Consider the following 57,671-nt stretch of genomic DNA (forward strand, 5'->3'; position numbering starts at 1 on the left):
CAGCCCGTTTCCGCACACGGGAAGACGTCGTCAGGTTCCTCGACCCCGACAAAACCAAGATCAAACCGACGTGTTGATTCCCGGCAAGCCCTTAGAACCGTTAACGAAATGGGCGACGGGGGGCACTAGGCTCGCTTGGCATGAGTCAGAGTGGTTCGCAAGCGGCAGCATTCTTCCGAGAAGCCCGCCAGAGCGGAGTGGTCTGGTTTGTTCGGGATGACGAGGGGAGTCCGGCTCCCCTATCCGCGGACGGCACGCGGAGTCTTCCCCTACTGGTCGACCGCGGCCCGTGCTCAGAGGGCGGCGAAGATCTGGGGGCATGGCCTACATGTTGAATTCATGTCCCTGGATGCGTGGCGCGATCGTGATCTGCCTGACGCCGGTCGAGGGGGATACATGATTGGCATCAACTGGAGCGGACCGCGCCTCGTCGGCTGGAGCTTCACCCCAGGGGAAGTTCTCAACCGACTCGCGGCGGCCGACTGACCCGCAGCGCCGCGCAACACAGAGCGCAGTCGCCGCCAACGGATCCCCCGGCAGGGAGGGAGACCGTGCCGTCCCGGGCGCGGTCATCGCTGAAGGCGCCGCCGTCGTCAGGCCTCCCACTGGTCTTTCAGCGCACCGTCAGGGTGGTGTCGTCCAGGGCGAAGTCGGTTGCCGCGGCTTTGGAGGTGACCGTGTAGGCGAGGGTCACGGTTCTTCCGGCGTATGCCGAGAGGTCGTGGGTGTGCTGCTGGTAGGTCTGGGAGGCGTCTTTGTTGGAGTAGGTGGCCAGGGTGGCCAGGACGGTCCCGGCCTGGTCCAGGACGCGGACCTGCAGGGTGTCTTTGGCGGCGTCGGTCGGCGTGAGCTCGGTGACGGGACGGAGCCAGTAGCTGAGCGTGACGGTTGGGCAGCCGCTGGGGATGGCGATGGTCTGACGCAGGGTGCGGGCCTTCTGGGAGGCGGCCAGGTGGTCGTACAGGCTGAGGTAGTGGCCCGAGCGGGCGGGGATGTCGGTGGTGGCGTCGGTGAGGAACCAGGGTGACTGTGCGGTCCAGGGTGGGTAGTCGGGCAGTTCGAAGCCGGGATTGCCGAGTATCTGGCCCGGGTAGCACCCTTCGGCGGTGGTGATCCGCCAGGTGAAGGAGGCGGCGCCGAACGCTCCGGTGGAGTCCTGCGCCGTGACGGTGACGCCCCAGGTGCCCCAGGTCGTGGGTGTGCCGGAGATCAGGCCCGTCGTGGGGTTGAGTGACACTCCGGGAGGCAGTCCCGAGGCGGTGTAGGTGAGGGTGCGCCCCGAGGCGGAGTCGCTGCCCTGTGCCTGGAGGGACACGGGAGTGCCGGTGCGGGTGTTCTGGTCGGGGGGCACGGTCACGGTGACGGTGGTGCCGTCGGTGGTCACCGCGCCGGAGAGGGCGGACACGCCGGCCGGCGTGCCGAGCCCGGTGGGGCCGTCGTACCCCGTCGCCGCAGTGCAGAAGTACGCGGTGTCATCGTCGCAGAAGCCGTTCTCGCCGGAGGTCACGTCGTTGAGCGCGGCGGGGTGGGCGTAGGGGTAGGAGGCGGGCAGGGAGCCGGGGCGCGGGGGGCCGGCCAGCGCGTAGGCGGCGGCGACCAGCGGCGAGGAGGCGCTTGTGCCTCCGGCCACGAACCAGTTGCCGGAGGAGTCGTCCTGGTAGCTGTCGTAGATGGCGACGCCGTTGTCGGGGTCGGCGACAGCGGAGACGTCGTTCAGCATCCGGCGTGGACAGCCGGGATCGGACTGCCAGGAGGGCTTGGGCTCCTGGCTGGAGCAGCCCGAGCCGGTGCCGCCGGTGTAGTTGAGGAAGTCGCCCCAGACGGTTTCGGACCAGCCTCGGCTGCTGGAGTCCTGCAGAAGTGTGGTGCCGCCGACCGCCGTCACGAGGGGCGAGGCAGCGGGGTATTCGGTGCCGTAGTCGTCGTCGCCGGCGGCGGCGGTCACCACGACGCCGGGGTGGTGGAAGTACGCGGTGTCGTCGGCGAGTTCGCTCTGGTCCTCGTCGCCGCCGTAGCTGTTGGACACGTAGCCCGCGCCCTTGTCGACGGCGGTGTTCACGGCCGTACCGAGGTCCTCGATGCTGTTGCTGTCCGACTCCACCAGCAGGATGCGGCAGTTGGGGCAGGCGGCAGAGACCATGTCCAGGTCGAGGGAGATCTCCATGGCCCACTCGTCCTCGGCCTCCGGGAAGCTGTTCCCGCCTCGTTGGTCGACCTTGGTGAAGCAGCCGGACGCCTCGGTGCACGGCGGCAGCCCGTACTGGGCGCGGTAGGCGGAGAGGTCCTCGGCGGCGTTGGGGTCGTCGTAGGCGTCGACCACCGCCACCGTGCGGCCCGCGCCGGCCGTGGCCGAGGGCAGCTTGTAGGCGTTCTGCAGATCGGCGGGGCCGTAACCGAAGGGCGTGTCCTCGGCGGCCGCCGCCCGCGCTGTCGTGGCCCCGCCCGCCGTTCTCGTCCGGACGAACGCGAGACACGAGACGTGGCCGGGGGCAGGGTTCGGGCACACCCGCATGGACCCGGCGGCCTGTAATCGGGTTGGTGATCCGGTATCCGATTCGGCCTGGTGTGGCGACAACACCGCCGTGACCAGCACCAGTACAAGGAACACGACAGTGCGCACTCCGCGTGCCATGAGCCCCCCTCGGCCTGTCAGCATGGCATGGGCATTGCAACACAATGTCGTCGACGACGAAACCCCGCCCGCCTCCGCCGAGGCAGTCGTATCGACACTGCCGGGCGCCTGATCTGCTGGGCCGCATGGGTGGCTCCCCACAACGTCGCCCTTGACCACGTCGGCGAGGGCAAGCTGTCGGTGCCGCCTGCCTCAGGGGCGTGCTGGACGGTCGGATCGAGGGAGTCCGGTGGAGCGGCGACCGACCTCGGACGCAGGTTTGCGTGCCGGGGTCCGACGGTCCGGTCTGGCCTCACGCGCTCGTCTTCGCCTCGGCGGCACGCGGGGCGCGCGGCCGAAAACCGGCGTCGTCCCTTCCGATTTGCCAGATCTCCATGACCATTTCCAGCCGTTTGCTTGACCGGCGCATGACAGTATCGGGTCTGCGGTGTCAGCCTTCTGCAGGACGTTCACCGTTCCTTGACAGATTCACCACGCGGTGAACCCGCAGTACCACTTCCACCCCCCACCTCCTTCCACCCGCATGCCGTGCAGCTTCCAGACCGGCGTCCTCTGCCGCTCCGTGCCGCCCGCGGTCCACCACGGGCCGTCATATCGAAGGAGAACCCGTTGTCCCTGCAAGATCGGAGCTTTGCCCGGCGCAAACGCGCCGCCCTGGCTCTCACCTCCCTGGGGTCCCTGCTCGCCCTGGCCCTCCCCGGCCTCGCCACCGCTGCCCCGGCCGACCCGGGCCCCGCGAAGATCACCGCCAAGCCCCGCGCCGGTGCCCTGCCGGCATCCCTGACGCCCGCCCGCCGCGCCGCCCTGCTGAAGACCGCCCAGTCCGCGGCAGTCGACACGGCACGGCACATAGGCCTCGGCGCCAAGGAGAAGCTCCGCGTCAAGGACGTCATCAAGGACGCCGACGGCACGACGCACACCCGTTACGAGCGCACCTACGCCGGCCTGCCCGTCCTCGGCGGCGATCTCGTCGTCCACGACAACAGCGGTCGAATCACCGTCACCAAGGCGAGCCGGGCGGCCCTCACCGTGCCCTCGCTCAGCCCGCGGATCCGTTCGGCCGTCGCCGCCGACAAGGCTGAGACTGCCTCCGGGCACGCCCGGGTCAAGGGCTCGAAGATCGAGCGAAAGCCGCGCCTGGTGATCTGGGCAGGCTCCGGAAAGCCCGTCCTGGCCTGGGAGAGCGTCGTCGCAGGCGTTCAACGGGACGGTACTCCCAGCGAGTTGCAGGTCGTCACCGACGCCACCACCGGAAAACAGCTCCTGGCCGACGAGAAGGTGGACACCGGCACCGGCACCGGCGAGTACGTCGGCACGGTCCCGCTGGGCACGACCCAGTCGGGATCGACGTACCAGCTCACCGACCCGGACCGCGCCGGACACAAGACGTACGACCTCAACCAGGGCACGTCGGGCACCGGCACCCTGTTCACGGACGACAACGATGTCTGGGGCAACGGCCTGCCGTCGAACCGCCAGACCGCCGGCGTCGACGTGGCGTTCGGTGCCGCGGCCACCTGGGACTTCTACAAGGACACGTTCGGCCGCAACGGCATCCGGAATGACGGCGTCGCCGCCTACAGCCGCGCCCACTACGGAAACAACTACGTCAACGCTTTCTGGCAGGACTCCTGCTTCTGCATGACCTACGGCGACGGAGAGGGCAACACCCACCCGTTGACCGCGCTGGACGTCGCGGCCCACGAGATGAGCCACGGTGTCACCGCCGCCACCGCGGGCCTGAACTACTCGGGCGAGTCCGGCGGCCTCAACGAGGCGACCTCCGACATCTTCGCCGCCGCCGTGGAGTTCTACGAGAACCTCCCGGCCGACCCCGGCGACTACCTGGTCGGCGAGAAGATCGACATCAACGGCGACGGCACCCCGCTGCGGTACATGGACAAGCCCTCCAAGGACGGTGCCTCCGCCGACAGTTGGAGTCCCTCCCTCGGCGGCCTGGACGTCCACTACTCCTCGGGCCCCGCCAACCACTTCTTCTACCTGCTCTCCGAGGGCAGCGGCGCCAAGACCGTCAACGGCGTCTCCTACGACAGTCCGACCTACGACGGGCAGTCGGTCACGGGCATCGGCATCCAGAACGCCGCCGCCATCTGGTATCGCGCCCTGACGACGTACATGACCTCGACCACCAACTACGCCGGGGCCCGCACCGCCACCCTGTCGGCCGCCGCCGACCTCTACGGCGCCTACAGCCCGACCTACCTCGCCGTCGCCGACGCCTGGGCGGCGATCAACGTCGGCAACCGCATCGCCCTCGGAGTCAACCTCGCTCCGATCGCCGACCAGACCAGCGGTATCGGCCAGGCGGTCAGCCTCCAACTGGACGCCTACACCACCAACTCCGGAGCCGCTCTGACCTATGAGGCCACCGGGCTGCCCGACGGCCTGAGCATCAGCCCGAGCGGTCTGATCACCGGCACGCCGACCACCCTCGGCACCGGCGATGTCACCGTCAAGGTCACCGACAGCACGGGTGCGTCCGTCTCGAAGACCTTCAGCTGGCGGATCGCCTACGTCTACGCCAGCTCCACCCGCGTCGACATCCCGGACAACGGACCCGCGGTGGAGTCACCGGTGACCATCACCGGCCGCGACGGCAACGCCTCCGCGACCACCTCCGTCTACGTCAACATCGTCCACACCTACCGCGGTGACCTGACCGTCGACCTGGTCGGCCCGAACGGCACCGTCTACTCCCTGCTCAACCGCAGCGGCGGCTCCGCGGACAACGTCGACCAGACCTTCACCGTCGACGCCTCCGCACAGTCGCTCAACGGCACGTGGAAGCTGCGCGTGCAGGACCGGGCATCCATCGACGTCGGATACATCGCCCGCTGGCAGCTGACGCCCTGACCCAGGAACCACACACCGCTGCCCGGACCTGCTGGTTGGTCCGGGCAGCGGCACGGAGACATCCGGGGAAGCCGTGAAGTTCCGCGGAGTCGTCAGGCAGGCTGTTCCGACTCGGCTTCGTCCTTCGGGTCGGGCTGGGTGGCTTCTGGGGTGGTGTAGAAGACCGAGCGGCCCTGCTTGGTGCGCTGCGCCTGGTTCTTGGCCACGAGCCCTTCGAGGGTGAGGCGCACGATCTTGGTCTTGATCTCCCGGTCAGGGTGCTGTTGTTCGAGTTCGGTGGAGATCTCGGCGGCGGAGCGGGGCTCGTGCTGGGCGTTCAGGTGTTCGCGGACGAGGTCGACGAGTTTGGGCACGGCCCGCGGCCCGGCCGACGAGGCGGCGGTGCTCCGCTTACGGGCCTGCTTGCCGGCCGGCGCGGCCGACTTGCCGGCTGACTTGTCGCTCCGCCTCTGCCTGCCCGAGCGTGATGCGGGCGCGGGTGCCCTCTTGCGGGGCGCGGGCACTGTGGCTGGCTCAGGCTCCGGTTGCGCGGGAGCGCTGGGAAGTCCGAGGGCCTGCCGGACGTTCACCAGGATGGTGTGGTCGTGCTGGAGTGCGGCCAACTGCTCCTGAAGAGCCTCGATCTCCTCGCGGACACGGTCTTGCTCCTTGAGGTTGCGCTCCAGGTCACCGGCTACCTGTGCTCCGTACTGTGTCGTCAACTCGGTTGTCACAGCGTTGGTTTCGGACATGGTCCTCACTCCTTTTCCCGGTTGCCTCGGCCGCCGATCGGCAGGCTTGCAGCGTGTGCGGTGTCCCATGCGCACGCTGCACGGCCTGGTGACGCGTGATTCGCCGTCGTTGCTGCCGCACAGCTGTCTCGTAGTGATGGTACGGAAGGAATGAGCATTGTTCTCCATCACATGTCTGAAAGCCAGCAGAGCGGAAGCCTGGCCGACCTGGTTGCCACCGGTCGAGTGGGTTACTCGGCGCGTATGACTGACATACGACCCCTCGCCCTGGTCACGGGCGCATCCAGTGGAATCGGCCTCGAGCTGGCACGACAGTTCGCGCTGCACGGCTACGACCTCGTGGTGAACGCCGAAGACGAACGGCTGGAGTCCGCCGCCCGGGCTCTGCGGGAGACGGGCGCGGAAGTCCGGGCGGTGCGCGCCGATCTGAGGGCCGCCGAGGGCCGGTACCTGCTGCTGGACGCGCTGGACGGGCTGACGGTGGACGTCGTCGTCCTCAATGCCGGGGTCGGCCAGGGCGGCGCGTTCGTGGACACCGATCTCACCGACGACCAGGAGGTCATCGATCTCAACGTCACCGCCACCGTGCGGCTGGCCAAGCCACTGCTTCGGGCCATGGTGAAGCGCGGCGCGGGACGGATCGCGTTCACCTCGTCCGTCGCGTCGACGATGCCCGGTGCCTTCCAGCCGGTGTACAACGCGTCCAAGTCGTTCGTGCAGTCCTTCGCCCAGGCGTTGGCGGAGGAGGTGAAGGACACCGGTGTGACGGTCACCTCGTTCATGCCGGGCCCGACGGACACGGACTTCTTCCGCAGGGCGGGCATGGCGGACGACACCCGGATCGGCACCATGAAGAAGGACGATCCCGCCACGGTGGCCGAGCAGGCGGTCGAGGCGATCGTGAAGGGCGAGAAGAAGACCGTGGCCGGCTCGCTGAAGACGAAGGCGCAGGAACTGGCGGGGAAAGTGCTGCCCGACGGGGTCAAGGCCGCGGCGCACCGGCGGATGGCGGAACCGGGAACCGGCAAGGACCCCGAGCAGCCGACGGAATGACGTGAGAGCGGCCGTCGTCGCGTACCGCCGGGCACCGAACGGAGAAGAACGCCGGGTGTCACACGGTCGTCAGCGTATGCGCGCTCGGCACCCGCACGTCCCGTACGACGAAGCCACTGCGCACGCGCGCCGGGATGCGCCGCAGGGAGATCCTCAGGTCCTGGTCCGGGACGGTGAATTCAAGATCGGCCAGGCGGAGCGCGAGCGCTTCGAGCAGGCCGATGGTAAGGCCCTCCCCGGGGCAGCGGTGACCGGTACGCGGCTCGCCACCGCCCTGTGGGATCAGTTCGTCACGCTCGACCGGGTGCTCGAGGAACCGCTCGGGGCGGAAGACGTACGGGTCGCTCCACAACTTCTCGTCGTGGTTCTGGCCGAAGACATCGAGCACCACCATCCCGCCGACCGGTACCGAGACGTCCCGCCAGGACAGGTCACGGACGGCGAGGCCGCCGAGGCAGGGCACGAACGGGTAGAAGCGGCGCACCTCGTGCACGAACGCGGCGGTGTAGGCGGTGTCGCCGCCGCGCAGCCGTTCGCGCTGGTTCGGCTGCAGGTGCAGCGCGTGCGCCGTGTAGGCGACGAACCAGCAGACGGCCACGGTGGGGTGGATGACGTTCAGCAGCTCAACGGCGGCCGTGTGCGGGTGCAGGGGCTCGCCGTCGGCCTCACGGTGCTCGCACACCGCGGCGAGCACCGACCCGTCAGGGGCGGTGACCCTGCCGGAGCGCACGTCGTCGACCAGTCGGGCGAAACGCTGCTCCTGACGGCTCCGTGCCCGCCGCGCCCGCCAGTGCCGGGGCCCTGCGGTGGCGAAACCGTCGACCATGGCAACCAGGTCGCGCGCGAGATGCGCTGTGTCTTCCGTGGTGCCCTCGTCGAGCGGAACGCCTGCCCAGCGGCACACGCCGCGCGTGAGCACCCCGCTCGCGGCGTCGAACAGCACGGTCTGTTCGGCCCCGCTCCATTCACGTACGGCCTCGTCCCACGCGGTGGTCACCTGTTCGACAAGGCCGGCGATCCGGTCGGGGTGGAGCAGCGGCAGGAAGAGTCCCTTGCGGGCCCGGTGGGCATCGCCGTCGAGGGTGTGGACTGCGTCGTGGCCGAACAAGGTGCTCAGCACAGGCTCCGGCAGCGCGCCGCCGCGACGCACGTTGTCCTCGTCGTAGAAGAACCGCACCGCTTCGGGTCCTCGTACGACCAGCGCGGGTTTGCCCATGACCCGGGTGCGGGTCACGCCGTCGGGGCGGTCGCGCAGCAGGCCGGGCAGCCACGTGTAGCCCTTGGCGATAGCAGGCAGCGAACGGTCGATCAAGGGTGAGGTCGGCATATCCATGACCACCGGGTGCCCACGCCCGGGGCAGGGACACGCGCGGCCGGCACACACGCCCTGCCCTGCGGAGCCGACGTTGTTCGCCACATCAGGACTCGGCGCCTGCCTCCCACTCGCTACGGGCGTCCAGGACTGCCTGGTGCGGCACCGAGGGCATCGAGGGGCGGTGCACGGTGAGGGTCTCGACGCGGAAGGACAGTTCGGTGGCTGTGGGTTCGGGGGGCGGATGGTAACGGCCCGCGCAGACAGAGAGGTTGACGATCAGGTAGGCGCGCCAGCGAGCGCCTACGCCCCGTCCGTCGGCGAAGACCTGCGTCCCGTCGAGCGACCACACCACATCGCGGCAGCCGAAGGTGACCTGTAGTTCGATGGTCGCGCCGGGACGTACCGCGGGACTTCGGAGGTACTTCTGCCCTTGCCGGACGTGGTTGGACAGTTCCAAGAGGTCCGGGTTGTCCGGGTGGTACTCGAATACGTCGACCTCGTTGCCTCCGTCCCACCAGGTCCAGATCGCCGGCCACGCACCCAGCCCGGTGGGCAGACAGACCCTGGCCCTGAGCTGGTCGCCGGTTCGGACGGTGAAGCCTTCCTCGCTTCCCTCGGTGGTGAGCAGACCGGTGTTCCACCAGCCGTCCGTTCGGCGGGTGGCGCGGAACGTTCCCGTGCGGGAGTAGGCCGGGTCCGATGTGAGGTAGTCCAGCTTGTTGTCGCCCGGGTTCGTCGGGCCACCGTCGGGATAGGCCCAGGAACGCCCCGCGACCCACTGGCGTTCCGAGGTGAAATCGGCTGTGAAGACAACATCGCTCACGAGCGTGCTCCGTGGTGGTCGAAAGCGGTGCGGGATCGTCCGAGTGCTGCCCGTGCGGGCCCCTGGCCACTCGGTTGTCACCGGACCGGGCTTCCTCTTCGTCCTCCTGAGGGAACGGCGTGTGCGGTGGGGTCGAACTCGTGGATGAGACGCGAATGCGGGAGCCCTTCTTGATGCCTGGTTGTAGGTGTCAGGTCACCTTGAAGCCGTCGAAGGTGGCCATGCCCCGTGTGCCGGTCCAGCCGTTGGCCGCGGTCATGAAGATTCCGATGTCCTGTGCGGCGGCCGCACCCGAAGGCGTGGCGGTGCCCACCGTCGTCCAGGTGACGCCGTCCGTGCTGGCCTCCCCGAGGTACGAGGCGCCGGACCTGGTCAGCCGCAGCCGCACCGGCGCGGTGAAGGAACCGGACAGTTCGATCGAGTCGAACCGGCCGTCGCCATCGGTGTCCCAGCTCAGCGCGCACCCGTTGGACGGAGTGACCGCCAGGTTCACATAGCCCGCGCTTCCCTGAGCAGCCAGGTCGTTACGGGCGACGATGCCCGCCCGCGCCCAGCCCCCGGTCGGATCCTGAGCGGTGACCCTGACCTCGGCGACGGTGTTGTCGAGACAGGCGCCCGCCCGGTACACGGCCCCGAACTCGTTGGTGGCGCCCCACAGGTCCGCCCCGGCGCCCTCGATGGCGATCTCGTCCCCGGACTGACCGAACACAGCGTCGTTGTAGGAGACCGTGCGGTACGGGTCCTCGACTCCGGTCGCGGCCAGCAGGCGTACCGGCGCCACCGCCTTCCCGCCGCCCGCGTACGCCGCCGCCGCGACGACCTTGTCGACCAGTTGCGGGGGCTCGCCCGCCAGAGAGATCTCGAAGCGGGCGGTGAACCTGCCACCGGACGTCACCGAATGCGTGCGCACCGGATCGAGCGGCTTGGCGGTCATGCCCTTGGGGACGGCGACGGAAAGGGTCACATCGCGTACGGCCGTGAACCCGTTTCTGTTGGTGAAGGTGACCGTCACCGTCGCGGGCCTGCCCTCGGCCACCGCCGCCGGGTCGGCCGCCGCGGCGAGGACCGCCTGATGGGGAGTGGCGGCGAGCAGGTCGCGCACGCGGCGGGCCAGGACGTATGGGGAACCTTGAGGTTCGGCCGGATGAGTCTCGTGTGCGTGCGCCCAGCGGTCCTCCAGGGCGAACCAGTCGATCGTCGACGGGTCCTTCCCCGTGGCGAGCGCGTCGAAGAACGTCTTCCAGCGGGTGCGGTAGAGGCCGCCGACCAGCCCGGACCACTCCCGGTTCGCGTAGTCGTGCAGGCCCTCCTCGCTGCTGGCGCGTCCGCCCCACGTGGTGAGGAGGGAGCGGACGTCGTACTCGAGGCGGTCCTTTTCGGCCCGGTCGCCGCCCCAGGAGCGCGCGTCGGCGAGCCACCGCCCCAACAGGTGCGGGCGGGAGGTGGCCAGCAGATCGTCGAGGAGGTCCATCCAGGTCAGCCAGGTCCTGGTCAACCTGTCGAAGAGGGTTCGGTCTGCAGCCTCGTGCGCGGCTTTGATCTGCGGCAGCAGCACCCGGCTGCGGTTGGACAGGACCTGCCGGGCCACGTCCACGACGTCGTACCGGTAGGCCGAGCTGGCCCGCAACTCGGGACGTACGGCGAGGAGTTCGGTGAGCGCGGCGTCGAAGGCCGTGGTGTCGTAGCGGTCCTTCTCCGGACCCCAGGCGGCGGCCTTGTTCGCCGTCAGGCTCGGACGGGCGCCGAAGAGGCCGTCGGGGGCCTCGCTCCAGGAGTCCGCGCGTGACATGTTGTACGCGGTGTCGCGGATCGTCTGCCAGGCGGCGGCCGCGTGCCGGTCTGGGCCGCCGTAGCGGGAGAGGGCGTAGACGGCGAACCAGTCGTCCAGGTCGACGGTTCCCGGTGTCCACGCGAGGTCCGTCAGCAGAGCCAGGGCGGGTGCGTTGTTGTCCGCCGCCTCCGGCATCGCCGCGATACCGGCGAGCGAACTGCCTTCCTTGTCACGCCACTTGGGGTACTGCTCGACCCAGTCCGGGGCGTTGGCGCCGATCGGCGTGTGTCCGCCGAAGTTCCAGATGCTGCCGAAGGCGTACGGCGTGCCGCCCCAGTCGCTCTCCCGGTCGGTGACGGTGGTGTACCGGTCCGACAGACCGTCCACGATCAGCATCCGGCTCCTGTCGACGCCGTGGAGCAGCGCCCTGGAGGGATTGGTCTGCCAGCCGAGGATCGCCCACACGGCCCCCGGGTGGGCCTTCTGCAACGCCGCCTCGACGGCCCTCGCGGCCTCGCCCACCGGCACGTCTCCGGGGTTTCCGCCTTCGTGCAGCAGGTCCATCTTGTACATCGTGCTGTCACCGAACCGCTCCGTCTGGGCGCGGTAGAAGGCGGCGGCCACCTCGCGGAAGGCCGTGGTGCGCGGGTCGAGCCAGTCGGGGCGTTTGAATGCGCCCCAGGTGCCCTGCGCCACCACCGCCGCGTCCCCGCCGTGCTGTGCGGGGAAGTCGTCCGGAACGGTGCCGTAGTAGCCCGGCAGGACCGGCGTCATGCCCAGGTCGCGAATCCGGTCGACGATCCTCTCGGCGAGCGCGGCCCGCCGCTCGATGAGCTGCCGGGAGACCGGTCCGCCGAAGCCGGACATGTTCTGCAGCAGCCACCAGGGCTGGTGGGCGGGGGACGGGATCCAGCCGCGCAGCGCGGCGTCGGAGTAGCCGAAGCGGCGGAAGGTGTCGTAGTACACCGCGTCGCCGCCGATGTACACGAGGACCCGGTTGACTCCGTGCAGGGCGAGCACGTCCAGCTCGTGCTGCCAGGCGTCCCAGGTGCGGTAGGCGCCGGTGTAGCCCTCGTTGGTGTCGTTGAAGGCGAAGCGATGCGGCACGTCGGCCGTACCCGTGATCTCCTCGGCGGGCGCAGGGAGGGTGCGCGGCAGGTTCAGCTGCTCGCCGGTCCAGGAGACGGAGGCGTGCGCGGTCCGCCGCAGGTAGGTGTGCAGGCCGGCGAGCAGCACCCCGGTACTGGTGCCCTCCACCGTGATGTGCCCGGCCCGGCCGGTGATCCGGAAGCGGTCGGTGTCGTCGGCGAGGGCCCGCAGGGTGATCTGCCGGTGGTGGTCGGGCAGCACCCGCTTCAGCGCCGCCGCGGCGGGAGCGATGTCGAACAGGGTGCCGCCGGACGCGTACGCGCCCTGCGGCCGGGCCAGCAGTGCGGCGCCGCCCAGCGCGACCGCGCCCGTGAGAGCCCGTCTGCGGGTGACACCTGTGACGCCGAGGTCGCCTCGGTTGGTGTGCATGAACGTCCTTCCGGCAGGGCTCAGTTGACCGTCATGGCGAAGATGTGCAGGGCGGGGACGCCCGACTGGAGGCCGTCGCTGACCTTGGGCAGGACCAGGGAGCGCAGCTCCTTGAGGGCCACCAGGTCGACACCGAAGGTGAACAGGCTGACGGGGCTGTCGTCCCTGCCGGTCGCGATGTGGCGGTAGGGGACCACGACCGCGGCGGCCGAGCTCGACCCGTACCAGTCCTGGACGGCGACGGAGAAGGGCTGTTCGGTGCCGTCGGCGTAGACGACCTTGCCGTCGCCCTTGCCCTCGCCCCAGGTGCTGGTGCCGAGGAAGGACAGGCGGGAGCCGGAGCCGGACAGCAGCACGGTCTGGCCGGCACTGACGACGTTGTCGAGGTTGCCGGGCGCGGTGTCGGGCCAGGTGAAGGTCACGCCGTCGTACGTGACCGAGGCGCCCGGGGTCAGCCCGACCGACGCCAGCGCCTCGGCGGACAGGCTGGAGTGCGAGCCGTCGATGTCGGCGACGGTGAGGGCGTTGTCGGAGGCGATCCCCGCGTTGTCGAAGGCTCCGTGCAGCGAGCGGTAGGGCAGCAGGACGGAGGACGTGGCGCGTGTGCAGTCGGAGCCGTGGCGGTGCACGTCGAACAGGGCGTGGGCGGTGAAGGAGATCAGGCCCTCGGCGTCGTCGGAGAGCCGGGTCCGCCAGGTGCGGGTCACCGACCGTCCGGGCGCGAGACTGCCCAGGCTGTCCTGTTTCCCGCTGCCGTTCACGGCGAGATAGAGCGTGGTGCCGCGCAGCGCGATCCTGGTGGTGTTGGTGAGTGTGGCGGTCAGGGTCACGGGCTTGCCCGGTTCGGGGGCGGCCGGGGTGACGGTGAGCGAGACGGGGGGTGGGAGGAAGTCCTCCTCGGGGCGGTAGGCGGTCAAGACTCCTCCACGGTGAAGTGGTCGAACACGGCCCGGACCGTCGTGCCGGGATGGTTGAGGTTCACCGCGCTGGCCACCACGCCGGCGTCCAGGGTGCCGGTCGCGGAGGGCACGGTCACGCTTGCGATCTCGTTCCAGGCGAGGCCGTTGGTGGTGGAGTACGCGGTGTAGGTGGTGCCGGAACGGATCAGGCGCAGCCAGGCGGGGTGGGTGGAAGCGCCGCCGCCCGCCCAGGTGTCGAGGTGTCCGTCGCCGTCGCTGTCGGTCATGAACTCCACACCGTAGGACTGTGACATGGTGAGCACTGCGTAGCCGCCCTTCTCCGGAGCGGTCAGGTCGTTGGCGACGGCGAACCCGTACTTGGCGCTGGGGTTGTCGCTCCCGGTGAGACTGACCGTCTTGACCTGCACGACACTTGATGCGGCGGCGGACTTGGGAAAGCGGATGCCGCCCTTCTCGTCACGGCCGCCGGACAGGTCGGCGCCGCCCGCCCAGATCACCAACTGGCTGCCGTACTGGCCGAACCGGGCGTCGTCGGTGGTGGCGAACGTCTGGTACGGGTCGCGCACGCCGTTCGGCTCATAGGGCACGCTGACGGTCTTCGCGGCCCGCGCGCAGTCGCAGCTGCGTCCGGCCACGTCGAAGACCAGGTGCGCGGTGAACGCGACGTCCCCGGCGACGTCGGCCGGCATCGACGTACGCCAGCTGCGGGTGATCCTGGCTCCGCGGCGCAGGTCACCGAGCGGGATGGTGCGTGCGGCTGTCGTCGCGCCCGGGTCCACCAGGTACAGGACGGCGCCGCGCAACGGGAATGGGCAGTCGTTGACGAGGACCGCGGTGGCGGTGACGGCGTCGCCGCCGGTCGGTTCGGTCGGTTGGGTGGTGACGGTGAGGGTGGGACCGAGGATGTCCGTTCGTGTGCTCACGCCGTTCACCGCCGCTCCCAGTCGACGGTGAACGTGTTGGCGATCTCGCTGGGCAGCGTCTCGGGCACGCTGATGTGGACCTTGCCGTCGGAACGGGTCCATTTCAGGGGGCGGTTGTGGCCGAGCAGTCGGATCCGCGAGGTCGCGGAGTGGGGGATGTCGGCGGGCAGTGAGAGGGTGCCGCTGGGGGCGCCGAGGACGATGATGTTGAACTTGCCCGGGCTGACCGTGTACCGGATGCCGAGCGGGCTGCCCTCCTCCTCGGCCCGCAGCCACGGCGTCGAGCCGTACACCGCGGGCCCGTTCACCTTCAGCCACGCCCCGATGTCCCGCAGCCGCCGTTGCATGACGTCGGGAATGGTGCCATCCGGCTTCGGCCCGATGTTCAGCAGCAGGTTGCCGTTCTTGCTGGTGACGTCGGCGAGCAGGTGGATGAGGAACTCGGAGGTCTTGTAGTCCTCCTCGATCTCGAACTTGTTGTAGCCCCAGGAGTAGCCCATCGTGATGCAGCACTCCCACTTCTGGGGGTCCATCGTGGGGTTGGTGCGCTGTTCGTACGTGGCGAAGTCGAAGTGCGTGTCGAAACGGTCGTTGGCCACGACCCCCTTGGGGCGGCTGCGGTTCTTGGCTCTGTTGTAGTAATGGGCGAGGGGCTCCTCGCTGCGCCACGGCGGATTCCCGACCGGCCGGAACCACTGGCCGTCCGCCCAGAGCAGTTCCGGATCGTAGCGGTCGATGATCTCGTACAGCTGCTTCAGTTCGTAGTCGCCGATGTAGTCCGCGACGGGTTTGTAGCCGGTCATCGGGACCTCGGCGCCGGTATAGGCGTTCTTCATCGGCCGGCCCAGCGCGGGGTTGAAGAACTCGCCCAGCGAGTAGTACAGGCCGGGCCGTACCGTGCCGCGTCGGCGGGCGGCCGCCATCAGCTCGCCGACCAGGTCCCGCCTCGGTCCGTACTTGCCCGCATGACGGTCCGTCACCTTGCTCGGCCACAGGGCGAAACCGTCGTGGTGCTTGCTGGTCAGCGTGAAGTACTCGGCACCCGCCTGCTCGAACAGCCGCACCCAGGCGTCCGGCTCGTAGTTCTCGGCCCTGAACTGCGGGATGAAGTCGTCGTAGAGGAAGTCCTGCCCGTAGGTGTCGCGGTGGTACTTCCAGGTGGGATCGGTGTCGAAGCTCTGGTACCAGAGGTACCACTCGCCGGCCATCTGCCGGGCCGAGCCGGCGGGGACCGAATAGACGCCCCAGTGGACGAAGATGCCGAACTTCGCGTCCTTGTACCAGCGCGGTACGGGGTGGGTGTCGAGGGATGCCTTCGTGGGCCCGTAGTCGGGGATGCCGCCGCCGATGGCGTGGGCGGCACCGGGCGGGGCAAGGAGCACCGCTGAGCCGAGGGCGGTGGCGGTGGTGAGGAAGCGTCTGCGGCTGACGTTCACAGGGGACCTCTCAGTCGGTGGTCGAGAAGGAGTCGAAGACGGCTGTGGTGGTCTGGCCGGGGTGGTCGAGGTTGACGGCGCTCGCGACCATCCCCGCGTCGAGACCGCCGGCTGCGGACGGCACGGTCGCGGTTCCGATCCGCTGCCAGGTGTGGCCGTCGGCGCTGGCGTACGCGGTGTAGGCGGTGCCGTCGCGCGTGAGCCTGAGCCAGGCGGGGTGGTACGAAGAGCCGCCGCCCGCCCAGGTGTCGAGCTTTCCGTCGCCGTCGCTGTCGGTCATGAACTCCACGCCGTAGCTCCTGGACATGGTCAGCACCGCGTAGCCGCCATGCTCCGGGGCGGTCAGGTCGTCGGCGACGGCGATCCCGGCCTTGGCGGAGGGTCCGCTGCCGGTCTGCTCGATGAGCCGGGCGGTGACGCTGCCGGAGGCGGGCACGGCGTCCGGCACATGGATGGCGGCCTTCTCGTCCTTCCAGCCGGCGAGGTCCTGACCGCCCGCCCAGATCGCGAACTGGTTGCCGTTCCGGGCGTATTGGGCGTCCTCGGCGGTGGCGAACGTCCGGTACGGGGGTTTGACCGCGGACGGCACAGGGATGGCGTCGGCGGTCACCGTGTCGGTGTCGTGGCGAGTCCTTCCGCCCTGCCGGAAGGAGGTGCTTACGCCGATGTCGTGCGGCCCCCAAGCCGTGCCGGCGGACGGGGTGACCCGCCAGGTGACGGTGTAACGCCCGCCGGGAATAAGGGAGTTGGTGCCTGTTGGCCCTTCCGCATCGGCGGTCCAGCCGTGCGGCAGACGCAGCCCGGTGGTGACCCGGGTGACCGCCCCGGGGCCGGTGTTGGTGACGGTCGCGGTGATCTCCGTGGCGCGGCCGGTCGGCAGACTCGGACGGTGCGGGCTGAACCGGACGCGGGCCGACGGGCAGTCGCGGGCCACGCCGAGGCCGGCGAGGTCGACCGTGTCGGCGAACGCCTTCATCCCGTCGTCGTTGGGGTGCAGGTGGTCACCCGAGTCGAAGGCGGCGGCGTAGCGGGTGGCGTCGTCCGGATCCCGTACCGCCTTGTCGAAGTCGGCGTAGCCGTCGAAGACGCCGGCGTCGCGGACGAACGCGTTGACCTTCTGCCGGTCGGCCTCCTTGGCCTCGGTCCAGTAGTCGCCCCAGCCCCGGTACGGAACGACTGTCGCGCCGATCACCCGCAGCCCGCGGACGTGGGCTCTACGGGCGATCTCCGTCATGCCGGCGATCACCTGGTCGCCGGTCGCGCCGCCCCAGCTGAGGTCGTTGACGCCTTCGAAGAGGATCACCGTTCGCGCGCCCGGCTGGGACAGCACATCGCGCTGCAGCCGGTCCAGTGCCGAGGGGTTGCCGTCGGTGCCGGCCGTGATGCGGTTGCCGCTGATGCCCTCGTTCAGCACCCCGGCGGTCGAGGTGCAGGCCGAGAGCCGAGCCGCGAGGTAGTCGGGCCAGCGCCGGTTCGCGTCCGAGGTGGAGGCGGCCCCGTCGGTGATGGAGTCGCCCAGCGCGACGACGGAGCCCTGCGCCCGACCGCCCCGCACGTCGACTCCGGTGAGGAAGGGAAAGGTGGAATCGGTCCTGGTGAACGCACCCCCACCGGCGTCCCCGGCGTGGTCGCCGCCGCCGTCAGGTGTCCAGTAGACGGTCTGCAGCCCCATCCAGTGCTGGCTGATGTGGGTGAGCCTGCCGGGGAAGTACAGACTCACCACCAGATCGCCACGGGCCGCGACGGGAATCCGTAGCCCGTCGCTTGCCGCCTGCCCGTGGGCCGGGATCGTCACGGCCGCCTTCCCACCGAACGTCAGATCGCGCGGACCCGACACGGACGAGCCACCCGCCCGCCGGCCCACGGTCGCGTGGCCGATCGTCACCGGCTGGTCGGTGAACTCGTTGGTCAACCGGATCCGCACGGTGGTCCCGCCCGTGCTGACGTGCACCGGGATCCGCACGGTCACCTCGGAGGTGCCGGGGTCGTACGAGGCGTGCTGCGCGGTCGCCCACGTCCCCGTCCACGCCTGCGGCCGGGTCCCGGCCTCGGCCGAGGCCGCCGGCAGCAGGGCCGCAAGTACGGCGCCCACGGTGGCGACCGAGGCCACGAAAAGTCGGTGCCCTCGCCGGTGTCCCATCAGTCCGACCATGGGTCCTTTCCGTCGTCCGGCGTTCCTGGGATGCAGTCCCGCCGCTCGTCCGCGTTCGCGTATCACGCGACACCCCCGCAACTCAGCCTGGCGTCGGCCCAGTCAGCGTGGTCGAGGGCGTTGCCGTCCCCGGCGTCCGCGACGACGAGTTCGAGCCGTCGGGCCCCGGTGACGTCCACGTCGATCGGCTTGGTCGCCGTGTCACGGTCGACGGTTCCGCTCTCGTAGACGGTCACTCCGTCGGCGAGGACGCTGTAGGCGACCGTGGCCGGGCCGTCCGGCCGTCCGTACGTCTCCTGGTCCAGTCCCAGCGCCGCCCTGAACCTGGTGCAGGTGCCGCCGATCCATACCCGCACCGAGGCGGCCGCGTGCATGCCGAGCCCCTTGGCGTAGGCGACGTCGTGCAGCCGCAACGGCAGTCCGTCGCCCTGCGCGCTCTCACCGTTGGACTGGTCGCGTTCGACAGGTCCCCAGCCGTTGCTGGACGACTGGAAGGGCAGATCGCTGACGTAGTGTTCGCCGGTCGTGAGCGGTGGTGGCTGGGCCGCAAAGATCTCCTCGCCGGCGACCGAGCCCGTGACCGGGCCTGTTGACGTGCCGCGGGTGAAGCGTGCCGTGGCGCGCAGGACGGTGACGGTGCCTGTCTTCTGGTCGTCGGGCACGGTGACCGTCCAGGTCGCGTCGGCGGACCGCCCGGGCTGCACGGTGCCCAGCCCGACCGGGGAGTCCGGGCTCGCGCTCCAGCCGTCCGGGAGGCCCAGGGACAGGGACGTGCCCCGCAGCGGGTGGCCGTCTCGCGGTACCGAGACCGTGGCCGTGACCGGGTAGTGGCCGCCGGGCTCGACGGTGTCCGGGGCGTCGACCCTCACCCTGGCCGGGACCGTCGGATCGGCGTACCGGCCGGGGCCGTACGCGGGCGACGCCACGTCGGCGACCCGCAGGGAGGAAGTGACGTTGCCCAGGGTCGTCAGGCTCACCTTGCCCAGGCCGCCGCTCTTCGCGTCCTCGCTCCAGGAGGCGACGGCGATGGTGTTCCTGCCGTCGGTGCGCAGGATGCCGTTGGGGATGGGGAAGGTGTGCTGCGGTCCGGTGTCGTTGACGTACTGGCCCATCAGCCAGCCGTTGACGTAGATCAGCGCGCGGTAGTTCCGCTGCGGGTCGTCCGTGACGGTGACGCCGACGGAGACGTCCTGCCCCCTGGGCAGGCGGGGGTCGAAGGTGGTGCGGTACCAGGCGACGCCGGGGGCGCTGCCGGCGGCCGGCAGGGTGGCACGGTCCCAGGAGCGGTCCGGGTAGCCGGGCAGGGTCCAACCCGAACGCTCCCCGTACAGGCCGCCGTTGTCCATCTGCCCGCGTACCGCGTCGATGGGCTGCTCACCGCCCCTGGCGCCCTGGATGCGCCAGGTGATCTGCGCGTCGGAGCCGGAGAGGTACGCCTCGGTCAGACCGCGCGGCTGCTTGTGGTCGTCGCTGTTCCAGGTGAAGTCCTCGTTGTGGCCCATGGTGCCGACGAGGACGGAGACCACGTTGTCCGCTCCCTTCCTCAGCAGGCCGTCGGGGAGGGCGAAGGTGTGGCGGCCGGTCTGGCTGGTTCCGGCGAACCGGCCGTTGATCCACACCGAGTACACGCCGACCGCCTTCGAGGCGGTGTCCGGGTTGGTGGCGAGAGCGGTCAGGGAGAGGGACTTCTCGGTGCCGGTGGCCTTGAAGTGGCCGCGGTACCAGACGTAGCCGTAGTGGTAGCCGTACGCGTCCTGGTAGAGGACGGGCAGGGTGCCCGGCCGGGTCGGGTTGTCCGTGGTGAGTCTGTCGGCGTAGGTCCAGGCGGAGTCGTCGAAGTCCGGGGCGGACTCGGGGTTTTCGGTCGATGTCCTCCACCCCGTCAGTTCGGGCAGGGTGACCTTCCGGGGGCCGGGGATCCTGCCGAGCAGACTGCCGGCGGAGGTACGTACGGTGGTCACCGCGGTGCCGTTCCAGGTGACCGTGCGGACGCCGGGTGCCGCGAACACCTCCAGCGGGCCGGGCTTCGCCGCGTCGCCGGTCAGGGCGAGGGTGGAGCCGTGGACGGCGGATGTGCGGACCAGTTCGGTGCCGCGGACCAGGATCGTGCCGTCCGGCCGCCAGAAACCGGCGGCCTCTGCGTCGGTGCCGATGAGCAGCAGCAGGTCGGGGCGGCCACCGCCGTGGACGAGGATGCGGGTCAGGCCCTTGTGGTCGTAGTCGAGCCGGAGATCGCCGCGCAGGGCGTCCCAGGTGCTTGTGGCGGCGCCGTCGAGCACGGTGACGTCCGGCTTCGAGGCATATCGCAGCACCGTCTGCCCGGGGTCGCCTTCGGCGCCATACAGGACGGCCACGTCCCTGCCCCCGGCCCTCGTGCTGGTCATCAGCTCGCTCGTGGAGAACACGAGCCGTTGACCGCCGAGGTCGTAGCCGGCGACGAGGATCTTGCCGGTCTGCCCGTTCAGCCGCACGCCCACCGGATAGGTGCCGTCCGGGGTCTTCCAGTCGAAGGTGGCGGCCGCGTCGGAGCCGGCCATGGGGTCGGTGTGGCGGACGTACAGGAACTGAGTCTTCGTGGTGGGGTTGGCGCGCGCCTCGACGTGGACGGCGTCGTCGGACGGTGTGGGCGCGTCCGCCGGTTCGGTGGCCGTGAGCGGGGCGGTGGTGGTGTAGAAGAGACCCTGCCGCTTCAGCTCGTCGTAGTCGGCACCGGTCTGCCGGGCCTCTGTGATCGGGGCGCCGTAGTCGTACGACGTGTAGACCTGCCGCGGGTCGGCGAGCCAGCCCCAGTTGGTGCCGCCGTAGGTCATGTACAGGTTCTGGACCGTGGTGCCCTGCATGATCTCGTGCTTGTCGACGATCTTCTCGTAGGCGGGGCCCATCTTCTCGCGGCACTCGTCGTAGCCGGTGTCGCCCCATGTCTGGAACCAGCCGGTGCCCGCCTCGAAGACGGCGAGGGGTTTGGTCTCGTCCTGGCGCTTGAGAGTGGGCAGCCACCACTGGCCCTTGCAGAAGGAGTTGTACTGGTCGAGTTCGCCGACGAAGTCGAGCCCGTCGCCGCCCGCGTACTGCGCGTTCGGCTCGTTGCCGACGAGCGGGACGGTGATCCCGTCGGAGCGCACCTGCTTGCTCAGATCGACGATGTACGGCCGGCCGTCGGGGTCGTACAGCTCGTTCTCCACCTGGTAGAGCAGGACCGGTCCGGTGCCGTTGCTCACCTGGTGGCGGGCGAGGATCCGGTCGATGTGGCGCAGCCATTGGTGTGCCGCGTCCAGGTAGTCGGGGGCCGTGGAGCGGGCACGGCCCTGCTGGGTCATCAGCCAGCCGGGGAAACCGCCGCCGTCCGTCTCGGCGTTGATGTACGGGCCGGGACGCGCGATGACGTACAGCCCCGCGTCCCGGGCCATGTCGAGCAGCTTGTCGACGTCACGGACACCCGAGAAGTCGTACTTTCCGGGCGCGGGGGAGTGGTAGGCCCAGTCGAAGTAGATCGAGACGGCGTTCATCCCGCCGGCCTTGATCTTCTGCAGCACGTCGCGCCACAAGCCGGGGCTGGGCAGCCGCCAGTAGTGGAACTCGCCGGACCAGAGCAGGACGCGTTTGCCGTCGACAGTGACGGAGTAGCGGTCGTAGGTGATGTCGTGGGCCGAGGCGGGGATTGTCGCGGCCGTCGCCCGGTCCGGAAGTTCGGCTGCCGCGCGGGCCGGGGCCGTGGACACAAGCGCGGTCAGCAGCAGGGTGGACGCGAGGCCGGCCAGAACGTCACGCCATCGCTTGGCGCGGCTCATCCTTTGCCTCCCGTGCAGGTGAGATGGGCGACGGCCCAGTCGGCGTGGTCCGTGGAGACGTCCCCTCCGCTGTCCACCGTCAGGTCCAGCCAGCGAGCGCCGGTGACGTCCACGTCGACCGGCGTGCCCGGGTCGGAGCCTCGGAGGGTCGGGGTCGTCAAGAGGTCGCGCCCGTCCGCGGTGACCTTGAACGAGACGCTCCCGCTGTCCCCGACCTCGTCGTCCACACCGACGGTGGCCGTGAACCGGGTGCAGAGGCCACCGAGGTAGACGCGGACCTGGCTGTCGGCGTGCACGCCCAGGCCCTTGGCGTACGTCGTGCCGGCGATGGTCAGGGTGTGTCCGTCACCGGGCACGTTCTCGCCGTTGGAGGTGTCCTTCTCGACCGGGCCCCAGCCGTTGACGGCCCGCACGAGCGGCAGATCGCTCACGTACACGTCCCCGGCGGGTGCGGGCGGCGGTACCTGCACGGCCCGTTCGCCGGTGGTCGTCGCGGTGCGTCCGCTCTGACCGTAGGAGGCTGTCGCGGACAGCAGGGCGTACGGCACCGTGTCGGCGGGCGGAGTGACGGTGTACCGGGCGGTGACGGTGGCACCGGGGGCGACCCGGGCGAAGTGGGTCGGGTCGTCCGCCTTGGCCGTCCAGCCGTCGGGGGCCTTCAGCGTCAGGTCCACATCGCGTGCCGCCTTCTCGCGGACGTGGAAGGAGACGGTAGCCCGGCCCGCCTCACCCGCGCTCAGGAAGGGCTCGGCGGTCACCGTCACTTCGGCACCCGTCGGCGGGTCCGCGTACGTCTTCGGGTCGTACGACGGCGCCCGCACCGTCCCGATGGGGATGCCGCCCGCGCTCGCGCCGAGGCCGACGAGGCGAACGGAGCCGGGTCCGGAGCCGTCGTGCGTGGACCAGACCGCGGTGGCGATGGTGTTGGTGCCGTGCTCGTCGAGCAGACCGCTCGGGATGACGAAACGGGACTGCGGACCGGTGCCGGCGAGATAGCGGCCGATGAGCCAGCCGTTCACGAAGATCTGGGCCCGGTAGTCCTTGCCGCCCTTCCCGTCGGCGAGTTCGAGGGCGAGGGGGGTGTCCTGGCCGCGGGGCAGGTCGAGCCGGGCCGTGGTGCGGTACCAGCGCAGGCCCGGGCCGGACCTCGCGGACTGTGCGGGGAGGGTCGTACGGGTCCAGGATCCGTCCGGGTAGCCGGGCAGGGACCAGCCGGAACGCTCGCCGTACAGGCCGCCGTTGTTGTAGCCGCCGCGGGCCGTGTCGACGGGGTGTTCGCCACCTCGGGTGCCCTGGATCTTCCAGGTGATGGTGGAGTCGGCGCCGATGAGGTCGGCGGAGAGCAGTCCGCGCGGTTCCTTGGAGTAGTCGTGACCCCATTCTTCGTTGTGGCCGGCGTTCTCGACGAGGACGGCGAGCGTGTTGTCGCCGCCGTCCGTGAGAGTCCCGTCCGGGATGTCGAAGGTATGTCTGCCGTCGCCGGAATGGCCGAGGTAGCGACCGTTCAGCCAGGCCGCGTAGATGCCGTGCGGCCCGGTGTTCGCGTTCAGGGTCACCGCGCTCGTGCGGCCCGTGGTGCGGAAGCGGCCCCGGTACCAGACGTCGCCCTGGTGGAAGCCGTACTCGTCCATGGCGAGGACGGGGGCGTAGCCGGCGAGGTCGGGGTTGTTGGCGCTGAGGTGGTCGGCGACGGTCCACGCCGAGTCGTCGAAGTCGGGTGCGGACTCGGGGTCCTCGCCCCGCGTCCGCCACTCGTCGAGGGTGGGGAGTTTCACCGGGCGGGGTGCGGAGGTGACCGCGGTGCGGTGCCCGTTCCAGGTCACGTGTGCGGCGTCGGCGATGACCTCGATCTTCGCGGCCTTCGTGGAGTCGCCGGTCAACTTCAGTGTTCCGTGGTCGACTTGCGCGGTTCGCAGGAGGGACGGGCCGCGCACGAGCACCGGCCCGGAGCCGGTGTCCTGCCGCCACCACTGCGCGGTCTCCTGATCGTCCACGATGAGCAGGACGAGGTCGCCGATGCGTACCCGGATGAGGCCCTGGTGGGTGTAGTTCAGCCGCACATCACCGCGTTCGGCGTCCCAGGTGACGTCCGCCTTGCCGGCGAGGACGGTGACCTTGGGCCTGGACCTGTACCGCAGCACGGTCTCTCCCGCCTCGCCTCTCCTTCCGTACAGCAGCGCCACGTCGTCGGCGCCGATGCGGGCGTGGGTCATGATCTCGGAGGTGGAGTAGACGAGCCGCTGCCGTTCGAGGTCATAGCCGGCGACCAGGATCTTGGCGTCCCGGCCGGCGAGTGTGATGGTGCCCTGCTGCGGGACGCGCGGGTAGTCGCCGTCCCGGCCGGACAGGGAGAACGTGGTGGTGTCGGTGGCCTTCACCCGGGTGTCTGCGTGCCGGAGGGTGAGGAACTGGGTGCCGTCGTCGGGGTTCACCCTCCGGTCGATCCGCAGGGCGTCGTCGCTCGGCGCGGGCGGCGGGGCCGTGTCCGTTCGGGCCAGCGGCTTCACCGCGTTGACGAAGTAGCCGAGCCGCTTGAACTCCTCGTATTTGTCGGTGAGTTGCCGTGACTCGGTGATCGGTGCGCCGTAGTCGTACGAGGAGTAGACGGCGTTGGGATCGGCGAGCCAGCCCCAGTTGGTGCCGCCGTACGTCATGTAGAAGGACTGGCCGGTGACGCCCGCGGCGATGTTCATCTTGCTGAACACACGGGTGAAGGCCGTGCCGGTGAGCTCGCGGCAGGCGTTGTAGCCGGATCCGCCCCACGGGTCGAAGGCACCGCCCTGTGCCTCGGGGATGATCAGGGGTGACTCGGCCTTGAAGTCGTTGACATAGGAATAGTCGGGCAGGTCCTTCCACGTATCGGGGGCGGAGCAGTCGAAGCCCTGCGGGTAGGCGTCGAAGCCGTAGATGTCCGGGGCGCCCTTGCCGCTGACCCAGTTCCTGTTGGGGCCGCCGTCGTTGACGAAGGTCGGGACCTCGATGCCGTCCTCGCGCGCCCAGTCGATGAGGGTCTGCATGTAGTCGGCGGACAGGCCACCGCCCTGGTACTCGTTCTCGACCTGGTACAGGATCACCGAGCCCGTGCCGCGGCTGAGTTGGTGACGGGCGATGATCGGGTTGATCCGGCTCATCCACTCCCGGGCGTCCTTCATGTACCCCTCGTCGGAGGTGCGGTTCACGCCCGTGTGCGTCTTGCGCCAGGCCGGTAAGCCGCCGCCGGAGACCTCGGCGTTGATGTACGGGCCCGGGCGGGCGATCACATACAGGCCCGCGCGTTCGGCCTCGTCGAGGAGTCGCTCGACATCGCGGACGCCGGTGAAGTCGTAGGAGCCGGGGGAGGTGGAGTGGTAGCCCCAGTCGAAGTACAGGGAAACGGAGTTGAATCCGGCGACCTTGATCTTCTGCAGCACGTCGCGCCAGGCGTCGGGGCTCGGCAGTCGGAAGTAGTGCAGCTCGGCGCCCCACAGGTACACCGGTTTCCCGTCGATGCGCACTGAGTACTGGTCGTAGGTGACGGTGTGCGCCTGTGGCGCGGCGGTGGGCGCCGATCGGGGGGTGGCCTGCACGGCGGGTGCGGTCAGGCAACAGGCGGCGAGCAGGGCGGCCGCGAGCACGGCGAGCCGGGCTCGTCTCATGATCATGAGGTCAGCGCCTTCACGACAGCTGCTCGCGCGGTCTCGACATCGGTGACGTCCTTCGTGCGGCCGTCGAGGTCGCGCGTCGCCGTGGTGAGGGCCTGGGTCAGGGCCTCGCCGTCGGTGGTGCCACCGCCCTTCCCGCGCAACTCGTCGATCAGTTCGAAGTCCTCGATGCCGTCCTTGAGTTGCTCCCAACGGACACTGGACATCGGGCCGTTCTTGCCGGGATAGACCAGGTACTCGTCGCCCTGCGTGAAGATGTACACCGGCTGGCTGAAGGGATCGGACGTCCAGCTGTTGTAGGACCAGCGAAGGAAGCCGTCCAGGTGGCGCTGTGCGGCGATCCACGGCAGCATCCGGGCCTCCACGGCGGGCGAGTAGGACAGCGTGTTGGGGTGGGCCGGGGCGCCGTAGACGTAGAAGGTGGTGACCTTGCCCTCGGCCCGGCGCTCCTCGGCCTTCGCGGCCGTCATCTGGTCGATGGTGTCCCAGCTGACGGACAGGTCGGACGCGAGGTCCGCGGTGCCGGCCGAGCCGGCCACGGAGATTCGCTGGTCGAACTCGGGCGCGACCTCGTGGACGAAGTCCCTCACGACCGTCATGGAAGCCACCGGCCGCTCGTCGAACGACAGATACGTCCGGTCCAGCCAGCCCTTGGCCCGCAGGTGCTTGACGAAGGCGGGCAGGAAGGTGCCCCACGCCTCGCGCCAGCGGTCTCCACCCAGGTCGACGTTCTGGTAGACGCTCTTCCCGGTCCGGGTGTCGGTGTAGGTGAGGTGCTCGCCGTCCTGGAACGCGAGCATGGAGAACGCCCCGATGTCCGGGCCGACTCCTGCCTTCAGTGCCGTGCGGACGTACCTGTCCCAACGGGAGAAGCCGAAGGAGAACCGGGTGCCGTCCCACTTCCAGGCGACCATGCTGGAGTAGGGCGTGGACGTCTGCGACTGGCGGGTGCCCAGTGACCACTGGTGGTGCCACGGGTTGTCGACGATGGTGGTGTTGACGACCTTCTGGCCGTGGCCCGCCAAGTCCTTGTCGTACGCCTCGATCAGCTTCCAGTGCCGGTCCGACCAGGGGTCGACACCGGCGTTGAGCGCCATGGTCTCTGGCTGTGCCCACACGTCGAGGAAGAAGCGGTAGTCCTTCGGGTCCGGTACGGCGGCGTTCGCCACCTGGACGGACAGCGGGTAGTTGACTTTGGTGCCGTCGTCGGCGCTCACCCTCACCGCGCCGGTGTAGGTGCCCGGGGCCGCGGTCTTCGGAATGTGGAAGGTGAACCACAGCGGCTGTGCCGCGTAGGCGGGCACGTCGACCGAGGGGCCCTCCTGCAGCGCGTCGCCGACGACGTCCGGGTCCCGGTCGCCGGAGACCTCGGTCGGGGAGCTGACCTGGTCGATGGTGGCCGACCAGTCCATCTCGGTCTTGGAGCGCTGCACGGGCACGTACTTCACGAACCGGACCTGCGTCCCCGCGCCGGAGATCCTCGCCCCGCCGGGCCCGGTGAGGTAGCCGACGCTCGCCCTCACGCCGTGCAGGTCGTGGCCGGAGGCGATGGCCAGCTGGGCGGAGACCTGCTCGTTGCGGACGGCGGACAGGGACAGGTCCCGGGTGTCCTTGCCCTGGATGGCAGTGGTCGGATAGCGGGGGACGCGCACCTCGGCGGAGGAGGCGAAGGATCCGGTGGGTACCCAGGTGATCGTGTCCCTGGTGCCCATGGCGTCGGCGACCTTGACGGTCAGCCAGGTGGTCGTCGCTCTGCCGTTGACGTCCGGGGTGGATCTGCCGGTGCCGGCGATCGCCGTGGTTGTCGCGGCTATGACAACCCCGGCGACGAAGGCGGCGACGGCCGTCGGAACGCGTGACATGGTCCGGGCCCCTCTCAGGCTCGTACTGGACTGGGTCGAAGGCCGGGCGGTGGTTCAGGAAGTGACGGAGAAGTCCTTGAAGACGGCCTCGGTGGTGGCCCCGGGGTAGTTGGCGTTGACGGCGCTGGCGACCAGCCCCGCGTCCTCGTTCCCGGCGGCCGACGGCACCTGCGCGGTGCCGACCGTCGTCCAGGTCTCGCCGTCCTTGCTGGTGTACGCGGTGTACGTCGTGCCGTCGCGGACCAGCTGCAGGTGGGCCGGATAGTACGTCGAGCCGCCACCGGCCCAGGTGTCGAGGACGCCGTCGCCGTTGCTGTCGGTCATGAACTCGAGCCCGTAGCTCCTGGTCATCACCAGGACCGCGTAGCCGCCCTTCGCCGGGTCGGTGAGGTCGTTCGCGATCGCCACCCCGGACTTGGCCGCCGGGCCGACGCCGCTCTGCGAGACCAGCTGAGTCTGGACGGTGGAGTGCTCGCCTGCCGCGCCGGCCAGATATACGGCGCCCTTCTCGTCCTTCCAGCCGGACAGGTCCTGGCCGCCCGCCCAGATGGCGAACTGGTCGCCGGCCTGCGCGTATTGGGCGTCGGTGGTCTGTGCCGTGCGGTAGGGATCGCGGACGGCGCCGGGGGCGGCCTCCACAGTGGCCCGCACGGTGTCGTCGACGGTGACGGTCCTCCCGGCGGCGGTCCTGTAGGTCACCGTGCCGGTGAGGTCGTGGCCGCCCCATTCCGCGTCGGCGGCTGGGGTGACCGTCCAGGTGGTGGTGTACGCGACGCCGGGTGCCAGGGTGCGCGCGGTCGCGGCGCCGGTGGGCTGTGCGGTCCAGCCGTCGGGCACCGTCAGGGAGGTGCGGACGGCGTTGATGGCCGTGGTGCCCCAGTTGGTGGCCGTGGTGGTGACCTCGAAGGGCCTGCCGGACCCGGTGCTGGGTGCGTCCGGACCGAACAGGACGGAAGCGGCCGGGACGTCGTCGCGTTTCAGGGCTCGGATCGCCTTCAGGGCACCCTTGGCGCCGAGCTTCACGAATGTGGGTGTGACCCCGAGCGGCGCGGCGTAGCCCTTGAGGGGCGCGGGGCCGTGGATGACCGTGCCGTGGTTGACGTCGAACCAGGCGCCGGACGGCAGGTACACCGTGCGGGTGGCGCCGGAGCCGAGCTTGGGCGCGGCCAGCACGGCCGGGCCCAGCATCCACTCGTCCGCGACCGTGTAACTCGGTTGGTCCTTCGGGAAGTCGAAGAACAGCGGACGCATGATCGGGTCGCCGGTCCTCAGCGCGGCCTGCACCTGGTCCCAGATGTAGGGGGCCAGCCGTTCGTGCGCCTTGATGGCCGCTCTGTACAGGTCGATGGTCTGCTGGCCGTACGTCACCTTCTGGCCGGTGGTGACGTCGTTGGTCTCCACCGGTGAGGTGGAGGCGTACATCAGCGGCATGAGTGACGCCGACTGCGCCCACCGGATCAGGACGTCCTTGGCGGGAGCGGCCTGCCCGCCGGAGCCTCCGATCATGTCGGACTCGACGAACGGGTAGCCGATCGTGGAGATCGCCAGGTTCTGGCTGACCGATGCCTTCAGGGAGTCCCAGCCGGTGCCCTTGTCGACCTGGCGGGTGACGAAGCCCGCCCGGTGGGCGGTGGAGTTCCAGTGGACCCGGATGCCGGCGCCCTGCAGGTCGTAGGTGTCGGCCAGTTGGGAGCCGAGTTTCTGGTAGTCCGTGGCCTGGTGGCCCTGGCGTGGCGCGCACTTCTCGTCGAAGAAGCGGGTGTCGAACTTCAGTCCGTCGATGCGGTACTTGTCCATCAGGGTCTTGAGGTTGCCCTCGTACCAGGCCTTGGCGTCGGGGTTGGCCAGGTCGATGATCCCGGCCTGGCCGTTCCACCAGGTCACCTCGCACGGCTTGCCGGTGTCCTTGGCGTCCATGAGGAGGTAGCCGTGGTCGGCCGCGTACTGGTAGTTGGCCGAGTCGAGGTTGATCCACAGCGTGACCCAGAGGCCGAAGTCGAACCCCATGGCGTGGATCTTGTCGGACAGGCTCCTGGGATCGGGGAAGGTTGTGGGATCCCAGGTGAGATTGCCGTAGTTCGACTCCCACTTGTCGTCGAGCTGGATGGTGTGCCCGCCCAGGCCGTTGTCGTGCAGCTCGGTGGCGTAGGCGAGCAGTTTCCGCTGGTCGACCTTGGTGTAGAACTGCGCCCAGGAGTTCCACAGCGGCTTGGCGTACTGCTCGTACGTGGCGTCGCTCTTGGCCGGTTTGCCGACGATGCCGATGTAGTCGCGGTAGACGGCGAGCGGGGTCGACTCGACGAAGACGGTCGCCTTGTAAGTGCCGGCCGCGTCGACGGTGAAGCGGCCCAGGCCGTCCTTGCCGCCGTTGACGGACACGTTCATGGTGTCGCCGGTGTCGACGCGCAGTCCGGTCGAGGCCGAGGTGTACCAGAACGGATCGATCATGTTGTACGAGGCGGGGCCGAAGCCGGTGTGCTCCACCTGGCCGCTGTCCAGCGGCCAGGGCTGGTCGACCCCCGGTCCGCCCTGCGGCGTCTGCGCCTCGCCGTGGCCGTACCAGTGACCGGCCGAGGACAGGTCGTAGACGAGGCCGAGTTGCTCGGGTCCGCCCCCGTGGACGTCCCAGTCGAGCTCGTAGCGGTCGGCGCGAGGCGTGATCCGGGCCTCCACCGTGGCGCCGTCGAGCGTGCTGTCGGCGGTGACGGTCAGGATCCCGTTCTTCCACGCCCAGCCCCTGACACCGGTCGCGTGCTGCCAGGTGCCGTCGGCCGCGGTGAAACGCAGGGCGCCGGTGTCGCCGGGGGCGGTGGCGAGGACCGTCTTCCCGGCCCGGCGCGTGGTCAGGGCGAGTTCATCGGTGGCCACGTCGATGCTGTAGCCGGGGGCGTCGGCCGAGGCCGGCACGGAGACCGTGACGGCGTGCGCGGAGCGGGTGACCTCAGGCCCACCGGTGGCGGCTGCGGCGGGGCGGGCGGAGGCCGCTGCCGCGGCGGTGGATCCGGTGACGGGCGCCACCAGCACCGCACAGCTCAGGATGGCAGCGATCAACAGGCCGCCGGTGCTGCTCAGTCGGGGGTGCACTCGTGTCCTCCTGTCGGACAGGACGGGGGCTTGGAAGCGGCGGTGCGAGGTGCCGAGCAGGGCGTGCAAAGTGCTTGATGCTGCGTGTGCATGCAAGATTTCAAGCGATTTCGCACATGCTCTTGCTGTAGATGCCACCTGTCAACATGCCAGGTCCGCAGCCCTCCGAGCCTCCCGGGGACTGTCGTCGACCCGCTGTCGTCCCTGGTGACGGTCGGTTCCGGGCCTTGCTTAGAGGCCTTTGCCGGGCCCAGAAACCGCTTGTAACGGAGGGGTAAATTCTGCGCCCCACCGAGATCCGCCCCCGGGGTGCCGCCGGGTCAGGCCAGGATCACGGAGCGGGTCAGGTGGCGCGGATTGTCCGGGTCCAGTCCACGCGCCGCGGCGAGGGCCACGGCCAGCCGGTGCACCACGACGAGGTCGGCCAGCGGGTCCCGGCCCAGCGCCACCAACTGCCCGCCGGTGCGGGCGATGTCGTCGGCGAGACCGGACGGCAGGGCCTCCGGGTCCCCGAACCACCACGTCACACGGCCGGGACCGGTGACACTGATCGGACCGTGCCGGTACTCCATCACCGGGTAGGCCTCCGTCCAGGCGCCCGCCGCCTCGCGCATCTTCAGCGCCGCCTCCTGGGCGATCCCGTAGGCCCAGCCCCGCCCCAGGAACGTGAACTGCTCGGCCTCCAAGGCCGCGTTGGGCACCGGTTCGGTCAGTGCCGAGTGTCCCTGCTGCGGCAGATGCCCGAGGTCCTCGCCCAACAGCGCCCGCAGCAGCACCAGTTCGGTGCTGGCGAACCGGGTCTGGACGACCGAGGTCTCGTCGGCGAAGTCCAGCAGGACGACCGCGTCGACCACTTCCGTCACCGGTGACTGTGGTACCGCGGTCACCGCGGTCGTGGGGATGTGCCCGCCAAGCCGGCGCAGCAGTTCCAGCACCTCGGTCGTGGTGCCGGACCGGGTCAGCGCGACCACGCGGTCGTAGGTGCGCCCGGTCGGCATCTCGGAGGCGGGAAAGGCGTCGGTCTCGCCGTGGCCGCCCGACTCCCGCAGGGCCGCGTACGCCTGGGCGATGAACCAGGACGTCCCGCAGCCGACGACGGCCACCCGCTCGCCGGGCCGAGGCAGCGAGGCGGAGAGGGTGTCCTCCGGGTGCTGGGCCAGTGCCACGGCCCGCCGCCAGCAGTCGGGCTGGGTGGCGATCTCGATCTCGGTCTGACTCATGGGGAGAACTCCCCTCTCGGGCGCGCGGCGTGACGGATGCGTGACGTGACGGCCCTTGACACCGTGCGCAGTTGATTGAGCATCATGTCGTTCGATGATTGATAGCACCGCGAAGCGAGCATAAACAAGCATGAACGCGAGCTTGCAATCAGGCGGGCGCGCGTCAGTCGAAGCGCGCGATGCGTGCGGAGAGGCAGTCCGTGAAACGGCACCTCGCAGGTCTCGCCGGGGGACTCGCCCTGGCACTGGCCATCACCGGATGCGGCAAGGGCAGCTCCTCGGACAGCGGCGGATCCGACGGCAGGACGATCCGGTTCGTCGCGGCGAAGTACGACGACGACACCCAGGCCTACTGGACGGCACTGATCAAGGACTTCGAAGCCGCGAACCCCGGTTACCGGGTGAATCTCGAAGTCGTCGACTGGGAGCAGATGGACTCCAAGGTCAAGACGTACGTCCAGACGAAGCAGGAACCCGACGTCCTCAACTACAACAAGTTCTCCGACTTCGCCCGCGACGGCCTGGTCCACAAGGCGCAGGACGTCGTAGACCGCAGCGTGCTGACCGACTTCCTCCCGCTATTCCGCGACAAGGCGCAGTACGAGGGAGTCCAGTACGGCCTGCCCCTGCTGTCCAGCGCACGCCTGTTCTTTTACAACAAGGACATCTTCGCCAAGGCGGGCATCGCCCGGCCGCCGTCCACCTGGGCCGAGGTCGAGGCCGACGCCAAGAAGATCAAGAGGGCTGGTTACATCGGCCTCGGGCTGCCGCTGGGGGCCGAGGAGGCCCAGGCCGAGTTCCAGATCTGGGCGATGAACAACGGCGGCGGCTGGACCGACGGCTCGGGCAGGTGGGCGATCGACCAGCAGGCCAACGTGGACACGCTCACCTATCTGCGCAAACTGACCAAGGAGAAGGTCACCCAGCCCAACCCGGAGGCCACCAACCGCAAGGACGTCTTCAACGAGTTCGCCCAGGGCAAGATCGGCATGCTCAACGGCGCGGTCTTCATGCGCAAGGGTTTCATCGACCCCGTCAACCCGCAACTGAACTACGGCGTCGCGGCCCTGCCGAGCAAGGACGGCAGCACACACAAGACGCTCGGCGTGCAGGACTACCTCGTCGCGTTCAAGAAGAGCGGCGGGTCGAACAAGGCCACGGTGAAGAAGTTCCTCGACTTCCTTTACCGGAAGGAGAACGCCGCCAAGTTCCTCTCCACCGAGGGATTCCTGTCGGTCACCAAGTCGGCCGGTGACGCGCTCAGCTCCGACAGCGAGAACGCCGCCTACTACAAACCGTTCGTCGACGCCCTGGCCGACGCGGAGTTCGCCCCCGCCGACGACCCCGCCTGGGCCGCGGTCGACGGCGCCGTGAAACAGCGCATCGGCACGGCGGTGGCCGGCGGCGACCCGGCGAAGGTCCTGGGCGAGATCCAGAAGACCGCGCGGAAGGGCGAGTGACGTCGGTGGCCGTACACGATGTCACCGTAAGCGCCGCCGGGGCCGGACAACCGGCCCCGGCGGCGCCACCCCCGACGCCGCACCGCGGGCGCAGGTCATGGCGCGCGCTGGAGCCGCTGCTGTGGGTCGGTCCCGCGATCCTCCTGATCATGACCATGGTCGTCTGGCCGGTCTTCGAGATGGCCCGTACGTCCCTGACGCGGGTGAGTTCCACCGGACTGTCACAAGGGTTCGCCGGGCTGCGCAACTACACCGACCTGTTCGCCGAGGACGACCTGCCCGGAGTGCTGCTGCGCACCCTCGTCTGGGTCATCGGCGTCGTCACCGTCACGGTCCTGCTCTCTCTCGGCCTGGCTCAACTCCTCAACTCCCGTTTCCCCGGACGCCGGCTGGTGCGGTGGGCGCTGATCGTGCCCTGGGCCTCGTCCGTGCTGATGACGGCGCTCATCTGGCGGTGGATGCTCAACGACTTCTACGGCGTGGTCAACCGGCTGCTCATGGACCTCGGTGTGCTGGACGCCCCCGTCAACTGGCTGGCCCATCCCGGGCAGGCCCTGGTCGCGATGATGGGCGTGGCAGTGTTCGTCTCGCTGCCGTTCACCTCGTTCGTCCTGCTGGCCGGAGTGCAGAGCATCCCCGCGGAGGTGTACGAGGCGGCGCGGGTGGACGGCGCCGGGCCGGTCCGCGGCTACCTGGGCATCACCCTGCCGTTGCTGCGTCCCTCACTGGTAGTCGCCGCGATCATCAACGTCATCAACGTGTTCAACTCGTTCCCCATCATCTGGGCCATGACGCGCGGCGGTCCCGGTTTCGCTACCGACACGACCACCACCTACCTGTACAAGCTCGCCTTCGACAACCAGTCGGTGGGGGAGTCGGCCGCCATGGCCGTCGTCAATTTCGGGCTGGTCCTCGCCGTGGTGCTGGTCTATCTCCGCGTCGTCCGCCGACAGGAGGACACCGCGTGAGCAGGATCGCCGTCACGCCTCGTCAGGCCGCGCCGCACAGGGGACGGCGGCCGATGAAACTGCGCACCGTCCTGCTCGCCGCCGCGGGATGGCTGGTGGCGCTGGCGTTTCTCGCGCCCTACGCGGAGATGTTGCTGACGGCGCTCAAACCGACCCCCGAACTGATGAAGTCCCCGCCGTCCTATCTACCCTCCCACTGGCAGTGGACGAACTTCACGCACATCTGGTCGCTCACCGACCCACAGGTGGGTGACGCGCTGCTGTTCTCGTTGTACGTCGCCGGGGCGGCGACGCTGCTCACCCTGGCCGTCGGGCTGCCCGCCGCGTACTACACCGCCCGGCACCGCTTCCGCGGGCGCGGCGCCTTCCTGCTCCTCGTACTCGTCACGCAGATGTTCGCGCCGACCGCGCTGCTGGTCGGCATCTACCGGGAGATGGTCAGCCTCGACCTGACCGACACCGCCGAGGGCCTCATCCTCGTGAACGCGGCGTTCAACCTGCCTTTTTGTGTGTGGATCCTCAACGCTTACTTCACGAGCATCCCCCGGGAACTGGAGGAGGCCGCCTGGCTCGACGGCACCGGACGGCTCGGCGCGCTCACCCGTGTCGTCCTGCCGCTCGCGATGCCCGGTGTGGTGACCGCGCTCGTCTACACCTTCATCGGCGCCTGGAACGAGTACGTGGTGGCGCTCACCGTCACCTCCTCCAGCAATCGGATGACCCTGACCAGGGCGATTCCCGGCTTCGTCACCTCATACCACGAGCAGTGGCAGTACCTGTTCGCCACCTCGCTCGTCGCGATCGTGCCCGTGGTGGCGCTGTTCGTCTTCGTGGAGCGTCACTTGGTCGCCGGGCTGACCGCGGGCGGTGTCCGCGGATGAGGCCGGAACACACACCGCGGTCGGGGCAGCGGCATGTGGTGTCAGGCGCGGATGACCTCGACGCCGGCCGCCGTGAACGACTCGGTCAGCTGGTCCGAGGCGGCCTTGTCGGTCACCAGGATGTCGATGTCCTCCACCGGACAGATACGGGCGAAGGCCCGCCGGTCCAGCTTGGAGGCGTCGGCGACCGCGACGACCTGCTGCGCCCGGCGGGCCAGCGCCCGGTTGATGCTGGCCTCGCCCTCGTGGTGGGCGGTCGCCCCGTGGGCCACGTCGATGGCATCCACCCCGATGAAGACCTGATCCAGCGCGATCTCCGCGAGCAGTTCGGTGGCCAGCGGCCCGATCAGCTCATAGGACGCCGGTCGGGCCACCCCGCCGGTCACCACGAGCTTCACGTGGCGGCGTACGACCAACTCGTTCGCGATGTTCAGCGCGTTGGTCACCACGGTGACCGCCGTCTCCGCACCGCCGGAACTCAGGTCGGCGCGAGTGGCCAGTGCCCGCGCCACCTCGGTGGTCGTGGTGCCGCCGTTCAACCCCACCACGGCGCCGGCCTTCACCAGCCCGGCGGCCGCGTGCGCGATCCGCTCCTTCTCCGGAGCGTTGCGCGCGGCCTTGTAGCGCAGCGGCAAGTCGTATGCGATCGCGTTGATCACGGCTCCGCCGTGCGTGCGGGTGACCATCTGCTGGCGGGCCAGCTCGTCGAGGTCGCGCCTGATCGTCGCGGCGGAGACCTGCAACTCCTCGGCCGCTGCCTCGACTTCGATCCGCCCGTCGCGGGTGAGCATCTCGAGCAGTGCGCTCCACCGGGCCTGCGGTGCCGCCATGTCTCACAACTCTCTGTCGCTGTTGTGCGCAACGATGTGCGCATCTCCATGAAACCATGGTGTGTGATTGGGTATTTTATGGCTTCCAAACGAGCAAAATACTGCGCATTTGCCAAACTTTTCTCGCGACCGCGCGCCGTGATCCCGGGGCGGGAACCGCGGACCGCCCGGTCATCTGTCAGATCAGCGAGAACGCCGCACGGTTCCACGGCGGTCGGCTCGCCCCGATAGCCTGCGCCACGCCGCGCTCGCCGAGGCGACAGTCGTCCCCGTTGCGCTGCACCTCGACCACGTCACCGACGAAGCGCTGCTGCGCCGCGCCGCGGACTGTGGGTTCGGATCCGTCATGTTCGACGCGTCCGCGCTGCCGCACGCGGAGAACGTCGCCGCCACACGCGACGCGACGCGGTGGGCGCACTCCCGGGGCCTGCGGGTGCAGGCGGAACTCGGCGAGATCGGCAAGGACGGAGCGCACGCACCCGGGGTACGCACCGATCCCGAACAGGCACGCGCCTTCGTCTCCGCCACCGGGGTCGACACACTGGCCGTCGCGGTCGGCAGCTCCCACGCGATGACCACGCGCACCGCCCGGCTGGATCAGCACCTCATCACCCGCCCCGCGGAGGCCGTCCCCGTGCCGCTGGTCCAGCACGGCTCGACGGGAGTGCCCGACGCGGAGCTTCGACGGGCGGTGGCGGGCGGCATGGTCAAGATCAACATCGGCACGGTGCTGAACGTCGCTTTCACGGGCGCGGTACGCGAGGCACTCGCCGCCGCGCCCACCGCTGTCGACCCCGGCCGGCCCTCACCGCGGCGTGCCGGGCCATGGCCGACGCGTTCGCGTCGGGGGCGGACCCTGTCGAACGGCGGTTAGGACCGGCGGACCGTCAGTCCTGCTTCTCCGGCGTCCCGTTCTCCTGTGTGGAACCGGCCGCACGCAGGTGTTCTCGCAGCCAGTGCTCGGTGTTGCTGACGTGGAGCAGGGCCGCTGCCTGGCTCACCGCGGCGTCGCGGGTGAGGAGGGCCTTGTAGATCGCCTCGTGTTCGGCGAGGGTCCGTCCGGAGGACTGGTCGTCCAGCTGGCCCCGCCAGATGCGGGCGCGCAGGGTGCGACCCGAGATGCCTTCGAGCAAGGTCAGCAGGCTTTCGTTGCCGGTGGCGGCCACGACGGCGCGGTGGAAGGCCGCGTCGTGGGCGTTGAGCCGCTCGACGTCGTCGCTCGCCTCCCGCATCGCGTCCAAGTGGCCCTTGACCTCCGCCAGTTGCTCATCGGTGATCCTGGCGGCGGCCAGTCCGGTGGCGAGTGGTTCGAGCAGCCGGCGGACTTCCATGAGGTCCAGCAGGGCACCCGTGTCGCTCTGCAGCAGCTCCACCGCACCGCCGAGTCCTTCGAGCAGCAGGCTGGGCTGGAGGCTCGTCACGTACGTGCCGTCGCCTCGCCGTACCTCGAGGACCCGGGCCACGGCCAGTGCCTTGACCGCCTCGCGGGCGAGGTTGCGGGAGAGGCCGAGCTGCGCGGCGAGCTCCGGCTCCGGGGGAAGCTTCGCGCCCGGCGGGAGTGCGCCGGAGCGGATGAGCTCACGGATCTGCCCGATGGCCCTGTCCGTCAGGGACAACGTGAGCTCCTTCCGTGAGTGCGTCCAGCGGTCCGGTACGCCGGTTGCCGCGGCGGCGCGTCAGGTGTGGCGCTGATGATACCGGGGAGGTCGTGGCGCGGCCCCAGAGCCCGAAGACATTGTATGTTTGACGATGAGCATACCAGGTCGAAGGAGACTTTTCGGGAGAAAATCGCAGGTGAGAAGCTATTTTCATCCCTGCACGCCCGTTGACATGGCGAGGACACATGGCGGACCTTCTTCCGTAACAACCGGCGCAGCGGGTGGTGGGCGTGGTGCCGGTCGCACGTCTTCTGTCTGCTTCCGTCCGTCACAGGGATGCCCCATGCCCAGTTCGATCAACAGACGTCAGTTCCTCGCCGGTGCCACCTGTGTGGCGGCGGCAGCCGTCGCAGGGGGAGTGTTCGGCGCCGGCAGTGCGCAGGCCGCCCCCAGCACCTACACGGCCACGTGGAGTTCGGTCAACCAGCACCCGCCCGCTCCGGAGTGGTTCCAGGACGCCAAGTTCGGGATCTACTTCCACTGGGGCGTCTTCAGCGTCCCGGCCTACGACAGCGAGTGGTACCCGCGCAACATGTACATCGGCGGGAGCAACGCCAACACCCACCACATCGCGACCTACGGCGACCCCTCGGTGTGGCCGTACCACAACTTCATCAACGGAGCGAACGACAAGTCGGGCCAGTTCACCCAGTTCGCACCCAAGCTCAAGTCCGCCGGAGGGAACTTCGACCCCGACGAATGGGCCCAGCTCTTCGTCGACGCCGGGGCGAAGTTCGCGGGACCCGTCGCGGAGCACCACGACGGATTCTCCATGTGGGACTCGCAGGTCAACGAGTGGAACTCGGTCGCCAAGGGCCCCAAGCTCGACCTGCTGAAGCTGTTCACCACGGCGATCCGGGCCAAGAACCTGAAGCTGCTGGTGGCGATGCATCACGCGTACAACTTCAACGGGTACTACGACCACGTGCCCGCCCAGACCGACCCCAGCCTGAAGAAGCTCTACGGACAGCTGGGCTCCACCGCCGAGAACCAGCTCTGGTACGACAAGCTCAAGGAAGTCATCGACCGCGCCCAACCGGACATCCTCTGGGAGGACTTCGATCTGAACAAGGTCGACGAGACCCAGCGCCTGAACTTCCTGTCGTACTACTACAACCAGGCCAACTCCTGGGGCAAAGAGGTCGTCGCCACCTACAAGGACGGCTTCAACGGCCACGGCGAGGTCTTCGACTACGAGCGGGGCGGCCCGGCCGACCTGACCGCGCCCTACTGGCTCACCGACGACAGCATCTCCAGCTCCAGCTGGTGCTACACGCAGGGCATCGGCTACTACAGCACCCAGCAGATGCTGCATTCCCTGATCGACCGGGTCAGCAAGAACGGCAACATGCTGCTGAACATCGCGCCGATGGCCGACGGCACGATCCCCCAGGGGCAGAAGGACGTGCTGCTGGGTATCGGCGACTATCTGAAGCGCTTCGGGGAGTCGATGTACGCGACCCGGGCCTGGACGCAGTACGGCGAGGGCCCGACCCGGATGGGAGGGGGCGCGTTCACCGCCCCGCTCGTCGGCACCGCGCAGGACATCCGCTTCACCCGCAGCAAGGGCAACACGGTGCTGTACGCCACCGTCCTCGGCTGGCCCGGCAGTTCACTGAAGATCAAGACCCTGAGCTCGGACCGCATCAGCCTCTCCTCGCTCACCTCGGTGAAGCTGCTCGACTCGACGGCCGGCACCTACATCAACCTGGCCGCCCCGACGCAGGACTCCTCCGGGCTGACCGTGTCGCTGCCGTCCTCGGCGCCGTACTCCGCGGGCGCCTACGTCCTCAAGCTCAGCTTCTCCGGCCCGATCCCCCCGCTGAAGCCGGCGGTCGGTGCCCTGGTCTACCAGGACGTCAACTACTCCGCGAACTACGCGGTGCTCGACCCCGGCACCTACACGGCCGACCAGCTGCAGCTGGCCGGGCTGGATGCACAGAGCATCTCCTCCCTGAAGCTGGCGGCCGGGAACCAGATCATCGCCTACAGCGGCGACAACTTCACCGGCACGTCCTGGACCTTCACCGCCGACAACCCCGACCTCCGGGTCACCGGTCAGAACGACCAGATCACCTCCCTGAAGGTGCAGTTCAATCCGGCCACGTACTTCCGCATCACCAATGTCACCGACGGTCTGGCCCTGGACAGCGGCGGGAACGTCGCGTCGGGGTCAAACCTGAAGCAGTACACGTGGGACGGCAGCCCCAACCTCCAGTGGCAGCTCGTCGAGGTCGGCGGCGGCTACTACAAGCTGGTCAACCGGACCAACGGCATGGTCGCCGACGGCTGGGGCGCCACGTCCAACGGCTCCGCGGCACGGCAGGCGGCGTGGAGCGGCAGCAACAACCAGCAGTGGGCGGTCACCCACCGCGGTGAGGGCATGTGCACCATCGCCAACCGGGCCACCGGCCTCGTCCTGGACGGCGGCGGGAGCGTGGCCTCCGGTTCGGTCACCAAGCAGTGGGGCTACGGCAGCAGCACCAACCTGCTGTGGACCTTCACCGCCCAGTGACACGGGCGTGAAGGCGGCGAACCGAGGGGATGCCCGGACGGAGAACCGTCCGGGCATCCCCTCGCTCTCCGTCGCGGCGGCGCGGACGCCTTCGTCTCACTCATCTGATCCCGTCATCGACAAGGCCTCCGTGGACTCCAGGTGCTGCCGCAGCCACTGCTCGGTGTTGTTGACGTGCACCAGGGCCGCGGCATGGCACAGCACGGCGTCACGTGCGGCCAGGGCAGCGTAGATCGCCTCGTGCTCCGCGAGCGTACGGGCCGCCGCGCGGGAGTCCACCAGACCACGCCAGATCCGGGCGCGCAGGGTGCGGCCCGAGATGCCCTCCAGCAGGGTGATCAGCGTTTCGTTGCCGGTGACGTCCACGATGGCACGGTGGAACGCCACATCGTGCGCGTTGAGCCGCTCGACGTCGTCGCGCGCCTCGCGCATGGCGTCCAGATGCCGCTTCACCTCCGCCAGTCCGTCGTCCGTCAGCCGGGCGACGGCCAGGGCGGTGGCGGCGGGCTCGAGCAGCCGTCGCACCTCCATGAGGTCCAGTACCGCACCGGGATCGCCCTGGAGCAGTTCCACCGCTCCGCCGAGGCCCTCGAGCAGCAGGCTCGGCTGCAGGCTGGTGACGTACGTGCCGTCGCCCCGTCTGATCTCCAGCACGCGCGCCACGGACAGCGCCTTCACCGCCTCGCGTGCGAGATTGCGGGAGAGCCCGAGCTGGGCGGCCAGCTCGGGCTCCGGAGGCAGTTTCGCGCCCGGAGGCAGAACCCCGGAGGCGATGAGTTGGCGGATCTGGGTGATCGCCTTGTCGGTCAGGGACACGGTCAACTCCTCCCGCCGGGTGCGAAGGGGGTCTCGAGGCGGAGGAGCCCTCGGTCACGCAGGTCGTGCCAGAGTTCCTGGGGGATCCGCTGTTGGTGCAGCCGCGCGTTGCGCCGGACCTGTGCGGGGTCGCGCATGCCGAGCGTGACGTTGATGACGCTGGGATGCGTGAGGGGGAAGGCGATGGCGGCGGCGGGCAGGGTGGTGCCGTGGGCCTCGCAGACGTCGGCGATGGCGCGGGCGCGGTCGACGAGTTCGGGTGGGGCGGCCTGGTAGTCGTACTTCATGCCTTCGGTGGGGCGGTCGCGGGCGAGCAGGCCGGAGTTGAAGACGCCGACGGCGACGACGCTCTTGCCGTGTTCCTGGGCGGCGGGCAGGACGTCGTCGAGGGCGGACTGGTCGAGGAGGGTGTAGCGGCCGGCGAGCATCACCACGTCGGCGGCGGTCTCGCGCAGGAAGCGGGCGAGCAGGGCGGACTGGTTCATGCCGGCGCCGATGGCTCCGATGACGCCTTGATCGCGCAGTTCGGCCAGGGCGGGCATGGCTTCGTCGGCGGCCTGGGGCCAGTGGTCGTCGGGGTCGTGGAGGTAGACGATGTCGAGGCGGTCCAGGCCGGTGCGCTTCAGTGTGTCCTCGAGGGAGCGCAGGACACCGTCGCGGCTGAAGTCCCAGTGGCGGCGCAGGTCGTCGCGGACGACGAAGCCCTCGGTGTCGACGCCTGTGGGGTGGTCGTTGGGGACGAGGAGGCGGCCGGCCTTGGAGGAGATGACGTACTGCTGGCGGGGCCGGTCGCGCAGGGCGGCGCCGAGGCGGTGTTCGGAGAGGCCGAGGCCGTAGTGGGGGGCGGTGTCGTAGTAGCGGATGCCGGCGTCCCAGGCGGTGTCGAGGGCGGCGGCGGCGTCCTCGGCGGTGGTGGTGCGGTAGAGGTTGCCGATGACGGAGGCGCCGAAGCCGAGTTCGGTGACCTCGACGGTGGTGCTGGGGATCTTACGGTGGCGCAAGGGGTGCTCCTGACGGGGTCGTTCAGCGTCGGACGTGAGCCGTGACGCCGGCGAGAAGGGCCTCGACCTCGGCGAGGGTGGCCATCGAGACGTCACCGGGCGTGGTCATGGCCAGGGCGCCGTGGGCGGTGCCGTAGGCGAGGGCGCGTTCCAGGCCGGCACCGGTGAGCAGCCCGTAGATGAGGCCCGCGGCGAAGGCGTCACCGGAGCCGATCCGGTCCAGGACGTGCAGACCGGGCATGTTAGGGCCGCTGACCAGACCGGTCTCGGGTGACCAGGCGAGCGCGGACCAGTCGTTGACCCCGGCCGAGGGCACTTCGCGCAGAGTCGTCGCCAGCACTCTCGCCTGCGGCATCCGGGTCGCGACCGCGGCGAGCGCGTCGGGTACCTCGTCGCGGGTCAACCGCACGGCGCCCGGATGCGGGCCCGCTAGTCCGAGGGCACCCACGACGACGTCGGCGTGCCGGGCCAGGCGCAGGTCGGTCTCGCGGGCCCGTTCGGCGCCACCCCGGCCGTCCCACAGGCTGGGCCGGAAGTTGGGGTCGTAGGAGACGGTGACGCCGTGCCGACGGGCGGCCGCCATGGCCTCGTCGGCGACGTCGACGGTGGTGTCGGACAGTCCTGCGAAGATCCCGCCCGTGTGGAACCAGCGCACCCCGCCCGAGAACACCGCGTCCCAGTCGATGTCCCCCTTGCGCAGGTGGGAGACGGCGGTGTTCGCGCGGTCGCTGACGCCCAGCGCCCCACGGACGCCGAAGCCGCGCTCGACGAAGTTCAGGCCGTTGCGGGCTGTGCGCCCCATGCCGTCCGCCGTGACCCAGCGAAGGTGCGAGGTGTCGACTCCGCCCTGGAGGATCAGGTCCTCCACGAGCCGGCCGACCGCGTTGTCGACGAGGGCGGTGACCACGGCGGTGCGCAGTCCGAAACAGCGGCGCAGTCCGCGTACCACGTTGTACTCGCCGCCGCCCTCCCAGACCTGGAAGCTGCGGGCGGTACGGATCCGGCCCTCACCGGGGTCGAACCGCAGCATCACCTCACCCAGGGCGATCACATCGGTCACGGTGCCGTCCTCTCCACTGCCTCGGCGGTCAACCGGCGGATCTCGTCGTACGCGGCGCGATCGAGATGGCCGGGCGCGGCGATCCAGCTGCCGCCCACGGCGAGGACCGAGGGGTGGCCGAGGTAGGCGGACAGCTGGTCGGGCCCGATGCCGCCGGTCGGGACGAAGCGCGCCTGAGGAAAGGGGGCGGCCAAGGCGCGGAGCATCGCGGTGCCGCCGAGCGGTTCGGCGGGGAACAGCTTGACCGTGTCGAGGCCCGCCCGCAACGCGCGCATCAACTCGGTCGCCGTCGCCACGCCCGGCACGACCGGTACCTCCAACTCCCATGCCTTGGCGATGACTTCCTCGTCGAGACCGGGCGAGACGAGAAACTGGGCCCCGGCCGTCACGGCCCGTTCCGCCTGCTGCGCGCTGAGCACGGTCCCGGCGCCGACGGTCAGAGCGCCGTGGGCCGCCATCGCCTTGACGACCTGTTCGGCGTCGGGTGTGCGGAAGGTGACCTCCGCACAGCGGGCGCCGCCCGCCGCGAGCGCGTCGGCCAGGGGGCCGGCACTCGCGACGGACGGCACGGTGAGCACGGGCAGGAGACGCGACCCCGCCAGTACGGCGGCCAGGTCGGTGGTCATTGGGGCCCTCCTTCGTGGATACCCCCGGCTTCAGCCGGGGGAGGAAGCGAAGTCCCTGCGGAGTAGGGCAGGAAGAGCCGGTTCGCTGTCAGGGCGGACCGGCGTTCGCCGGCAGCCGGCCGACCACCATGGCTCACACAGGAGCTGATACGGTGTGAAGTATGGTGGAGCAGGTCAAGCGGGCGTTCAAGTACCGCTTCTACCCCACGGACGGGCAGGCGGCGGAGCTGTCGCGCACGTTCGGCTGCGTCCGCCTGGTGTACAACAAGGCGCTGGAGGAGCGCACCCGGGCCTGGTACGGCGAGCAGCGCCGCATCTCCTACGTGCAGTCCTCCGCCGCGCTGACCGAGTGGAAGAAGACCGAGGAACTCGCCTTCCTGGCCGAGGTGTCCTCCGTCCCGCTGCAGCAGGCGCTGCGTCATCTGCAGACGGCGTTCGCCCACTTCTTCGCCAAGCGCGCGCAGTACCCCCGGTACAAGAGCCGGAAGAAGTCCCGGTCGTCGGCCGAGTACACCCGCAGCGCCTTCACCTGGCGCGAGGGGAAGCTCACGCTGGCGAAGATGGCGGAGCCCCTGGACATCCGCTGGTCGCGTCCGCTGCCTGAGGGTGCGGTGCCGACCATGGTGACCGTGTCCCGGGATGCGGCGGGCCGCTGGTTCGTGTCCCTGCTCGTCGAGGACACCATCGCCCCGGCCCCGGCCACCACCGCGGCGGTCGGCCTGGACGCCGGGATCACCTCCCTGGTGACCCTGTCCACCGGGGAGAAGATCACCAACCCCCGGCACGAACGCCGTGACCGCGCCCGTCTCGCCCGCGCGCAGCGGGAGCTGGCGCGCAAGGCGAAGGGCTCGGCGAACCGGGCCAAGGCCCGGCGCAAGGTCGCCAAGGTGTACGCGCGGATCGCTGACCGGCGCCGCGACTTCCTGCACAAGCTGTCGACTCGACTCGTCCGCGAGAACCAAGTGGTCGTGATCGAGGACCTCACCGTCCGCAACCTGCTGAAGAACGGGCGCCTGGCGCGCGCCATTTCCGATGCCGCCTGGACGGACCTGCGCTCCATGCTGGAGTACAAGTGCGCCTGGTACGGGCGCGAACTCGTCGTGATCGACCGCTTCTTCCCCTCCAGCAAGCTGTGCGGGGGCTGCGGCACGGTCGCGGCGAAGCTGCCGCTGAACGTCCGCGCGTGGACGTGCGAGCAGTGCGGCGCGGTGCATGACCGTGACGTGAACGCGGCACGCAACATCCTGGCCGCCGGGCTGGCGGCTTCTGCCTGTGGAGACGGTGTAAGACCTCAACGGGAGTCCTCCCGGACGGGGCGGTCGTCGGTGAAGCAGGAAACCCAGCGGGCGACCGCTGGAATCCCCCACCTTTAGGGCGGGGGAGGAAGTCAACGTCCGAGCCATCCGCCGTCGACGGGCAGGATCGTGCCGTGGATGTAGTCGGCGGCGGGGGAGGCGAGGAAGACGGTGGCGCCGGCGAGGTCGTCGGCGCTGCCCCAGCGTCCGGCCGGGATGCGCTCCAGGATGGCCTTGCTGCGCGCCGGGTCGTCCTGCAGCGCCTGGGTGTTGTCGGTGGCGATGTAGCCGGGGGCGATGGCGTTGACGTTGACGCCGTGGGACGCCCACTCGTTGGCCAGTGCCTTGGTGAGACCGGCGATGCCGTGCTTGGCGGCGGTGTAGCCGGGGACGGTGATCCCGCCCTGGTAGCTGAGCAGGGAGGCGGTGAAGACGACCTTCCCGTGTCCACGCTCCACCATCGTGGCGCCCACGGCCCGGGTGAGCGCGAACTGCGCGCTGAGGTTGACCTGCAGGACCAACTCCCAGTCCTCATCGCTGTGTTGGGCGGCGGGGGTGCGGCGGATGGTGCCGGCGTTGTTGATGAGGATGTCCACCGGGCGTTCGCGTCCGGCGAGGTTCTCACCCAGGGCGCGTACGGCGGCTGGGTCGGCGAAGTCGGTGCGGATCGCCTCGAACGAGCGCCCGGCGGCGACGACGTCCTTCTCCACCTGGCTCCCGGACTGTTCCAGGTTGGCGCTGACGCCGATCACATCCGCGCCGGCCTCGGCGAGCGCGCGGGCCATCGCCCGGCCGATGCCGCGTCGGGCGCCGGTGACGACGGCGAGCTTCCCGGTGAGGTCGAAGATGCTCATACGGCGGCTCCCTGGGCCTCGTCGGTGCAGTCCACGAGGATCTTCATCACGTCTCCGCCGCTCTCCAACGCCTCGAAGGCGGCCGGTGCCTCGGTCATCGGCACGATCTTGGTGATGAGCCGCTGAGCGGGGATGGTGCCGTCGGCGACCAGCGCGACGGCCCGCTCGAAGTCGCCGCGGTCGTACAATCGCGCGCCCACGAGGGTGAGTTCGCGCCAGAAGAAGCGGTGCAGGTTGATCTCGCGGGGCCTTGGGTGGATGGCGACCAGGCACAACCGGCCCCGCACGCCGAGGGCGTCGACCGCGGTGTCCACACCGCCCGCCGCACCGGAGACCTCGAAGGCGACGTCCGCTCCCGCCTCGCCCGTCCACTGCTGGACGAGTTCGGTGATGTCGGTGGCGGCCGGGTCCCAGGTGCTCAGGCCCAACTCCTCGGCCAGCAGCCTGCGGTGGGCGTTGAGTTCGACCACGCGTACCTCGGCGCCGGCGGCACGGGCGACCAGGGCGATGAGGATGCCGACGGGTCCGCCGCCGACCACGACGACCTTCTCGCCGTTCTTCACCGCCGCCCGGCCCACGTCGTGCACCGCGACCGCGGTCGGTTCGACGAGCGCGGCGTGGTCCAGCGGGAGGGTGGCGGGCAGCCGTATGAGGGTGGAGGCGGGCACCGTCCAGCGCTGCTGCATGGCGCCGGGGGAGTCGATGCCGATGAAGTCCAGGTGCTGGCAGATGTGTTGGTGGCCGGCGCGGCAGGCCGGGCAGGTACCGTCCCAGCGCAGCGGCATCACGGTCACCGCGTCCCCGGGCCGCCAGCCCTCGACGCCGGGTCCGACGCGGACGATCCTGCCCGCCATCTCGTGTCCCAGTACGGCGGGCGTGGCCACCCGGGCGTCCATGTCTCCGTGGAAGATGTGCAGGTCGGTGCCGCAGATGCCGACGTAGGCGGGGGCGAGTTCCACCTCGCCCGGGCCGGGCTCGGAGCCGGCGGCGGGCGCGGTGTCCAGGGTGCGGGCGGAGGTGTAGCGGACGGCGAGAGTCATCGTGGGGTCAGGGTCCCTTCCGCGCGGACGCCGATGGTCAGCAGCAGGTTGGCGTAGGTACGGGTGTCGCCGGTGACGACGGCGAGGGCCAGGTCGGGGGAGCGGGCGCCGTCGTAGAACGCGAAGCGGTCGAGGGTGTCGACGGGGAGCGGTGCCAGTCGGGAGCGGTACTCGGCGATGGCCGGCGGCTCCGGCTCGCCGTCGGGCGGCACCATCACCTGCGCCGACTCCACGGGCAGGGCGCGCAACAGCACGTCCAGGACGGTGGTGACGTCGAGGGTGCCGGGTGCCAGGTTGAGGTGGACGGTTCTTGCTCGTTCGCCGACGGCGGTGCTGGCGGGGTAGTGGCCGTCGGCGAGCAGGACACGGGCGCCGTGCCCGGCTCCGGCCAGTGCTTCGAGGATGCCGGGGTGCAGCAGTTCGGTCAGCAGCACGGTGTCCTCTCCTTATGTGTCGTTCTCGTGGTCGGACAGGCGGTAGAAGGCGGTGGCCGTCTCGCAGAGCACCGCGTGTCTCTCGTGCGGCGAGCAGTCGTCCAGCAGGTGCTCGACGGTGGCCGCCCAGCGGGACCACCCTCCGGCGAGGACACAGACGGGCCAGTCGGAGCCGAACATCAGCCGCTCGGGGCCGAAGGCGGCCAGGAGGGTGTCCCGGACGGGGCGGATGTCATCGATCGTCCACGTGTGGTGGTTGGCCTCGGTGATCAGCCCCGAGACCTTGCACCGCACCTGCGGGTAGCGCGCCAGCGCGTGCACATCGCGCGCCCAGTCGGACAACGAGGGCTGTCCGATGGGTGGTTTGCCGGCGTGGTCCAGGACGAGCGGCAGGTCGGGGAAGCGCTGGGCGAGGCGGATGGCCTGGGGGAACTGGTGACTGCGGATGAGCACGTCGTAGCCGAGGTCCCGGTCCTGTACGGCGCGCAGGCCCTGTTCGACGGACGGCTGCTGCAGCCACTCCGGGTCCAACTCGCCCTGCACCAGGTGGCGCAGGGCCCGCAGGTACCCGCCCCCTGGCTGGGCGCGCAGTTCGTCGAGTACGTCGCCGATCGTGGGGGACGTCAAATCCGCCCAGCCGACCACGGCGCCGATCAGTGGGTCCCGGCCGGCGAGGTCGAGCAGGTCCGCCGTCTCCTCCACGGCCGTCACGCACTGCACGACCACCGTGCTGGTCAGCCGGTGCCCCGCGAGGGGCCGGTCGGCGGCCCGTCGCAGGTCCTCGATGCCGTGGCTGCGGCGGATCGGCTCGAGACCGGGCTCGTCCAGCCATGGCTGGGGTCGGCGGTCCAGGTCCCACACGTGGTGGTGGGCGTCGACCAGGGGGAGGGGTTCAGACACGGGTGGACCAGACGGGGCCGTCGGGGTAGCTGTACTCCTTGAGGGAGGCGGGGTGCATCTGGGCGCTCAGTCCGGGCAGCGTCGGCGCGAGGTAGTGGCCGTCGACGATGCGGACCGGGTCCACGAAGTGCTCGTGCAGGTGGTCGACGTACTCGATGACCCGGTCCTCGGTGGTGCCGGAGACGGCGATGTAGTCGAACATCGACAGGTGTTGCACCATCTCGCACAGGCCGACGCCGCCGGCGTGCGGGCAGACCGGCACGCCGAACTTCGCTGCCAGCAGCAGGATGGCGATGTTCTCGTTGACGCCGCCGACGCGGGCGGAGTCGATCTGCACGATGTCGACCGCGCCGGCCTGCAGCAGCTGCTTGAAGACCACCCGGTTGGCGATGTGCTCGCCGGTGGCGACCTTGATGGGGGTGAGCGCCTTGCGGACGGCGGCGTGGCCGAGGATGTCGTCGGGGGAGGTGGGCTCCTCGATCCAGTACGGGTCGTAGGGGGCCAGGGCGCGCATCCAGTCGATGGCGGGCTGGACGTCCCACCTCTGGTTGGCGTCCACCGCGATGCGGATGTCCGGGCCGACGGCCTCGCGGGCGACGCGCAGGCGCCGGATGTCGTCCTCCAGGGATGCGCCGACCTTCAGCTTGATCTGCGTGAAGCCGTCCGCGACGGCCTCGTGGGCGAGGCGGGCCAGCTTCTCGTCGGAGTAGCCGAGCCAGCCGGGGGTGGTCGTGTAGGCGGGGTAGCCCTGGTCGAGGAGGCGGGCGATGCGCTGCTCGCGGCCCGGTTCGGCCCGGCGCAGGATGTCGAGCGCTTCGTCGGGAGTGAGGGCATCGGACAGCCAGCGGAAGTCCACCTGGGCGACCAGCTCCTCCGGCGACATCTCGCCCAGGAAGCGCCACACGGGCTTGCCCGCGCGCTTGGCGGCCAGGTCCCAGGCGGCGTTGACGACCGCGCCGGTCGCCATGTGGATGGCGCCCTTCTCCGGTCCCAGCCAGCGCAGTTGCGGGTCGTGGACGAGGGAGCGGGAGAACGCGCCGAGGTCGGAGCAGACCTGCTCCACCGACAGGCCCACCACGTGTGGGGCGAGGGTGGCGATGGCGGCGGCCTGGGCGTCGTTGCCGCGTCCGGTGGTGAAGGCCAGGGCGTGGCCCTCCAGTCCGTCGCCCGCGTCGGTGCGCAGGATCACGTAGGCGGCGGAGTAGTCGGGCTCGGGGTTCATCGCGTCGGAGCCGTCGAGGTGCTCGGAGGTGGGGAACCGCACGTCCAGGACGTCCAGGGCGGTGATGCGGGCGGATGCGGGAACGGGGGAGGACATGGCGGCAACTCCTGTGAGGGGCAAGGGAGACGGGTCCCCTTGCGACGAGACGTGAACGTGGCGGAGGTCGGGCGGCCGACGGGCCGCCCGGGTCACTCCTGGACCTTGCCGCCGGTGATGCGGGAGATGGCGAGGGCGACCAGGATGATCAGGCCGTTGAGGGCGCCGATCCACTGGGCCGGGACACCGGCCAGCGTCAGCACGTTCTGGATCATGAAGAGCAGCAGGATGCCGCAGAACGCGCCGAACATGGTGCCCTTGCCGCCGTTGAGGCTGATGCCTCCGATGACGGCGGCGGCGAAGACGGTGAAGATGTAGCCGTTGCCCTGTGCGGAGGCGACCGAGGCGAGGCGTCCGGAGAGCATCAGCCCGGCGAGGGCGGCGAGCACGCTGCCGGTGACGATGACGATCCACAGCACCCGGTCGGTGCGGATGCCGGCCGCCTTCGCCGCGTCGACGTTGCCGCCGATGGCGTACAGCGAGCGGCCGAAGCTGGTCCAGCCGAGCACCACGATCGCGACGGCGAACAGGGCCAGGCAGATCCAGATGGAGGCGGGCATGCCGAACCATTCGGCGGTGCCGGCGTAGAGCATCGACTGCGGCAACTGGAAGAAGGTCTGGCCGCCGGAGATGCCGGTGAGGATGCCGCGCAGCACGATCAGCATGCCGAGCGTGACGATGAAGCCGTTGAGGCCGAAACGGATGATCAGCAGCGAGTTGATCACGCCGACGAGCGCGCCCACGGCGAGGGTGATGGGGACGGCCCAGGCGCCGGGGAGCAGACCGAGTCCGTGTCCGGCGCCGGCCGGGACGACCAGCCAGGCCGCGACGCCGGGGGCCAGGCCCATCGTGGACTCCAGGGAGAGGTCCATCTTCTTGACGATCAGGATCATCGTCTGGGCGAGGACCAGCAGGGCCATCTCGGACATGGTCTGCAGGACGTTGATGAGGTTGTCGGCCTGCAGGAAGACCGGGTTGACGATCTGGCCCACGATCGCGATGACGACGATCGCCGGGACGAGCGCCAGATCGCGCAGCCGGGCCAGCGGGATCCGGCCGCCGAGCAGCGCGGTGCGCTTGTGCCCGGGGTCGACGGACTGGGCGGCGGCGTCCGCGAGGACGGTTTCAGGCATTGAGGTCCACTCCTTCCATCGCGGCCACGAGGTCGTGGTCGTGCCAGCCGCGGGGTATCTCGGTCGTGACCCGGCCCTGGAACATCACCAGGATCCGGTCGCACATGCGCAGGTCGTCGAGTTCGTCGGAGGCGATGAGCACTCCGGTGCCGGACTCGGCGGTCTCCTCGACCTTGCCGAGGAGGAACTCCTTGGAGCGCACGTCCACGCCGGCGGTCGGGTTGATCAGGACCAGCAGTCGGGGGTCGTCGGCCAGGGCGCGCGCCATGACGACCTTCTGCTGGTTGCCGCCCGAGAGGGCGGAGACGGGCAGTTCCGGTCCGGGGGTCTTGATCGCCAGGTTCTCGATCATGCCCTCGGCGAGCCGGTCCCGGCGGCCGCGGCTGAGGAAGCCGTTCTTCCCGAGCCGCTTGGGCACGGACAAGGTCGCGTTGTCGGCGATCGACATGTCCGGCACGAATCCCTGGTGATGTCGGTCCTGCGGGACGAACCCGGCGCCTGCGGCGAGCGCGGCGGGCACGCTGCCCGGCCGGGGCCGGCGCCCGGCGATCTCCAGCTCCCCGGTCGCCGCGGCCCGCAGTCCTACGACGGTCTCGGCGACCTCCGTCCGTCCGCTGGCGGCGGCACCCGCGAGACCGACGATCTCACCGGCGCCCACCTGGAAGGTGACGTCGGTGTAGGTGTCGTCGCTGCCCAGGGCGTGTACGGACAGCGCGGGTGCGGCGTTCTCGTCCCGGCTGCCGGCGCGCTCCTGCCGCCGGTCGGCCGCGGCCTCACCGGTCATGGCGGCGACCAGCTCGGCCCGGGGCAGTTCGGCGACCGGCGCGGTCACGATGTGCCGGGCATCGCGGAACACCGTCACCATGTCGCAGATCTCGTAGACCTCCTGGAGGTGGTGACTGATGAACAGGAAGGTGACGCCCTGGCGTTGCAGGTCGCGGATGCGGTCGAAGAGCCGGTTGATGGCCGCCGCGTCGAGCTGTGCGGTGGGCTCGTCGAGGATGATGAACCGGGCCCCGAAGGACAGCGCCCGGGCGATCTCGACGAACTGCCGCTGTTCCACGCTGAGTTCGCCGGCCGGAGACTGCGGGTCGACGTCCACCGACCACGCCGACAGCAGCTCCTGCGCCCGGCCGCGGACGCCGGCCCAGCTGATCAGCCGGTTGCGGCCGTGGTGGTGGCGGTTCAGGAAGAGGTTCTCGGCGACGGTCAGCGTGGGGATGATCGTCGACTTCTGGTAGACACAGGCCACGCGCCGGCGCCAGGCGTCGCGGTCGCTGAGCCGTGGTGCGGGGTCGCCGCCGAAGGTGACCGTGCCCTCGTCGGGGGCCTGCAGGCCCGTCAGGACGGACACGAGGGTCGACTTGCCGGCCCCGTTGCGGCCGACGAGCGCGTGCGTCTCGCCGGGCCTGATGGTGATCCGGGCTCCGTCGAGGGCGACCGTCGGACCGAATCGTTTGACTATGCCCGCCGCCTCGACGACGGGCGGGGCCGCGGAGGCCCGCCCGTCGTCCGCCGGGGCGGGCGCGGGGGTGACAGTACGCTCCCCGTCGCTCATCTCAACCGCCTTGTACTGGATAGCCGTTGGGTCCCTGGAAGGCAGGTCAGCCGAGGTTGTTGCCCCACAGCGACGTGTCGTCGCTCTTGACGCTGGCCACGCCGCCGTAGGTGCCTCCGTCGGCGGTGACCAGGGGAGCGGAGAGCTGGTCCTCCAGCAGGCCGTCACGGACCTTGATGATCGTGCTGTCGTGATCGGTCTTGCCCGGCTTGAACGTCTTCCCGTCGATCGCCGCCTTCAGGTAGTACAGGGCGTACTTGGCGTACAGGTCGGCGGGCTGGGAGACGGTGGCGTCGATCTTGCCCGCGGCGATGTCCTTGAGCTCCTCGGGGATCCCGTCGTTGGACACGATGAAGACGTGCTTCTTGTCCTTCGGACCCACCAGCAGGTTCTTCTGCTTGAGCACCTGCAGCGTGCCGGACAGACCGAAGCTGGACTCCATGTAGACGCCCTTGATGTCCGGGTTGGCGGTGAGGTCCGTCTGCAGCTTCTGCGCGGCGACCGCGCCGTCCCAGTTGGTGGCCTCGCCGAACACCTTGATGCCGGGGTAGTTCTTCTTCATGCAGTCGTTGAACGCCTCGGTGCGGTCACGGCCGTTGATCGAGTCGAGGCCGCCCTCCAGCATGACGACCTTGCCCTTGCCGCCGAGCTTCGTGCCGAGGAACTGGCAGGCCTTCTCGCCGTAGGCGCGGTTGTCGGCCCGCACCACCATGAACACCTTGCCGCTGTCGGGACGGGTGTCGACGGTGACGACGGGGATCTTCTTGGCCTCCAGCTGGGCCAGGGTCGGCGCGATCGCCGCGGTGTCCTGCGGCGCCATCGCGATGCCCTTGACGCCCTGGCTGATGAACGTCTGCGCGTTGGCGGTGAGCTTGGCTACGTCGTTCTGGGAGTTCGTGGTCTTGAGGGACAGGCCGAGCTGCTTGCCGAAGTCGGGCGTGTACTTGATGTACGAGTTCCAGAAGTCGGTGTCGGACCGCGGGTAGTCGACGCCCACGAGCGGCTTGTCGCTCGACGAGGCGGAGGTGCCGGAGCCGCCGCTGCACGCGCTGAGCAGCGTCAGCGCGCAGACGACGGACGCGGTGGAGCTGAGTGCGGTTCTGAGTCTCATGGGTACTTCCTCGCGCTTGTCCCGGAGGCGGGGTTGTTACGCCGGTGCGACGATTGGGTGTCGCTGGTGGAGAGATGGGATGTTTATAGAGTGGGGCCCACGGGGTTGTCTAGGGGTGGGACGGAAACGGGAGGGGATTTGCGGGAGGGGTGAGGTGAGGAGGGCGCGACATGGGATGTCGTAGCCATATCCATCCCATCAATGTTCTCCATCTGTGATGGGATGTCTCTTGCGTCGAGATCGCGACCGATGAGTTTCGCTGCGAACCCGGGTCATCACCAGGAGACGACGCCGGCTCGCCGGCGACCACGGCTGACCATGACTGACAGGGGCCACACCATGCTGACCAGCGAACCGGATGTCTTCCTGGGACCCTTCTCGTCCCCAAGTGCGCGAGCGACACCGTGGGCGTCGGCGTTGGCGGTCATCACTGAGGCGGAGTTGTTCTGGCTGTCCACGGTGCGGCCCGAGGGGCGACCGCATGTGACGCCGCTGTTGGCTGCCTGGAGTCTGGGCGGACTGTGCTTCACGACCGGCGGCCAGGAGCGCAAGGCGCGAAATCTCGAACGCAATCCCCGCTGTGTGCTGACGACCGGCACGAATGCCCTGACCGGTGTGGACGTCGTCATCGAGGGCGCCGCATACACAGTGGACGGGCGCTCCGAGCGTGAGCAGGCCGCTGCGGATTTCGAGCGCAAGTACGGCGCGCATCTGACCAGCCCTGAGGGCACCTGGTACGGGTTGGGCGAGGCCGTCGTCGCCGGCGAGGTCAGGCTGTATCGCGTCGAGCCCGCTGTGGGATTCGCTTTCGGCAAGCTACCGACGTTCAGCGAGACCCGCTACACATGGCCGCGGCGGTGACGATCACGCCCTCGCTGATACGCGAAACGGGCGAGGCATCGTCACCGCGCGTGGAGCCGCTGCCATGAACGCATCGTCAGGCCAGGCCGAACCGCTCCGCGTGCACCTGCCGTCGGGAGACCCCCAGCGTGCGCAGGGCACTGAGGACGGCCGACGTCATCGCCGGCGGCCCGCAGACGTACACGTCGCGTTCGGCCACGTCCGGGACCAGGGCCCGCAGACCGTCCGGCTCGAAGGGCGACGCCCCCTCGCCCCGCCGGCCGGTGAGCAGGTGCAGCCGGCCGCCGCTGCGGGCCACCAGCGAACGCACCTCGTCGACCAGGACCGCGTCACTCTCACTGCGCACGCGGTACAGCACGACGACATCACCGGCCGATTCCTCCTCCAGCAGCGCGCGGATGGGCGTGATACCGACGCCTCCTGCGATCAGCAACGCACCGGACCGCGTTCGGTGCAGTGACGTGAACGCCCCGTACGGGCCCTCGACGACTGCGCGGCTGCCGACCTCGAGGTGCCGCAGTCCGGCGCTGGTGCTGCCGAGCGCCTTGGCGGTCAGGCGCAGCGTCCTGCCGTCGGGCGCTGCCGACAGGGAGAACGGATTGGCCAGCCACCAGGGGTTGTGCCCGGGAAACCGCCAGATGCAGAACTGCCCGGCCCGGACCGGCAGTCTGTCGAGACGGCGGCCGGTGACATGCACCGAAACCACGTTGTCGGATTCCACCACCACCGCGGCGACCTCGAAGCGGTGATAGACGTTGCGCCACAGAGGCATGACGACCCGCCCCGCGATCAGGGCACCGAAGGCGAACAGCCACAGGGCCCACCAGTAGATCTCCGCGAACGCGGAGGACCTGAACGTCGTGGTCTCCCGCAACTGGTGCACGAACGCCAGCCCCAATGCCACGTACAGCAGCAGGTGCAGGCCGTGCCAGACCTCGTAGGGCAGCCGCCGTCTCACATAGCGGGCGGATACCACGGCGATCACCACGACGATCGCCGCCGCACACATCCCCAGCAAGGAGGCCGGCACATCGGCCAGCGAGGAGAACGTCTTCGGTACCGACGAGCTACTCAGTTTCGCGTAGCCCAGCACCACCAGGACGGCATGGGCGAGGATGGTCCACAGCAGGGTGAAGCCGACCCATCGGTGCCACAGCGTCAACCGGTCCATGCCGATGCGGCGGTCGAGCCACGGCAGCCGTGCCACCAGCAGCAGCTGGAACAGCATCAGTACGGCGGCGTGCAGGCCGAAGAACTTGGCGGCCGTGAGCACTGCGTTCTGACCGGTCCCTGCCGTGAGGAAGAGCACCTCGACGATCACCAAGTTGGCGACGACGAAGGTCCACAGCGCCCGACGCGCCGCAACGACCGGAGATGTGGTGCTTCGCCGCACCTGTGTATGTGTCGCTTCCACCGAGTCCTCTTCATGTCCTGGTGACGTGTCAACGCTTCAGCCCCGTCCACCGGCAGCAGGGGCCGTCGCCGGGCACGCTGACTGATTAAGCTCTTAACCACAAGGCGTCACAGGGCAGTTGGGAACGTGGGGTCCGTATGACGAGTTCGCGTGTCTGGCGACGTCCCACGCTGGACGCCGTGGCCGCCAGGGCCGGCGTCTCCACGGCCACGGTGTCCAACGCGCTCAACGGCACCGGTCGGCTCTCCGAGGCGACCAGGCAACGCGTCATGGCCGCAGCGGGCGAACTCGGCTACGCCCCCGCCAGCACCGCCCGCGCCCGGGCCCGCGGCGCCACCGGGGTGCTCGGCCTGACCATGACCACGTACGGCGACCTGCCCGTCCCCTACACCGAGATCCCGTTCTACGCACACCTGGTGCTGGCTGCCATGGCGGCGGCACACCAGCGCGGTTACCTGCTGCAGGTGATGCCGAACTCGATGTCGCCGTGGATGTGGCTGAACACTCCGATGGACGGCGTCATCCACGTCGGCCCACGCGCGGACGACCACGTACGTTCCCTGCTGAACGAGCGCGGCATCCCCCTGGTCTGCGAAGGCCGGCCGCCCGAAGCGCACTGGTGCGACGCGTGGGTCGACGCCGACCACGACACTGGTCTGCGGCTCCTGCTCGACCACCTCGTGGACTCCGGTGCCCGGAGGATCGGGCTCACCCTGCCCGTGCACGACGACGCGTACCCGCGCCTGATCGCCGACGCCTACCGGCTCTGGTGCGCCGAAAAGGACATGCCCGTCCTGGTGGAGGAGTACGCGTCGATGCCCGACTACTTCACGGCGGAACAGGAGGCGGTCGCCCGGCTGCTCGACCACGATCCGAGACCGGACGCCGTCATCGGCGTCTACTCCGACTCCGGTCACAACATCCTGGCCGCCGCGCGCCACCACGGTCTTCGGGTACCGCGGGATCTCCTGGTGGCCTGCGTCAGCGAGGACCCCGACTACGCCACGACCACCCCACCCGTCACCACGCTCAGCCTCCGTCCGGACCGCACCGGCGACGCGGCGGTCGACCTGCTGATCGCCGTCATCAACGGCCGCCCCGGTGTGGACCGGCGCCGGCTCGTACAGCCGGTACTGATCCCTCGCCGGTCCACACGGCGCCCGGCGAGGGATGCACGACGGCCGTAGCGGTGGCCTGTGTGCTCAGTGCCGGGCGAACTGCACCTGGGTGTGCTGCACGACGTTCGGCTTCACGGCGAGGCCGCCGATGGTCAGTTGCTGGCCGTAGATGTCCGTGATCCTGATGGAGCTGCCGCACCCGGCGCCGTCGGCGGAAAGGAAGTAGTTGTAGCTGGTCCGCGGCAGCCGCCGCCAGCCGCTCCCGGTCCGTACCTCCAGTCCCGTCACGGGGTTTCGGTGGTCGATGACCTGGATGCCGCACCAGTAGACGCTGGACCCCGTCTTGTACCGGATGGAGATGGTGCCGATCGAGCTGGGGCTCACCAGGCTCCAGGTGATCGCGAGCCGGCCGACGCTGAGATCGGCGAGTTTGGCGAAGGCCTGCTGGCTGAGGTCGAGTTGTCCGGGAGCGCAGGGCAGCGGGCATTCATTGGTGATCCGTACCGTGATGGACCTGCCGTTGGCCGCGCGCACGAGCACGTACGCGCCGCACGCCCTGGACGTCTCGTAGTCGGTGGTGTTCATCGCCGCGATCATGAGGTCGGGGCTCGGGCCGAACAGACAGGCACCGTCTCCGTCCTTGGCCTCGTAGGCGGTGGCGACTCCCTTGTAGGAGGTCCCGGGCTGGATCCGCCCTGCCGACGACGTGGTGGCGGCCGTCCTGCGCGGTGCCGGCGAGGTGACCTTGGCCGACTTCCGCGCGGCGGGCGTGGCCGCGGAAGCTGTCGGCTTGGGCGTGCCGGTCGGGGAAGCGGCACTGGCCGACGCGTCCGGAGTGCCGGTCTCGGCCGTGGGGGTGGATCTGACCGCAGTGGTCGCGACCGGCGTGGCCGCGGCGGTGACCGCATCGGCCCTTCTGTCCGGGACCAGCCCCATGACGAAGTAGGCGAGAACGCCGGTGACGCCCAACCCCACCGTGGCGCCCAGCACGAGCCTTCGTCTCTGCCTGCGCCGCCGCGCGGCCTGCCTCGCTGTCTGCATTGTCTGTCTGTCCGTTCGGGAGAGCGAGCTGATGGT

39 protein-coding genes and 1 pseudogene are annotated in these 57,671 nt (G+C 69.7%); 10 read left to right on the forward strand and 30 right to left on the reverse strand.

Translation table 11 applies throughout. The features are described 5' to 3' along the window. Positions 1-613: 613 nt before the first annotated feature. Positions 614-2,512 (reverse strand): putative Ig domain-containing protein, encoded by a 1,899-nt coding sequence (locus ACWCQ1_RS39040; protein ID WP_451028502.1) that lies wholly within the window; start codon positions 2,510-2,512, stop codon positions 614-616. 729 nt (positions 2,513-3,241) lie between these two features. Here ACWCQ1_RS39040 and ACWCQ1_RS39045 point away from each other — a divergent pair. Then, the gene (locus tag ACWCQ1_RS39045) at positions 3,242-5,506 is read left to right on the forward strand and encodes a M4 family metallopeptidase (RefSeq protein ID WP_133047711.1); all 2,265 of its coding nucleotides are present in this window, start codon (positions 3,242-3,244) and stop codon (positions 5,504-5,506) included. 92 nt (positions 5,507-5,598) lie between these two features. On the opposite strand, the gene ACWCQ1_RS39050 is transcribed toward ACWCQ1_RS39045, so the two are convergent. Continuing rightward, the gene (locus tag ACWCQ1_RS39050; protein WP_133047712.1) at positions 5,599-6,237 is read right to left on the reverse strand and encodes a hypothetical protein; all 639 of its coding nucleotides are present in this window, start codon (positions 6,235-6,237) and stop codon (positions 5,599-5,601) included. Positions 6,238-6,480: 243 nt separating this feature from the next. Between ACWCQ1_RS39050 and ACWCQ1_RS39055 the strand changes: the two genes are divergently transcribed. Continuing rightward, entirely contained in the window at positions 6,481-7,290 is an 810-nt protein-coding gene (locus tag ACWCQ1_RS39055; RefSeq protein WP_358605317.1) for an SDR family NAD(P)-dependent oxidoreductase, read from the forward strand. 58 nt (positions 7,291-7,348) lie between these two features. On the opposite strand, the gene ACWCQ1_RS39060 is transcribed toward ACWCQ1_RS39055, so the two are convergent. The 12 genes from ACWCQ1_RS39060 to ACWCQ1_RS39115 form a co-directional block, all read right to left on the reverse strand. Further along, complete coding sequence (locus ACWCQ1_RS39060; RefSeq protein ID WP_451028503.1) at positions 7,349-8,623, reverse strand: cytochrome P450; 1,275 nt, start codon at positions 8,621-8,623, stop codon at positions 7,349-7,351. 85 nt (positions 8,624-8,708) lie between these two features. Then, positions 8,709-9,428: a beta-glucanase gene (locus ACWCQ1_RS39065; protein ID WP_358605323.1), complete on the reverse strand. Its 720-nt coding sequence runs from the start codon at positions 9,426-9,428 to the stop codon at positions 8,709-8,711. Positions 9,429-9,618: 190 nt separating this feature from the next. Next, positions 9,619-12,717, reverse strand: coding sequence for an alpha-N-acetylglucosaminidase (locus ACWCQ1_RS39070; protein WP_451028504.1), 3,099 nt, complete (start codon positions 12,715-12,717; stop codon positions 9,619-9,621). 20 nt (positions 12,718-12,737) lie between these two features. Next, positions 12,738-13,634, reverse strand: a complete 897-nt coding sequence (locus ACWCQ1_RS39075) for a beta-glucosidase (RefSeq protein ID WP_133047716.1) — start codon at positions 13,632-13,634, stop codon at positions 12,738-12,740. After that, positions 13,631-14,560 (reverse strand): hypothetical protein, encoded by a 930-nt coding sequence (locus ACWCQ1_RS39080; RefSeq protein ID WP_451028505.1) that lies wholly within the window; start codon positions 14,558-14,560, stop codon positions 13,631-13,633. Before ACWCQ1_RS39080 ends, ACWCQ1_RS39075 begins: the two co-directional genes overlap by 4 nt. A 5-nt stretch (positions 14,561-14,565) precedes the next feature. Then, positions 14,566-15,996 (reverse strand): alpha-L-fucosidase, encoded by a 1,431-nt coding sequence (locus tag ACWCQ1_RS39085; protein WP_451028506.1) that lies wholly within the window; start codon positions 15,994-15,996, stop codon positions 14,566-14,568. A 10-nt stretch (positions 15,997-16,006) separates the two neighbouring features. Beyond that, positions 16,007-18,136 carry a GDSL-type esterase/lipase family protein gene (locus ACWCQ1_RS39090; RefSeq protein WP_451028507.1) on the reverse strand — a complete coding sequence of 710 codons (2,130 nt, stop codon included), beginning with the start codon at positions 18,134-18,136 and terminating at the stop codon, positions 16,007-16,009. 74 nt (positions 18,137-18,210) lie between these two features. Further along, positions 18,211-21,936 carry a beta-galactosidase gene (locus tag ACWCQ1_RS39095; RefSeq protein ID WP_451028508.1) on the reverse strand — a complete coding sequence of 1,242 codons (3,726 nt, stop codon included), beginning with the start codon at positions 21,934-21,936 and terminating at the stop codon, positions 18,211-18,213. Continuing rightward, positions 21,933-25,577 (reverse strand): beta-galactosidase, encoded by a 3,645-nt coding sequence (locus ACWCQ1_RS39100; protein ID WP_451028509.1) that lies wholly within the window; start codon positions 25,575-25,577, stop codon positions 21,933-21,935. The genes ACWCQ1_RS39095 and ACWCQ1_RS39100 overlap by 4 nt, the downstream gene beginning before the upstream one ends. Next, the gene (locus tag ACWCQ1_RS39105) at positions 25,574-27,439 is read right to left on the reverse strand and encodes a DUF4091 domain-containing protein (protein WP_133047721.1); all 1,866 of its coding nucleotides are present in this window, start codon (positions 27,437-27,439) and stop codon (positions 25,574-25,576) included. The genes ACWCQ1_RS39100 and ACWCQ1_RS39105 overlap by 4 nt, the downstream gene beginning before the upstream one ends. A gap of 54 nt (positions 27,440-27,493) precedes the next feature. Then, positions 27,494-30,523, reverse strand: coding sequence for a TIM-barrel domain-containing protein (locus ACWCQ1_RS39110; protein ID WP_451028510.1), 3,030 nt, complete (start codon positions 30,521-30,523; stop codon positions 27,494-27,496). Positions 30,524-30,843: 320 nt separating this feature from the next. Then, entirely contained in the window at positions 30,844-31,743 is a 900-nt protein-coding gene (locus tag ACWCQ1_RS39115) for an SIS domain-containing protein (RefSeq protein WP_451028511.1), read from the reverse strand. Positions 31,744-31,943: 200 nt separating this feature from the next. Between ACWCQ1_RS39115 and ACWCQ1_RS39120 the strand changes: the two genes are divergently transcribed. From ACWCQ1_RS39120 to ACWCQ1_RS39130, 3 genes are all read left to right on the forward strand, one after another. Next, positions 31,944-33,203: an extracellular solute-binding protein gene (locus ACWCQ1_RS39120; protein ID WP_451028512.1), complete on the forward strand. Its 1,260-nt coding sequence runs from the start codon at positions 31,944-31,946 to the stop codon at positions 33,201-33,203. Positions 33,204-33,352: 149 nt separating this feature from the next. Next, positions 33,353-34,171 carry a carbohydrate ABC transporter permease gene (locus ACWCQ1_RS39125; RefSeq protein ID WP_358605354.1) on the forward strand — a complete coding sequence of 273 codons (819 nt, stop codon included), beginning with the start codon at positions 33,353-33,355 and terminating at the stop codon, positions 34,169-34,171. Beyond that, on the forward strand, positions 34,168-35,052 hold the full coding sequence (locus ACWCQ1_RS39130) for a carbohydrate ABC transporter permease (protein ID WP_358605357.1): 885 nt from the start codon (positions 34,168-34,170) through the stop codon (positions 35,050-35,052). Before ACWCQ1_RS39125 ends, ACWCQ1_RS39130 begins: the two co-directional genes overlap by 4 nt. Positions 35,053-35,093: 41 nt before the next feature. Here the strand turns inward: ACWCQ1_RS39130 and ACWCQ1_RS39135 are convergent, their stop codons facing one another. Further along, positions 35,094-35,882, reverse strand: coding sequence for a DeoR/GlpR family DNA-binding transcription regulator (locus ACWCQ1_RS39135; RefSeq protein WP_358605360.1), 789 nt, complete (start codon positions 35,880-35,882; stop codon positions 35,094-35,096). Between the two features lie 146 nt (positions 35,883-36,028). Here ACWCQ1_RS39135 and ACWCQ1_RS39140 point away from each other — a divergent pair. Next, positions 36,029-36,678: pseudogene (locus ACWCQ1_RS39140) on the forward strand (class II fructose-bisphosphate aldolase); the annotation flags it as partial. Positions 36,679-36,769: 91 nt separating this feature from the next. Here ACWCQ1_RS39140 and ACWCQ1_RS39145 read toward each other — a convergent pair. Further along, the gene (locus tag ACWCQ1_RS39145) at positions 36,770-37,498 is read right to left on the reverse strand and encodes a FadR/GntR family transcriptional regulator (RefSeq protein WP_133047725.1); all 729 of its coding nucleotides are present in this window, start codon (positions 37,496-37,498) and stop codon (positions 36,770-36,772) included. Between the two features lie 325 nt (positions 37,499-37,823). On the opposite strand from ACWCQ1_RS39145, the gene ACWCQ1_RS39150 reads away from it, so the two are divergent. Beyond that, complete coding sequence (locus ACWCQ1_RS39150; protein WP_451028513.1) at positions 37,824-40,055, forward strand: alpha-L-fucosidase; 2,232 nt, start codon at positions 37,824-37,826, stop codon at positions 40,053-40,055. A gap of 96 nt (positions 40,056-40,151) precedes the next feature. On the opposite strand, the gene ACWCQ1_RS39155 is transcribed toward ACWCQ1_RS39150, so the two are convergent. From ACWCQ1_RS39155 to ACWCQ1_RS39170, 4 genes are read right to left on the reverse strand one after another with little or no spacing between them, the layout of a single operon-like run. After that, a complete protein-coding gene (locus ACWCQ1_RS39155; RefSeq protein WP_451028514.1) occupies positions 40,152-40,871 on the reverse strand; it encodes a FadR/GntR family transcriptional regulator in 720 nt (239 codons plus the stop codon). Between the two features lie 2 nt (positions 40,872-40,873). Next, positions 40,874-41,872 (reverse strand): aldo/keto reductase, encoded by a 999-nt coding sequence (locus tag ACWCQ1_RS39160; protein ID WP_451028515.1) that lies wholly within the window; start codon positions 41,870-41,872, stop codon positions 40,874-40,876. Positions 41,873-41,894: 22 nt separating this feature from the next. Further along, the gene (locus tag ACWCQ1_RS39165; protein WP_358609095.1) at positions 41,895-42,932 is read right to left on the reverse strand and encodes a sugar kinase; all 1,038 of its coding nucleotides are present in this window, start codon (positions 42,930-42,932) and stop codon (positions 41,895-41,897) included. Beyond that, positions 42,929-43,558 carry a bifunctional 4-hydroxy-2-oxoglutarate aldolase/2-dehydro-3-deoxy-phosphogluconate aldolase gene (locus tag ACWCQ1_RS39170; RefSeq protein ID WP_358609092.1) on the reverse strand — a complete coding sequence of 210 codons (630 nt, stop codon included), beginning with the start codon at positions 43,556-43,558 and terminating at the stop codon, positions 42,929-42,931. The genes ACWCQ1_RS39165 and ACWCQ1_RS39170 overlap by 4 nt, the downstream gene beginning before the upstream one ends. 161 nt (positions 43,559-43,719) lie before the next feature. Here ACWCQ1_RS39170 and ACWCQ1_RS39175 point away from each other — a divergent pair, with 161 nt between their 5' ends. Next, a complete protein-coding gene (locus tag ACWCQ1_RS39175; protein ID WP_451028516.1) occupies positions 43,720-44,931 on the forward strand; it encodes an RNA-guided endonuclease InsQ/TnpB family protein in 1,212 nt (403 codons plus the stop codon). Positions 44,932-44,945: 14 nt separating this feature from the next. Here the strand turns inward: ACWCQ1_RS39175 and ACWCQ1_RS39180 are convergent, their stop codons facing one another. From ACWCQ1_RS39180 to ACWCQ1_RS39215, 8 genes are all read right to left on the reverse strand, one after another. Continuing rightward, the gene (locus ACWCQ1_RS39180) at positions 44,946-45,707 is read right to left on the reverse strand and encodes an SDR family oxidoreductase (RefSeq protein WP_451028517.1); all 762 of its coding nucleotides are present in this window, start codon (positions 45,705-45,707) and stop codon (positions 44,946-44,948) included. Further along, complete coding sequence (locus tag ACWCQ1_RS39185; RefSeq protein WP_358609083.1) at positions 45,704-46,747, reverse strand: zinc-dependent alcohol dehydrogenase; 1,044 nt, start codon at positions 46,745-46,747, stop codon at positions 45,704-45,706. The genes ACWCQ1_RS39180 and ACWCQ1_RS39185 overlap by 4 nt, the downstream gene beginning before the upstream one ends. Then, positions 46,744-47,181 carry an RbsD/FucU family protein gene (locus ACWCQ1_RS39190; RefSeq protein WP_451028518.1) on the reverse strand — a complete coding sequence of 146 codons (438 nt, stop codon included), beginning with the start codon at positions 47,179-47,181 and terminating at the stop codon, positions 46,744-46,746. Before ACWCQ1_RS39190 ends, ACWCQ1_RS39185 begins: the two co-directional genes overlap by 4 nt. A 12-nt stretch (positions 47,182-47,193) precedes the next feature. Further along, entirely contained in the window at positions 47,194-48,081 is an 888-nt protein-coding gene (locus tag ACWCQ1_RS39195) for an amidohydrolase family protein (RefSeq protein WP_451028519.1), read from the reverse strand. Further along, positions 48,074-49,399 carry an L-fuconate dehydratase gene (locus tag ACWCQ1_RS39200; protein ID WP_451028520.1) on the reverse strand — a complete coding sequence of 442 codons (1,326 nt, stop codon included), beginning with the start codon at positions 49,397-49,399 and terminating at the stop codon, positions 48,074-48,076. Before ACWCQ1_RS39200 ends, ACWCQ1_RS39195 begins: the two co-directional genes overlap by 8 nt. A 92-nt stretch (positions 49,400-49,491) precedes the next feature. Then, positions 49,492-50,532, reverse strand: a complete 1,041-nt coding sequence (locus ACWCQ1_RS39205) for an ABC transporter permease (RefSeq protein ID WP_133047737.1) — start codon at positions 50,530-50,532, stop codon at positions 49,492-49,494. Then, a complete protein-coding gene (locus tag ACWCQ1_RS39210; protein WP_451028521.1) occupies positions 50,525-52,090 on the reverse strand; it encodes a sugar ABC transporter ATP-binding protein in 1,566 nt (521 codons plus the stop codon). Before ACWCQ1_RS39210 ends, ACWCQ1_RS39205 begins: the two co-directional genes overlap by 8 nt. A gap of 46 nt (positions 52,091-52,136) precedes the next feature. After that, the gene (locus tag ACWCQ1_RS39215; protein ID WP_133047739.1) at positions 52,137-53,201 is read right to left on the reverse strand and encodes a sugar ABC transporter substrate-binding protein; all 1,065 of its coding nucleotides are present in this window, start codon (positions 53,199-53,201) and stop codon (positions 52,137-52,139) included. A gap of 339 nt (positions 53,202-53,540) precedes the next feature. On the opposite strand from ACWCQ1_RS39215, the gene ACWCQ1_RS39220 reads away from it, so the two are divergent. Further along, positions 53,541-54,062 carry a pyridoxamine 5'-phosphate oxidase family protein gene (locus tag ACWCQ1_RS39220; protein ID WP_133047740.1) on the forward strand — a complete coding sequence of 174 codons (522 nt, stop codon included), beginning with the start codon at positions 53,541-53,543 and terminating at the stop codon, positions 54,060-54,062. 76 nt (positions 54,063-54,138) lie between these two features. On the opposite strand, the gene ACWCQ1_RS39225 is transcribed toward ACWCQ1_RS39220, so the two are convergent. Continuing rightward, on the reverse strand, positions 54,139-55,455 hold the full coding sequence (locus ACWCQ1_RS39225) for a ferredoxin reductase family protein (protein WP_451028522.1): 1,317 nt from the start codon (positions 55,453-55,455) through the stop codon (positions 54,139-54,141). Positions 55,456-55,613: 158 nt separating this feature from the next. Here ACWCQ1_RS39225 and ACWCQ1_RS39230 point away from each other — a divergent pair, with 158 nt between their 5' ends. Beyond that, positions 55,614-56,663, forward strand: a complete 1,050-nt coding sequence (locus ACWCQ1_RS39230; RefSeq protein WP_451028523.1) for a LacI family DNA-binding transcriptional regulator — start codon at positions 55,614-55,616, stop codon at positions 56,661-56,663. Positions 56,664-56,678: 15 nt separating this feature from the next. On the opposite strand, the gene ACWCQ1_RS39235 is transcribed toward ACWCQ1_RS39230, so the two are convergent. After that, positions 56,679-57,635, reverse strand: coding sequence for an expansin EXLX1 family cellulose-binding protein (locus ACWCQ1_RS39235; RefSeq protein ID WP_358609060.1), 957 nt, complete (start codon positions 57,633-57,635; stop codon positions 56,679-56,681). Positions 57,636-57,671: the final 36 nt, after the last annotated feature.

It is taken from the genome of Streptomyces sp. NPDC002144 (assembly GCF_053593695.1).

Coding starts and splice junctions, on each gene's coding strand:
- ACWCQ1_RS39210 (WP_451028521.1), bottom strand. CDS start 52,090: ATGAGCGACGGGGAGCGTACTGTCACCCCCGCGCCCGCCCCGGCGGAC.
- ACWCQ1_RS39100 (WP_451028509.1), bottom strand. CDS start 25,577: ATGATCATGAGACGAGCCCGGCTCGCCGTGCTCGCGGCCGCCCTGCTC.
- ACWCQ1_RS39215 (WP_133047739.1), bottom strand. CDS start 53,201: ATGAGACTCAGAACCGCACTCAGCTCCACCGCGTCCGTCGTCTGCGCG.
- ACWCQ1_RS39175 (WP_451028516.1), top strand. CDS start 43,720: ATGGTGGAGCAGGTCAAGCGGGCGTTCAAGTACCGCTTCTACCCCACG.
- ACWCQ1_RS39220 (WP_133047740.1), top strand. CDS start 53,541: ATGCTGACCAGCGAACCGGATGTCTTCCTGGGACCCTTCTCGTCCCCA.
- ACWCQ1_RS39040 (WP_451028502.1), bottom strand. CDS start 2,512: ATGCGGGTGTGCCCGAACCCTGCCCCCGGCCACGTCTCGTGTCTCGCG.
- ACWCQ1_RS39135 (WP_358605360.1), bottom strand. CDS start 35,882: ATGGCGGCACCGCAGGCCCGGTGGAGCGCACTGCTCGAGATGCTCACC.
- ACWCQ1_RS39150 (WP_451028513.1), top strand. CDS start 37,824: ATGCCCAGTTCGATCAACAGACGTCAGTTCCTCGCCGGTGCCACCTGT.
- ACWCQ1_RS39115 (WP_451028511.1), bottom strand. CDS start 31,743: ATGAGTCAGACCGAGATCGAGATCGCCACCCAGCCCGACTGCTGGCGG.
- ACWCQ1_RS39090 (WP_451028507.1), bottom strand. CDS start 18,136: ATGGGACACCGGCGAGGGCACCGACTTTTCGTGGCCTCGGTCGCCACC.
- ACWCQ1_RS39185 (WP_358609083.1), bottom strand. CDS start 46,747: ATGACTCTCGCCGTCCGCTACACCTCCGCCCGCACCCTGGACACCGCG.
- ACWCQ1_RS39095 (WP_451028508.1), bottom strand. CDS start 21,936: ATGAGCCGCGCCAAGCGATGGCGTGACGTTCTGGCCGGCCTCGCGTCC.
- ACWCQ1_RS39105 (WP_133047721.1), bottom strand. CDS start 27,439: ATGTCACGCGTTCCGACGGCCGTCGCCGCCTTCGTCGCCGGGGTTGTC.
- ACWCQ1_RS39205 (WP_133047737.1), bottom strand. CDS start 50,532: ATGCCTGAAACCGTCCTCGCGGACGCCGCCGCCCAGTCCGTCGACCCC.
- ACWCQ1_RS39180 (WP_451028517.1), bottom strand. CDS start 45,707: ATGAGCATCTTCGACCTCACCGGGAAGCTCGCCGTCGTCACCGGCGCC.
- ACWCQ1_RS39230 (WP_451028523.1), top strand. CDS start 55,614: ATGACGAGTTCGCGTGTCTGGCGACGTCCCACGCTGGACGCCGTGGCC.
- ACWCQ1_RS39125 (WP_358605354.1), top strand. CDS start 33,353: ATGACCATGGTCGTCTGGCCGGTCTTCGAGATGGCCCGTACGTCCCTG.
- ACWCQ1_RS39070 (WP_451028504.1), bottom strand. CDS start 12,717: ATGCACACCAACCGAGGCGACCTCGGCGTCACAGGTGTCACCCGCAGA.
- ACWCQ1_RS39200 (WP_451028520.1), bottom strand. CDS start 49,399: ATGTCCTCCCCCGTTCCCGCATCCGCCCGCATCACCGCCCTGGACGTC.
- ACWCQ1_RS39170 (WP_358609092.1), bottom strand. CDS start 43,558: ATGACCACCGACCTGGCCGCCGTACTGGCGGGGTCGCGTCTCCTGCCC.
- ACWCQ1_RS39050 (WP_133047712.1), bottom strand. CDS start 6,237: ATGTCCGAAACCAACGCTGTGACAACCGAGTTGACGACACAGTACGGA.
- ACWCQ1_RS39060 (WP_451028503.1), bottom strand. CDS start 8,623: ATGGATATGCCGACCTCACCCTTGATCGACCGTTCGCTGCCTGCTATC.
- ACWCQ1_RS39235 (WP_358609060.1), bottom strand. CDS start 57,635: ATGCAGACAGCGAGGCAGGCCGCGCGGCGGCGCAGGCAGAGACGAAGG.
- ACWCQ1_RS39055 (WP_358605317.1), top strand. CDS start 6,481: ATGACTGACATACGACCCCTCGCCCTGGTCACGGGCGCATCCAGTGGA.